Genomic DNA, 56291 nt, shown 5'->3' with positions numbered 1-56291 from the left:
CAGGCCACGTTGGGAATGTAATCCGGCGTGCTGTCGCGCACGCCCGGCTTGTACAGGCCACCGGCGGTGTAGTTGCCGCGGGTGCTCAGGTCTTCCTTGGCCGCCGCGTACGGCGACCCTTCCGGGCAGTGTGCCGGGCGCGAGCCGCGCCCCTGCACCAGGGTGCCGCCGGACTTGCCACCATGGCCGGCCGTGGCCGGCTTCTTCGGCGCGCTGCTGCAGGCAGCCAGCGCGAGGACGATCAAGCCTGGGACCAGCCATCTGATGTTCATGCCGGGGGCAGCTCCTGTCCGGCAATGGCCTGGGACAACTGGAACACGGCCATCGCGTACATCTTCGAGAGGTTGTAGCGGGTGATCGCGTAGTAGTTCTGGAAGCCCAGCCAGTACTGCTTGCCGGTGCTGCCTTCAAGCGTGATCGGGGTGGCGGTGGCGCCCGGCTGTACCGGCGCGCTCGGCTGGTAGCCGCGCTGCGCCAGGTCGGCCATCGACCAGGTCGGCATCCATTCGGTCGGATTGAACTCCTCGCGGCCCGGCGCCAGCGTGGCCGGCACGGCCACCTGGCCACCACGGACCCAGCCACCCTTCTTCACGAAGTAGTTGGCAATGGACGAGAACACGTCGTCGTAGCTGGTGAACAGGTCGCGACGGCCATCACCGTTGCCGTCCACCGCGTAATCCAGATAGCTGGACGGCATGAACTGGCCCATGCCCATCGCACCGGCATAGCTGCCCTTGAGCGTGGTGATGTCCAGGTTTTCTTCGCGGCCCAGCTCGAACAGCTTGGCCAGCTCATCGCGGAAGAACAGCTCGCGGCGTACTTCGCGTTCCAGCTTGGCCGGGTCGCCGCTGCGCGGGTAATAGAAGGCCAGCGTGTACAGCGCATCGAGCACGCGATGGCTGCCGGCATTCTTGCCGTAGCTGGTTTCCACGCCGATGATCGCCACGATCACTTCGGCCGGCACACCGGTGCGCTGCTGCACGCGATCCAGTTCGGCGCGATGCTGGGCCAGGAACGCGCGGCCGCCATCGATGCGGGCCTTGCTGATGAACATCGGCCGGTATTCGTTCCACGGCTTGACCCGTTCGGCCGGGCGCGACATCGCGGCGATGATCGGCTGGCGCACCTGCGCCTGGTCGAGCACGCTGCTGATCTGCTCCGGCTTCAGGCCATAGCGCTTGGCGGTATCGGCAATGAAGCGGGCCCGTGCGACCTCGAACGGCACCGGGGTGAGATCGACCGGCGGCGCGGTGGCAGCGGCGGCTTCGGGCGCGGCCTCGGCCGGGCCATGGGCCTTGACGGCGGGTTGGCGCGGCGTGCTGCTGGCCTGGGGCGAAGACGGTGGGGACTTCGGCTGGGTCGCGCAGGCGACCAGGCCGAGGGTGAGCATGCAGGCCAGAGTGCGTCGAATCATCGTCGCAGGTTAGCAGGTCATGGATGAATTAAAACCCCTAACACCATGAATCACAACGATTTGCCCGCGTTCAGCGGGAAATGTGAAGGCGTCGTGATCGGGCTTCCCCATTCAGATAGAGGTGGCCGGTTGCGTCCCCATCCCCGCAGACGCAACCGGCAACCGGATCCGGTCGATACCCGCGCGGCTGCCGCTCCCCAGTGGCAGTACCCCGCGCTCCCTGTATCCGTTGGATCAGTACTGCTCCCGCCCGACGCCCCCTCGCGCTGCAACGATTGACGGCGCGCCGTGCCGAACGGGCCGCCATTGTGCAGGCCGATTACGACAAGTCCATTGATCAGGATCAACGCGCTGTAAAAGTGTGAACCAGCTAACGTTTTTTCCGGACTTTGGTCAGCGGGTGTGCTGCCGTGCATCGTTGTGAGAACGCTTCCACAACGGGCGTTGCGCAGAGTCAGGAAGTTTCCAGCCAACGGCGCAGCCCCTCGTGGGTGGTGTCTGGGTGGTCGCGGAAAGGAGAAGCCGCGGGTGGGCCGGTCGGGTTGGGTACGCGGGGGACGCCGTGAATCCGTCCCTGGAGCAACTGTGTTGATGGAGGAGCTTGGCCCCTCCATGAGACGGGCACGGTAGTGCCGGCCGCTGGCCGGCAGCCTTTGGTCTTGCGCCCTGCCTGGCCTTAGGCTGGGACCCACCCGTTTTCAGCGTCGCGCACCCGGGCGTTGAGGATCACCAGCATCTTCCGCATCACCGCCACGATGGCTACTTTTCCTTCTTTGCCTCGGGCTCGCAGCGACTGGTAGAAATCGCGCAGTTGAGGTTCATGCCGCATGGCCGACATGCTGGCCATGTAGAGCACCTGGCGGATCTCGGCTCTGCCGCCATGGATGCTGCGTTTCCCTCGCATGGCTCCGCTGTCGTGGGACATCGGAGCCACACCGACGAGGCTGGCGATGGCCTTGCCGCTGATCTTTCCCAACTCGGGAAGATAGCTTGCCAATACCGCCTGCAGGCCAGGGCCAACGCCCTTCATCGACTTCAGGACAGCCAGTTGAGGCTGCTGGGTAACCTGCTCGGCAATTTGCTTTCCCAGACGTTCAACCAGCGTCTGCAAGCGGGTGATGTTGGCCTGCAGTAGCCGGCGCAATTCACGATCACCGACCATTTCCAGCTGCTGCCGCGCGATGGTCAGCGCGTGCATCGCCTGTCAACGTGCCCGCACGAATTCCCGCATTTTCTGCTGCCAAGGCTCCAGCGGTTGGTAGGCCGGAAGTTTCACCAAGGCCGCCATCTGCGCCAATGCATAGGCATCCAACCGGTCGGTCTTGGCCATCTGCCCCATCCCCTGAGCCAGCCTGCGGGCCCGCAGGGCATTGGCGCGGACCACCGGATGGCCCACTGCGTGCAGAAAATCCAGCACCGGTCGTTCGTAGCCGCCGGTGGCTTCCAGCACGATCTGGCTGACCGGACGCTTCTTCAGCCAAACATCCAATTCAGAAAAGCCGGAGCGGTTATTGCAGACCTGCAGGGTCTCTCCGTCCGTCGTGCCGACATCCAGTTGGCGCTTGCTGACATCAATCCCGATCCCGTTCATCACCGGACTCCGTATAGTCTGGAAGGGTCGAGAGCTCCCCCGCTTGCCCAGTCTTATCACTGTGAGTGTCAGCTCCAGCAACTGTTCGGGCGGATCAAGGGAGATTCCGGCGTGGGCGCCAAGCTCCAAGGCGATCGTCGAGATCCAGGCTTACACGGCGGCCCACGCCGGCTCTCGGCACCTACGCTGCCAGATTTCCATCAGATAAGGCTTGGCAGCCGCATCCATGCGGCTGACACCCCCGCGTACCCAACCCGACCGGCCTCTGACAGATTTCGGAGGTCTGCCACCCACGGAGAAGAAAAAGAAGATCAAAAGCGGATCGCGACGCTGCGCTTGCTCGTGAGCCGAGCATGGATCGGCTCTACACAAGGCAATGAAGCGACCCGCCAGGCCGCCTTTGCTTTTGATCTTCTTTTTCTTCTCCGTGGGAGACGCGCACGGAACCTGTCCGTGGCCGGGTAGATGGGCTGCGCAGGGGCGTGAGCCGCATGGATGCGGCGACCGAGCTTACAGGGATGTACTTGCAGCGTCCCCTGCGCGGCCCATCTACCCGGCCCCACCCATGAACTGCTTTGCGCGGTCATCCACGAGGGGCTGCGCCGTTGGCTGGAAACCCTATCCCCCGTGCACGGGCCGGTGCCCACGCACCGCCATCACCAGTCCGATGCCGGCCAGCAACGAGACCGCCGATGTCCCGCCATAGCTGATCAACGGCATCGGGATGCCCACCACCGGCAGCAGGCCGGAAATCATTCCACCATTGACCAGTACATAGACGAAGAACGCCAACCCCAGGCTGCCGGCCAGCAACCGTGCATGCGTGTCGCGTGCGTGCACTGCGATCCACAGGCAGCGTCCGACCACGAACAGGTACAGCGCGAACAGCGTCGCCACACCGATCCAGCCGAATTCCTCGGCCAGCACCGAGAACGCGAAGTCGGTGGTGTACTCGGGCAGGAAATCCAGCGTGGCCTGCGTGCCCTGCCCCCAGCCACGCCCCTGCCAGCCACCGGAACCGATCGCGATGCGTGACTGCAGGATGTTCCAGCCGGTGCCGAGCGGATCTGCCGCCGGGTCGAGGAAGGTCAGTACGCGATCCTTCTGGTACTGCCGCAACAGCCCGAACCACGCCAGCGGTGCGGCCACCGCCAGCCCCGCCGCGCCCGTTGCCACCCAGCCCCAGTGCAGGCCGGCCAGCAACAACGCGAACACGCCGCTGGCAGTGACCAAGGTGGCGGTGCCGAGGTTCGGCTGCATCAGGATCAGCACGGCAGGAACGCCGATCAACACTGCGGCCGTCAGCACCGTGCGTGGCGAGGGCGGCAACGGCTGCCGGTGCAGGTACCAGGCCATCATCAACGGCAGGCTGAGCTTGAGCAGCTCCGACGGCTGCAGGTAGAAGACGCCCAGGTTGAGCCAGCGCTGCCCGTACTTGCCGGTGCCGATCACATACACCGCCATCAGCGGCAGCATCGACAGCGCATACAACGCCGGTGTCCACGCGCGCAGGCGCAGCAGCGAAACACGCGACAGCAGCCACATCGCCACCAGGCCACCGGCAAAGCGCGCCGCCTGCCCGGTCACGGGGCCGGACACGCTGTGCAGCACCGCCAGGCCCGCGCCCATCAGGATCAACAACGCGACCAGCAACGGCAGGTCGATCGTGCGCACCGCCTCACGGCAGCCGCCAAGCAGTCGTTTCCATTCCACGCGCGCCACGGTAGCAATGCGTGCTTGCATGAAGCTGTCAGCGCGGCGCCGCATTTGTAGAGTCGAGCCATGCCCGACTGCCTTTCATACAGCAAAAGCAGCCGAGCATGGCTCGGCTCTACAAGAATCAGGAGCAGGAAGCGCGGCGGCTAGCCGTAGCCGCCGTGCACCGGGTTGTGGCTGCGCACCGCCATCACCAGGCCGAAGCCGGCCAGCAGTGACACCGCCGAGGTACCGCCGTAGCTGATCAGCGGCATCGGCACGCCCACCACCGGCAGCAGGCCGGAAATCATCCCGCCGTTCACCAGTACATAGACGAAGAACGCCAGGCCGGTAGCGCCGGCCAGCAGGCGCGAGTACGAATCGCGCGACTGGCTGGCAATCCACAGGCAACGCCCGATCACCACAAGGTACAGCGCCAGCACGGTGGCCACGCCGATCCAGCCGAATTCCTCACTCAGCACCGAGAACGCGAAGTCGGTGGTCTGCTCGGGAATGAAGTTCAAGTGCGACTGCGAGCCTTCGCCCCAGCCCTTGCCATCGAAGCCGCCGGAACCGATCGCGATCTTCGACTGGATGATGTTCCAGCCGGCCCCCAGCGCATCCATCTCCGGGTCCAGGAACATCATGATGCGGTCCTTCTGGTACGGCCGCAGCAGCCAGAACCAGGCCACCGGCGCAACCGCGGCCACGCCGCCCACGCCCAGGCCGACCCACCACCACGGCAGGCCTGCCAGCAGCAGCACGAACACGCCGCTGGCGGCGATCAGCACACCGGTGCCGAAGTCCGGCTGCAGCATCACCAGGCCGGTTGGTACGCCGATGATGACCAGGGCCACGAGCACGGTGTTGAAGCGCGGTGGCAACGGCATCTTGTGCAGGTACCAGGCCACCATCATCGGCAGGCTGACCTTCAGCAGCTCGGCCGGCTGCAGGTAGAAGAATTTCAGGTCCAGCCACTGCCGGCCGTATTTGCCGGTACCCAGCACAAACACCGCCAGCAGCGGGATCATCGAGATTGCGTAGATCATCGGCGTGGCCGAGCGGATCCGCAGGATCGGTACCCGCGAGATGCCCCACAACGCGGCCATGCCCACTGCGAAGCGCGCGCCCTGTGCCATCACCAGGCCATCGCCACCGGCACTCTTCAGCGTGGCCAGACCGATCACCATCAGCGCGCCCAGGGCCAGGCACAACACCCAGTCCAGCGTGCTGAAGAAGCGACGCAGCATGTCGCCGGCCCAACGCAGAAACACTCTCATCGTGCGGGCTCCACGGTGGTCGGGCGTGGCGTGGCCGGCAGCGCGGCCGCAGCCGGCGCCCCCGGCTGCGGCGGTGCGGGTGCCGGTTCCGGCGCGGGCACGCCGACCAGCACCGGGTGCTCGCCCAGCTGTGCCGCAGCAAGGTCACCGGCCTGGCGCGCGCCCACATCTTCGTTGTCGAACGCGGTGGCACCGATGGCGGTGGTGCCGCGCTCGCTGTCCAGCGGCTGCATGCCTTCAGGCATCTTGCCCAGCAGATAGGCGTCGAACACCTTGCGTGCGATCGGCGCAGCCGCCGCACCGCCGTAGCCGCCGCCCTCCACCGCGATCGCCAGCGCGATCACCGGCTGGTCGACCGGCGCGAAACCGACGAACAGCGCGCGGTGGCGCAGGTGCATCGGCAGGCTCTTCGGATTCACCGCGGCCGTGCCCTTGCGGCTGACGACCTGCGCGGTACCGGTCTTGCCGGCCATCGTATACGGCGCGCCGGCGGCCATGCGGGCCGCGCTGCCGCCAGGCAGCATGGTGGCCATCATGCCTTCGCGCACCGCCTGCAGATTGTTCGGGTTCGGGCTGACCGGTTTGCTTTCGCCCGGGTCGGTCGCCATCCAGTCATGGTCGAACCCCGCACGCTGCTGGATCACCAGATGGGGCGTGCGCAGCTGCCCGTTGGCCAGCCCACTGACACCCCGCGCCAGCTGCAGCGGGGTGACCTTCCAGTCACCCTGGCCGATGCTGATGTTGACTGTATCGCCCGGATACCAGGCCTCCTTGCGGCTCTTCCGCTTGTAGGCCGGCGACGGCAGGATGCCGCCGATCTCGCCGGTCAGGTCGATACCGGTCGGCTGGCCGAAGCCGTAGTACTCCATGTAATGGTCGAAGCGCTCGATGCCCAGGTCCAGCGCCAGCTTGTAGTAGTAGGTGTTGACCGACTGCGCGATGGATTTGCGCAGGTCGGTCCAGCCGTGGCCACCGCGGTGCGAGTCACCCCAGCCACGCGAGGTGCCGGGCAGATAGAACATGCCGGTGGACAACACCTTGTCTTCCGGGCGGCGTACCCCCGAATCCAGGCCGGCCAGGCCGATCAGCGGCTTGAGCGTGGAACCGGGCGCGACGCCACCGAGTACCAGGCGGTTGAACTGCGGCCGCGACGGGTTGTCGTTCAGCGCCTTGAAATCGGCATGCGAGATACCGTTGACGAACAGGTTGGGGTCGTACGACGGCAGGCTGACCATCGCCAGCACTTCGCCGGTACGCGGGTCCATCGCCACGGCCGAGCCTTCCTGGTCGCCGAACGCGGCCACCATGGCGCGCTGCAGGTCGGCGTCGATCGACAGCCGCAGGTCGGCGCCGGACTGCGCGGCAACGCGGCCGATGGTGCGGATGGCACGGCCCTGCACGTTGGTCTCGACCTGCTCGTAGCCGACCTTGCCGCGCAGCTGCTGCTCGTAATAGCGCTCCAGGCCGGACTTGCCGATGTGGGTCAGCGCGGCATTGCCTTCGCCGAGGATCTCCAGATCCTTGTCGTCGACACGGCCGACGTAGCCGATGATGTGCGCGAACAGGTCGCCATACGGGTAGCGCCGGGTCAGGTAGGGCTCCAGCTCGACGCCGGGGAAGCGCCAGCGGTCGACGGCGAAGCGCGCCATCTCCTCGTCGCTCATGCGCAGCTTCAGCGTGACCGGCAGGAACTTGCGGCGCGCCTTGCGCGACTTGTTGAACGCTTCCAGCTCTTCCGGGCTGATGCTGATGATCTTCGCCAGCCCTTCCAGGGTGGCGTCCATGTCCTTGACCTTGTCCGGGGTCACGTCCAGGCGGAACGCCGGCACGTTCTCGGCCAGCAGGCGACCGTTGCGGTCGTAGATCATGCCGCGCCCGGGCACTACCGGCCGCGGCTTGATGCGGTTGGCTTCCGAGCGCGTGGCGTAGACGTCGTGGTCCAGCACCTGCAGCTTGAAGTACCAGCCGCCCAGTCCCAGCAGGCAGACCAGCACGCCCAGGAAACCCAGCGCCGCGCGGCGGCGGAACTGTTCGGCTTCGGCGTGCGGATTCTTGACCTGGCGGCGCGGGATCATGGCTCAGCGCCCGCGCTTGCCGAAGCGCACCGCATCCAGCAGCACGAACACCAGCGGCCACAGGCCCATGCCCAGCAGCGGCGCCCACCAGTACGACCATGGCAGGGTGGGTTCACCCACCAGGATGTGCACCAGGGCGCTGACGATGCGATCGTTGAACAGCAGGCCGCCGATGGCCAGCATCTGCTGCGACATCGGGAAGAAACGGATGCGGGCGCGGAAACGCTGCAGGATGAAGGCCAGCATCACCAGCCGCAGCGCCTGTTCGCCGAGCACGCCGCCGTACAGCAGGTCGGCGATGACGCCGCTGGCGAAAGCGATGCCCAGGCCGACCCGCTCGGGTGTCTCGATCACCCAATACGCCAGCACCAGCGCCAGCCAGTACGGGCGCAGTGGCTGCAGCAGCGCCGGCAACGGCAGCAGGCCCAGCAGCAGCGCCACCACCAGGCTGGCCGGCAGCACCCACGGGTTGTCGCGCAGGCGGCTCATCGCTGGGCCTCCGGCGTGGTCGGTTGCCGGCCAGCGGCCGGCACTACCGGAGCAGCAGGATCAGGGGAGGATGCGGGGGCAACAGACCTCGTTTGCGACGAGGGCTGTTGCCGGCCAGCGGCCGGCACTACCGGGGCGCTGACCGGAGCTGGCGTCGTTGCCGCTGGCGCGGTTCCCACGGGCACGGTGGCGCCGGTGGCCGGGCCACCCGGGGCGGTTTCTTCCAGCTGCAGGCGCAGCTCCGGCGGAATGCGGATCGCCGCGCCCGGGCGCAGCAGCAGCACGTCGCGGCCGCGGTCGAGCTGCGCGGCCGGCTTCAGTTCGCCCACCAGGAAGGCATGGGTGTCGTCCGGGCGCAGGCCGGTGATGGTGCCGACCGGGAAGCCGGCCGGGAAACGACCGCCGAGGCCGGAGGTAACGATCTCATCGCCCACTTCCACGCCGGCGCTGAGCGGGATGTCGCGCAGTTCCAGCGTGTCGCCGCGGCCGTAGACGATCAGGCGCACGCCGTTGCGGGCCACGGTCACCGGCACGGCATGGTCGGGGTCGGTCAGCAGCAGCACGGTGGAGGTACCGCCGGTGACGCTGATCACCTGGCCCATCAGGCCGCCGGCATCGATCACCGCCTGGCCGACGTGCACGCCTTCGCGGCTGCCGGCGTCGAGCACCAGGCGCTGCTTCACCGGGTCCAGGTCGATATCCAGGATCGGCGCCAGCTGCACGTCCAGGCCACTGCGCTCGGCCACGTTCAGCAGTTCGCGCAGCTGGGCGTTGTCCAGCGCGGCGGTCTGCAGGCGGGTCAGGCGCGCGTTGGCCAGCAGCAGCTGGTTGCGCAGTTCGCGGTTCTCGGCGACCAGCTGGCTGTGGCTGGCGGCAGAATCCTTGACCTGGTTGCCGAGCTTGCCGGGCAGGCCGGCCAGTGCCCAGACCGGCTGCACCAGGCTGTTGGCCTGCTCGCGCAGGCGCGCCAGCCAGCCGGCCTGGTCATCGAGCACGATCAGCGTGATGGCCAACGCGAGATAGGCCAGCAACCGCAGGGGGCTGGCGGCATCACCGGATCGGGAGGCGACGGGAGGACCGGCGTAGGGCGGCACGGCAACGATTCAACTGGCAGAAGGCGGAAGGGAAACACGCGGGCGCCCCGCCGGTGCCGGCCCGCCATCACGGCGGGCCGCACCCCGGAAGGGCGCGGCGGGCAGGAACGGCCGGGACGGCTTATTCCGGCGCAAAGAACTCGTTGCCGTGCATGTCCACCAGCTCCAGCGCACGGCCACCGCCGCGGGCCACGCAGGTCAGCGGATCGTCGGCCACCTGCACGTGCAGGCCGGTTTCCTCGGAGATCAGGCGGTCCAGGTCGCGCAGCAGGGCGCCGCCACCGGTCAGCACGATGCCGCGCTCGGCGACGTCGGCGCACAGTTCCGGCGGGGTCTGCTCCAGCGCCAGCTTCACCGCGCTGACGATGCCCGACAGCGGTTCGTGCAGGGCCTCGAGCACCTCGTTGGAGCTGATCTTGATCATCTTCGGCACGCCCTCGGCGAGGTTGCGGCCGGAGATTTCCATCTCGATCACTTCCGCCTGCGGGTAGGCACAGCCCAGCTCGACCTTGATGCGCTCAGCGGTGGCTTCACCGATCAGCATGCCGTGGTTGCGGCGCACGTAGTTGGTGATCGACTCGTCGAAGCGGTCGCCACCGATGCGGACCGACGCCGAGTAGACGATGCCGTTGAGCGAGATCACCGCCACTTCGGTGGTGCCGCCGCCGATGTCGATGACCATCGAGCCACGCGCTTCAGTGACCGGCATGCCGGCGCCGATCGCGGCCGCCATCGGTTCTTCGATCAGGAACACGTCACGGGCACCGGCTTCCTCGGCCGATTCCTTGATCGCGCGGCGCTCGACCTGGGTCGAGCCGGCCGGCACGCAGACCAGCACGCGCGGGCTCGGGCGCAGCACGCGCGATTTGTGCACCTTCTTGATGAAGTGCTTGAGCATCGCCTCGGTATAGGTGAAGTCGGCGATGACGCCGTCCTTCATCGGGCGGATGGTGGTGATGTGGCCCGGGGTACGGCCCAGCATCTGCTTGGCTTCGGCGCCTACGGCTGCCACCGAGCGGGTGCCACCGATGGCACGGTCCTGACGCACGGCCACGACCGATGGCTCGTTCAGCACGATCCCCTGCCCGCGCACGTAGATGAGGGTGTTGGCCGTGCCCAGGTCGATGGACAGGTCGTTGGAGAACATGCCACGGAGTTTCTTGAACATCTGAGGAAGGAGTCCTGAGGGGTGTCGTGCCCGCCGCGGGATGGCGAAAAAATGGGCAGAAATCGAGGCCGACAAGCCTAGCAACCCGCCTGCCGCCGAGCAAGGAAAAAACTAGCTGAACCCGCGTCTTCACAGGCTTTCGGCCTGATCGGGTCTCACCCGGTTCTGGCCCTGAGCGGCACCAGCGGGTAACCTTTGCGCCGTCGGGCGCCCAAGGGCGCCGTTTGCTTGCCCGCCGAACCGGGCCGGCCCACCCCAAAATTCACCGCATAGGCTTACATCGATGTCCGCTCTGATCTGTGGTTCTCTTGCCTTCGACACCATCATGGTGTTCCCGGACCAGTTCAAGAATCACATCCTGCCGGACAAGGTGCACATCCTGAACGTGTCCTTCCTGGTCCCGCGCATGCGCCGTGAGTTCGGCGGCTGCGCCGGCAACATCGCCTACAACCTGCACCTGCTGGGCGGCCAGCCGATCCCGATGGGCACCGTGGGTTCGGACTTTGGCCCGTACCGTGAGTACTTCGAAGGCCTGGGCATCGACCTGTCGCGCGTGCGCGTGATCGATGAGCTGTTCACCCCGCAGGCGTTCATCACCACCGATCACGACAACAACCAGATCACCGCCTTCCACCCGGGCGCGATGATGCGTTCCTACGAAAACCACGTGCGTGGCGTACCGGGCGTGACCCTGGGCCTGGTCGGCCCGGACGGCCGCGAAGGCATGATCCAGAACGCGCAGGAATTCCACGAAGACGGCATCCCGTTCATCTTCGACCCGGGCCAGGCCATGCCGCTGTTCAACGGCCCGGAACTGCGCGAGTTCATCGAGCAGGCCGACTACGTGGTGGTCAACGACTACGAGTCGAACCTGCTGCAGGAACGCACTGGCTGGGACGAGAAAGAGATCGTCAGCCGGGTCAAGGCCTACATCACCACCCGCGGCCCGAAGGGCGCGGTCATCCACACCCCGGAAAAGAGCTACGACATTCCGCCGGCGCATGAGCGCCGCGTGGTCGACCCGACCGGCTGTGGCGACGCCTTCCGCGCCGGCCTGATCTACGGCATCCAGAAGGGCTACGACTGGCTGACCATCGGCCGCATGGGCAACCTGATGGGCGCGCTGAAGGTCGAGCACCCGGGCACGCAGAACCAGCGCTTCACCTTCGATGAGTTCAACGAGCAGTTCAAGCAGCAGTTCGGTTACGCGCTGAGCGCGTAACCGAACTGCCCGCACATCTGATCGGTGGGTGTCGACCTTGGTCGACACTGCCGGCCAGCGGCCGGCACTACCGGAACCTCCGACCGACACGTGGCCTGCTCTCTGTAGAGCCGAGCCATGCTCGGCTTGCGCGCGCCAGCGCGATCCGACCGGAGGAGAGCAGCCGAGCGTGGGCTCGGCTCTACATCAGCAAGCGCCCTGCCAGGCAGCCAGCAAGGCGCGGCAATCAGCGAAATGCCAGTCGGCACGGCCCGGCCATGGGTTTTCCGGCAGGTTGACCAGCACGGTATGGGCGCCGGCCGCACGGCCGCACTCCAGGTCGTAGGCGTGGTCACCGACCATCACCGCCTCCGCAGCCCCGATCCCCCAACGCCGCAGATGCTGCTGCAGGCCATCCGGTGAGGGTTTGGGCACCGCTTCATCGCGGCCGATGATGTCGGCATCGTCGAACAACGCCCCGACCCCGATCGCGTCCAACGTCAGCTTCGCCAGCGCATGATCATTGCGGGTCAGGATGCCGAGCCGGCAGCCTGCCGCCGACAACGCGCGCAGCAGCTTCAGCGCACCCGGTGCCGGCAGTGCGTCCTCGGCCAGCGCGCGCTCATGATCCAGCAGCCACTCGCGCTTGGCCTGCGCCGGTGCGTCCGGCAACGCCGCAATATGGTCAAGGATGTCTTCCTCGGCCGCGATCTCCAGCGCGCGGCGGATCGCGGCGAAATCATGCACGGCGACGGTCAGCGTGCCATCCATGTCGAACACCCAGTGCCGGATCGCGGACAACGCGTGCACTGCGCTGCCCGCCGCAACCATCACTGCCACCACTGCGGCATGCGGCTGGCGTCGACGCCACCGGTTTCGAACACAGCGGTGCGGGTGCCACCGGCCTTGACCGGGAACTCGATGCTGATCGACTTGCCCTTGCGCGCCAGCTTCCACAGCGCCTTCTGGTCGGTGATGAACAGGGCAATGGCTTCATCGGTCTTCGGACGCCACGCCGCCATGGAAATCGGCTTGCCGTCGTCCACGGTTACTTTCACCGTGCACTGCGGGCAACGGAAATCGCCGGCCTGCAGCACCAGATACGCATGCCGCTTCCACTCCGGATGATCGCGGAACACCAGCTGCACCGGCTTGGCGCCGCTGCCATCCACGTCCACCCGTTCCTTGCTGTAGATCTGCGCCGAAACCTGGTTGCCCTTGTTGCCCACCGGGATCTGGTTGTACTGCCACAGCGCCTGCATGCGGCGCAGGTCGCGCGCGGCATCGCCCTTGGCCTTGACCTCGTCGAAGCCTGCGGCGATGCGCTCGGCGGCCGCGGTGTCCTTGTACTGGTCCAGCAGCGAGGCACCATGCAGGCGCGCGCGCTCCCAGTCCTGCGCGGCCACGGCCATGTCGTACTGCTTGGCCACGTCTTCGGCCTTGGCCTCCTTCTGCGCCTGCACGGCGGCTGCGGCGGCTTCCTGCGCCTTGCGTTCTTCCTCGGGGTTGCTGCAGGCGGCCAGCGCCAGGGTGCAGGCGGTGAGCAGGATCAGTCGTTTCATGGCGGAGGTCCTTTGCGGGTGCATCCCGATTCTATCGGCAGCGAAAAGCGGATACACCAACGGCGGGTTTCCCCGCCGTTGGTGGTGAAGCAGTGACCGGTTGCCGGCCAGCGGCCGGCACTACCGCTTACTTGGCTTCAGCCTTGGCCAGCATGTCCTGGACCGAGGCGGTGGTGATCGGGTGGTAGCCCGGCTTGGCCTTTTCGAAGGCCTGCTTGGCCAGCTCCAGCCCCTTCGGGGTCTTCACCAGTTCGGCGTAGATCGGCAGGATCAGCTTGCGACGGCCGACGCGCTCGATGAATGCCGCCGCGCCTTCATTGGCCTGCTCGTAGCCGCTGCGGATCGCCAGCGGGTACCAGCGCATGGCGATCTCGCCATTCGGGGTGCCAGTGAAGTGGAAGGCCTTGTCCAGCGTGGCCAGCTTGTCCAGCGGCTGGGTCGCACCCAGGCCGTCGATGAAGCGCACCCATTCCTGCGTGCTCCAGTCGGCGATGACCTGGCTGCTCGGCACGGTGCCGGCGCTGGCGAAGGCGATGCGCGCGGTATCGACGCTGCTGAAGTTGCGCGACTGCGCCTTGGCAGCGAACGCCGGAATGCCCGGCTCGTCCAGCCACGCCTTCAGTTCGGCCTCGGTCACGGCCGAGGGATTCTTCGGCAGCAGGTTCTTCTTCATGTACGCGACGAACTGGTCGGTGTTCGCGCTCTGGAAGGCGTGGTCATCGAACCAGCCGCGCAGGAACGGATCGAAGGTCTCGCGGCCGAAGCGCTGCTCCAGGAATTCCAGGAACCACGCACCCTTGACGTAGGCGACCTGGCTGAGCGCTTCGTCGGGATCACGCTCGTTCAGCGGCGGTAGCGCCAGTGCCTGGTCAGCCGGGCTCATGTCCTTCACTTCGGCCAGCAGGTCGGTCTGGTCGATCTGCTTCTCCATCTCGGCCATTTCCTTGCCGTACAGGGCTTCGGTGATGCGGCCCTGGACGTAGGTGGTGAAGCCTTCATTGAGCCAGATGTCCTTCCAGCTGGCGTTGGTCACCAGGTTGCCCGACCAGCTGTGCGCCAGTTCGTGGGCGACCAGCGAGACCAACGACTTGTCGCCGACGATCACGGTCGGGGTGGCGAAGGTCAGGCGCGGGTTTTCCATGCCGCCGAACGGGAACGACGGCGGCAGCACCAGCATGTCGTAGCGGCCCCAGCGGTATTCGCCGTACAGCTTCTCGGCGGCACCGATCATCTTCTCGGTGTCTTCGAATTCCTTGGCGGCCTTGTTGACCATGGTCGGCTCGGCCCAGACGCCGGAGCGGCCGGAGATCGGCTCGAACACCAGGTCGCCGGCGGCGATGGCCAGCAGGTACGACGGAATCGGCTGCGGCATCTTGAAGGCGTAGTCACCGTCACGCGCGGCCTTCGGATCGTTGTCGGCGCTCATCAGCACCATCACGTCCGGGCGCGAGACCACGTGCGCGCTGTAGGTGAAACGCACGCTCGGGGTGTCCTGCAACGGCACCCAGGAACGGGCGTGGATCGCCTGCGACTGGCTGAACATGAAGGGCAGCTTCTTGCCCTCGGTCATCGACGGTGCCAGCCACTGCAGGCCCGAGGCGGTCGGTGCGGTGTGGTAGGTCACTTCCACCTTGGCCGGCTGTTCCGGAGCCTCGATGGTCAGCTTGCTGCCGAACACCTTGTCAGCGGCGGCCAGCTCGAACTTCAGCGGGCTGCGCGCGCCATCGGCGGCAACGGCCTCAACCTTGGACACGGTCAGCTCGCGGGTGTCGAGCACCAGCTGCTTGGCGTCCTTCTGCTTCCATTCCAGGGTGTAGGTGGCGGTGCCGCCGATCTGCTTCTGGTCGAAGTCCAGCTTCAGATCCAGTGCGATGTCCTTGATGGCGACCTTGTCCGGCTCGGCGTACGAGCTTTCGTCGTGGCTGCGGTTCTCGGCGTTCACGGGGGCGGCAGGGGCCTTTGTGGCAGTCGGGGCGGCGGCGGGCGCGGCCGCCTCCTGGGAGCAGCCGGCGGCCAGGGCCACGGCCAGCGGAAGGAGCATCAGCGGATTACGCATGAATCGGGACCGTTACGGGGATCAAACCCCAATGGTACCTCCCTCCGGCCCGGCAGGCGTTGCGCGGTGCGGGGTAATGCGGCCAAGGCCGATCCTGCGGCTGCGCCCCGGGTAGGTGCCAACCTTGGTTGGCACGAATCTTTCATCGCATGTGGCAGGCCCGTGCCGACCAAGGTCGGCACCTACCAGAGCGGATGACCGCAGCGGCCGAGTGCCAACCAGGGTTGGCACCCACCAGGGCAAGGCTTACAGCTTGTAGCCGGAGTGGATCGAAACGATGCCGCCGGTCAGGTTCTTGTAGTGGCAGCGCTCGAAACCGGCCTGCCCCATCATCGCCTTCAGTTCATCCTGCGGCGGGTGCTTGCGGATGCTCTCAGCCAGGTACTGGTAGCTGTCCGAATCATTGGCGAACAACTTGCCCAGCTTGGGCAGGATCTTGAACGAGTGGAAGTCGTAGATCGGCTTGAACCAGTCCGCGGTGACTTCGGAGAACTCCAGCACGCGGGCCTGGCCGCCCACCTTCAGCACGCGGTACATCTCGCGCAGGCCGGCGTCCTTGTCGGTGACGTTGCGCAGGCCGAAGGCGATGGTGACCAGGTCGAAGCTGTTGTCCGGGAACGGCAGGGCTTCGGCGTTGCACTGCACGTAGTCCAGGCCGAGCACCAGGCCGCGGTTGGTCAGGCGGTCGCGGCCGACCGACAGCATGCCGGCGTTGATGTCGCCCAGCACCACCGAGCCCTCGGCGCCGACGCGCTCCTTCAGCAGGGCGGCGATGTCGCCGGTGCCGCCCGCCAGGTCGAGCACGCGGTCGCCCGGCTTCACCTGCGCGGTCGCCACGTAGTAGCGCTTCCACGCCCGGTGCACGCCCAGGCTCATCAGGTCGTTCATCAGGTCGTAGTTGCGCGCGACCGAGGTGAACACCTGGCCGACCAGCTTCTGCTTGTCCTTGGCGGCGACGTCGCGGAACCCGAAATGGGTGGTACCGGCTTTGTAGGGGGATTCGCTCATGGCCCCGATTATCGCACCGCCGGGGGCCAGCGGCACCCCCTGCCCGTATCATGGCGGGCCACGACTTACCGGAGCCCCGCATGATCACCACGCCCGACTACCAGGCCCTGCTGCAGACCGCCATCGCCGAAGCCCGCCAGGGCCTGGCCGAAGGCGGCGTGCCGATCGGCGCGGCGCTGTACCACAACGACGGCCGCCTGCTCGGCTGCGGCCATAACCGCCGCGTGCAGGAAGGCGACCCCTCTGTCCATGGCGAAACCGATGCGTTCCGCAAGGCCGGCCGCCAGCGCCGTTACCAGGACACGATCATGGTCACCACCCTGGCACCATGCTGGTACTGCTCGGGCCTGGTGCGCCAGTTCAACATCGGCACCGTGGTGGTGGGCGAATCGCGCACCTTCCAGGGCGGCATCGACTGGTTGCGGGAAAACGGCGTCAACGTGATCGACCTGGACAGCCAGGAATGCGTGGACCTGCTGGGAGGCTTCATTGCGCAGCACCCGGAGATCTGGAACGAAGACATCGGTGAATGATCACCACGCAGTGTCCTGTTGAACCCGTTTAATGAATGCTTCAGCGCCGGCACGCCCTAGTGCCGGCAGCGTTTGCGGCCATTGCCGTGAACCCGTGCACAGTCAGCTGCGCAACGTGCACACGCTGCGATAACACCCCGCCCGGCTGCCGCGCCTAGGGTGGGGTTACCGGGACTTCTTTCCCCGGCGGAGCCAGCCATGTGCGCGCACGCCGTACGACCTACGCCTGACCCGATCCTCGACGCCATCCGCAAGCGCCTGCAGCAGCAGTACGCACTGCACCAGCGTGGCGCACTGTTCTGGACTGCCTACCAGGGCCTGCAGCTGGAGCTGGTGCGCGGCCACCCGCTCGACCATGAGCGCCTGTGCAATGCGATGGCCGACATCGCCGAAGATCTCGGTGCCGTCGAGCGTGCGCAGTTGATCGGACATGCCAACGCCAGCTCCACATCGCGCTGACGCGGCATGCACCGCCACATACGCCACACTCCGATGAACCCCCACTCCCTTTCCACTCAACCGAACTGGATTGTCATGCACGCTGAAGTCCCCACCATTCCTCCGGTCATCAACGTTGACGCCGAGCTGGATCACTGGCGCCGCCAACATGCCGAAGGCGCACTGCCGCACAACTCGTTCGGCTCGTACGTGCCGTGGATCAAGTTTGCCTGCGATTCGCTGATCACCCAGCCGCGCGCCAGCGAGGCCGAACGTGACGAGATGTTCCAGACCCAGTACGCCCTGCAGATCATGCCGCGACTGAGCGAAGCACAGGCCCGCGAGTTCGTCGACCGTTGCTGGCAGCACGTCTACCAGAGCAGTCCGGTGCGCAGCCTGCAGGCACCGCGCCTGCAGCGCATGCGCGCCTGACTGCCGCTGCACGGCGCCTGCACGGGCCACTGCCGATCATCCTCGTCACCTGAGTGGGACGACGACGATGAAAGCACGCAACCTGTTCAATACGATCGCCAAGAAGGCCGCGGCCGCCACCGGCTCGCCGTGGACCTTCCTGGCCGCAGTAGCGATCGTGGTGATCTGGGGCATCAGTGGCCCGGTGTTCGGTTTCAACGACACCTGGCAGCTGGTGATCAACACCGGCACCACCATCATCACCTTCCTGATGGTGTTCCTGATCCAGCACACGCAGAACGCGGATACCGCCGCGATGCAGATCAAGCTGGACGAGCTGATCCGGGCGACAGCCGAAGCCAACAACGAACTGTTGGATCTGGAAGAACTGGACGAAGCGCGGCTGGAAGAGATCCGCGCCGAATACGAGCGCATGGCCCGCGAGGCCGGTGACGCGCTGCTGCGCGTGCGCGCCTGCCGCGCGGCCCCGCGCGATGATGAAGCGATCTGACGGTAGCGCCGGGCCATGCCCGGCGAGCGCGATACCCGGAAGAATCCCACACGGGCCATCGCCCTCGGCTGATAACGGCGGACATCCCATCAGTGCAGACTGGCGCCATGTCCAGCCGTCATCTGGAACGTGGCCGCCACTCCCATATCGGGGGCTACTACGTCCTCACCACGGTCGTACGCCACCGGCGCCCGGTCTTTGAAGATCCACGTTGTGCAACGTGTCTTGTGGATGCATTGAGGTATGTTGAACGCATGGGCCTCAGTCGGTCCTTTGCTTGGGTCGTCATGCCTGACCATCTGCATTGGCTGATGCAGCTGCGCGACGGATCACTGGCGCGCATGATGGGAACGGTGAAATCCCGCAGCAGCCGGTTGCTGGGGCAGCAGTTCGGCATACAGACGCCTTTGTGGCAGCCGAGCTATTTCGATCACGCGGTACGCAGCGAGGAAGCCTTGAGGCGCCATGCGTTGTACATCCTGGGCAACCCCATCCGAGCAGGATTGACCCTGCATCTCGATGAATATCCGTTTGCATGGTGCCGTTGGCCCATGCGGTAGCGCCTGGCCATGCCCGGCGAGCACGAAGTGCGGTCCGCCCAGCCGTCAGGCATGCAGGAACGAAAGGCCGCCGGGCGTGGCCCGGCGCTACCGGTATCGAATTGCTGCTCAGCTGCGCTCGTGCCAGCCGCCACCCAGCACCTTGTACAGGGTGATGCGGTTGGCCTGTTGCGCCAGCTGGGCCTGCAGCTGGGTCTGCTGCGCGTTGTAGGCGGTACGCCGCGCATCAAGCAGGGTGACGAAGCTGTCCAGCCCCGCGTCGTAGCGGGCCTGCGACAGGCGGTTGGCCTGTTCGGCCGCGTCCACCAGGCGCTGCTGTGAACTCACCTGCTCGTCCAGGCTGACATTCAATGCCAGCGCATCGGCGGTTTCGCGGAAGCCCACCTGGATCGACTTCTCGTATTGCGCCAGTGCGATATCACGATCAGCGTTGGCGATGGCCAAGTTGGCGCGCAGCTTGCCGCCCTGGAAGATCGGCAGGGTGATCTTCGGCAGGAAACTCCATACACGGGTGCCACTGTCGAACAGGTTGGACAGTTCGTTCGAACCACTGCCGATGCTGCCGGTCAGCGAGATGCTCGGGAAGAACGCTGCGCGTGCCGCACCGATGTTGGCGTTTGCGGCCAGCAGCTGGTGTTCGGCGGCCATGATGTCCGGGCGCTGCAGCAGCACGTCGCTGGGCAGGCCGGCCGGCGGCGGGGCCAGTGCAAGCAGCTGCGGTTCGATGCTGTCCGGCAGCAGTGCCGGATCCAGCTGGCCACCGGCCAGCAGCGCCAGCGCATTGCGGTCCTGGGCCAGCTGGCCACGCAGGCGTGCAGCATCCGTACGTGCGGTCTCGACCAGGGTACGGGTCTGGGTCAGCTCCAGTGCCGAACTGCCACCACGTTCGTGGCGGGCCTCGGCCAGGCGCAGCGAATCCTCGTAGGTCTTCAACGTGGCCTCGGCGATCTTCAGCTGCTGCGCATCGGCACCATAGGTCAGCCACGCAGTCGCGGTCTCGGCCACCAGGCTCAGCTGCGCGTTGCGGCGGTTGGCGGCCACGGCGAAGTACTGCTGCAACGCCGCTTCACTGAGATTGCGCACGCGGCCGAACAGATCCAGCTCGAACTCGGCCACGCCGACACCAGCGGTGAACTGCTCGGTGACGCCGGCGTCGGTGCCTCGGCGATCCATCTGCCCGGTGACAGCCACGCCGGGCACGCGGTCGGCGCGTTGTACGCGGTACTGGCCGCGCGCGCGCTCTACATTGAGCACGGCCACGCGCAGGTCGCGGTTGTTCTGCAGCGACTGGTCGATCACCTGCTGCAGGCGTGGATCGGTGAAGAAGTCGCGCCAGCCGACGGCGGCGACATCGGCCACCTGGCCCTGCGCGGCTTCGGCCGGCCACTGCGCCGGAATCGCCGGAGCGACAGCGGTGTTCTTCGGCACCAGAGTGGAGCAGCCAGCGAGCGTGAGCACGCCGGCCAGGGATACAGCAAGAGAAGAGAATTTCATGGCGACACCTTGGGGGTCACGGTGGTAGCGCCGGGCCATGCCCGGCGGCTACGCGGTGAGGCATCCGCCGGGCATGGCCCGGCGCTACCGGATTTCATCACTCGGCGGTCTTGCGCTTGAACACGCGCTGCACCACCACGAAGAACAGCGGCACGAAGAACACACCGAGCACGGTGCCGACGATCATGCCGCCGAGCACGCCGGTACCGATCGCCTGCTTGGCGCCGGAACCGGCACCGGTGGAGACCGCCAGCGGTACCACGCCCATGCCGAAGGCCAGCGAGGTCATCACGATCGGACGCAAGCGGTCGCGCACGGCGTGCATGATCGACTCGATCAGGCTGGCGCCCTTCTCCAGGTTCTCCTTGGCGAACTCGACGATCAGGATCGCGTTCTTGCTGGTCAGGCCCACCGTGGTCAGCATCGCCACCTGGAAGTAGATGTCGCGTTCCAGGCCCTTGAAGGTGTTGGCCAGCACGGCGCCGAGGATACCCAGCGGGGCCGCCAGCAGCACCGCGGTCGGCACGCTCCAGCTTTCGTACATCGCGGCCAGGCACAGGAACACGATCATCAGCGACAGCGTGTACAGCAGCGGCGTCTGCGAGCCGGCCTGGCGTTCCTGGTAGGACATCGCCGTCCACTCGATGCCGAAGCCCGCCGGCAGCTGCTTGGCCAACTGTTCGATCTCGGCCATGGCGTCACCGGAGGCCACACCCGGGGCCGGTTCGCCCTGGATTTCCATTGCCGACACGCCGTTGTAGCGCTCCAGGCGCGGCGAGCCGTAGTCCCAGTGCTTGGTGGCGAACGCGCTGAACGGCACCATCTCGCCCTTGTCGTTCTTCACGGACCAGAGGTCGAAGTCTTCCGGGACCATGCGGAACGGCTGGTCAGCCTGCACGAACACGCGCTTGACGCGGCCGCGATCGACGAAGTCATCGATGTACGAGCTGCCCCACGCGGCGGCCAGGGTGCCGTTGATCTGGTCGATCGACAGCCCCAGCGAGGTCGCCTTGGCCGCATCGATGTCGATGCGGAACTGCGGCGTGTCTTCCTGGCCGTTCGGGCGCACGTTGGCCAGTTTCTTGCTGCCGGCGGCGAGGCCGAGCAGCTGGTTGCGCGCGGCCACCAGCGCCTCGTGGCCCTGGCCGCTGTTGTCCTTCAGGAAGAAGGTGTAGCCCGAAGCGGTACCCAGCTCCGGGATGGCCGGCGGCGGGAAGGCGAAGATGAAGGCATCCTTGATCTGGCCCAGGGCCGCCATCGCGCGACCGGTGATCGGCATCACGCCATTGTTGGCGTCACGCTCGCTCCAGTCCTTCAGCTTGACGAACGCCATGCCCGCGTTCTGCCCCATGCCGGCGAAGCTGAAGCCCTGCACCGAGAACACCGAGTCCACCGCATCCTTTTCGTTCTGCAGGAAGTGGTTTTCCAGTGCTGCGATCGATTCCAGCGTGCGTTCCTGGGTGGCACCGACCGGCGCCTGCACCAGCGCCATCAGCACGCCCTGGTCTTCGTTGGGCAGGAACGAACTGGGCAGGCGCACGAACAGCACGCCCATCAGCACGAACAGCGCCGCAACGATGCCCATGAAGCGCCACGGACGATGGATGATGCCGCGCACGCCACGCTGGTAGCTTTCGCTGGTGCGGTCGAAACCGCGGTTGAAGCCGTTGAAGAAACGACCCGCCAGGCCGCGATGGGCAACATGGTGCTCGCCCTTCTTCAGCGGCTTGAGCATGGTCGCGCACAAGGCCGGGGTCAGCACGATCGCGACCAGCACCGACAATGCCATCGCCGAGACGATCGTGGCCGAGAACTGGCGGTAGATCACGCCGGTGGAACCGCTCATGAAGGCCATCGGCACGAACACTGCCGACAGCACCAGGCCGATGCCGACCAGCGCGCCGGTGATCTGGCCCATCGACTTGCGGGTCGCTTCAAGCGGCGACAGTCCTTCCTCGGACATGATGCGCTCGACGTTCTCCACCACCACGATGGCATCGTCCACCAGCAGGCCGATCGCCAGCACCATCGCGAACATGGTCAGCATGTTCACCGAGAAGCCCAGCATCGCCAGCACGCCGAAGGTACCCAGCAGCACCACCGGCACGGCGATGGTCGGGATCAGGGTGGCGCGGAAGTTCTGCAGGAACAGGTACATCACCACGAACACCAGCACGATCGCTTCGATCAGGGTCTGCACCACGCCCTTGATCGATACGCGCACGAACGGGGTGGTGTCGTACGGGATCTCGGCCTTCAGCCCGGCCGGGAAGAAGCCCTTCATGTCCTCCAGCGCCGCATCCACGCCGGCGGCGGTATCCAGTGCGTTGGCGCCTGTGGCCAGGGTGACCGCCAGGCCGCTGGCCGGCTGGCCGTTGTAACGGGTGACGAAGTCGTAGGACTCGGCACCCAGTTCGACGCGGGCGACATCGCCCAGGCGCAGTTCGGCACCGTCCTGCGCGCCGCGCACGATGATGTTGCGGAACTGCTCCGGGGTCTGCAGGCGCGACTGCGCGTTGATGGTGGCGTTGAGCTGCTGGCCCTTGATCGACGGCGCACCGCCGAGCTGGCCGATGGCGACCTGGGCGTTCTGTGCCTTGATCGCTGCGGTCACTTCGGCGACCGACAGGCCATAGGTATGCAGCTTGTTCGGGTCCAGCCAGATGCGCATGGCGTACTTGCCACCGAACACCTGGATGTTGCCCACGCCCGGCACGCGGCTCAGGCGGTCGACAACATTGGAACCGACGTAGTCGGCGATGTCGTTGGCGTCCATGCTGCCGTCCTCGGACACGAACGCGATGACGTTCAGGAAGCCCGAGCTGGACTTGGCCACGTTGATGCCCTGCCGCTGCACTTCCTGCGGCAGCAGCGGCATGGCCAGCTGCAGCTTGTTCTGCACCTGCACCTGGGCGATGTCCGGGTTGGTGCCGCTCTCGAAGGTCAGGGTGATGGTGGCCTGGCCGTTGGACGAGCTGTTGGAGGAAAAGTAGATCAGGCCATCAAGGCCCTTCATGTTCTGCTCGATGATCTGCGTCACCGAGTCCTCGACCACCTTGGCCGATGCACCCGGGTAGGTGGCGCTGATTTCCACCGCCGGCGGTGCGACGTTGGGGTACATCGAGACCGGCAGCTTGAACAGGGCCAGGCCGCCGGCGAGCATGATGATGATGGCGATCACCCATGCAAAGATGGGTCGATCGATGAAAAAGCGTGCCATGGGGTTCTCCGCTTACTTCGCGTCGCCGGCCGGAGCGGCAGGCTGGGCGGCGGCGGCCGGCTTGGCCGGAGCAGCGCCCTTCTCGGTGGCCTTGACCGGCATGCCGGGGCCGATCTTCTGCAGGCCTTCGACGATGACCTTGTCGCCGGCCTTCAGACCGTCCTCGACCAGCCACTTGTCGCCAACCGTGCGGCTGACCTTGACCGGGCGCACTTCGACCTTGTTGTCCTTGTCGACCACCATCGCGGAGGTGTCACCCTTCGGATCGCGGGCGATGCCGGCCATCGGTACCAGCACCGCATCGCTGCGCACGCCGCCGCCGATCACTGCGCGCACGTACATGCCCGGCATCAGCAGGCCGTCCGGGTTGTCCACCTTCACGCGCAGGCCGAAGCTGCCGGTGGCCGGATCGACGCTGACTTCGGAGAACTCCAGCGTGCCCTTGTGCTCGAAGGTACTGCCGTCTTCCATCAGGATGCTGACCGGCAGCGTCTGGTTGTCCTGCAGGCGGCCGGCGGCCAGTTCGCGGCGCAGCTGCAGCAGCTCGGCCGAGGACTGGGTCAGGTCGACATAGATCGGATCCAGCTGCTGCACGGTGGCCAGCGCATTGGCCTGGCCGGCGTTGACCAGCGCACCCTGGGTGACGCTGGACTTGCCGATGCGGCCGCTGATCGGCGCGGTGATACGGGCGTAGCCGAGGGTGACGTTGGCCGCATCCAGCGATGCCTTGGCGGCGCCGACGTCGGCCTCGGCCTGCTTCTGCGCGGCCACGGCGTTCTCCAGATCCTGCTGGCTGACCGCGTCGACCTTGGCCAGCTCGGTGATGCGCCTGGCGCTCAGGCGGGCGGCATTGGCGGTGGCTTCTGCGCGGGCCAGCTGGGCACGGGCATTGTTGGCCTGGGCGCGGTAGCTGGCGTCGTCGAGCTGGTACAGCGGCTCGCCGGCCTTGACCATGCCACCTTCCGTGAACAGGCGCTTGGCGACGATGCCATTGACCTGCGGGCGCACTTCGGCGACCAGGAAGGCATTGGTACGGCCCGGCAGTTCGCGGGTCAGGCCCACGGTCTCGGACTTCAGCGTGACCACGGTGACGTCACCGGGGCCCTGTTCGGGGGCCTGGGGTTGGCCGCCGCAGGCAGCCACGGTCGCGGCGATGGCCAGCGACAGCGCGATGGGTCGGATTCGGCTCAGCAACATGACGGAAAGGCTCTCAGGGGAAGGAATCTCAAAATGCGCTGATACAGGCCGAAAGCGCCAGCAGGCAACGCTCACCGGCGGGGAGAAGCAGCCGGCAACGGCCTGCCACGCACACGGCGGGAATGATGGGACGGAAATATACATACATGCGTGTTTGTTTGTAAACAGGTACAATTCAGCCACGTTTCACCCGCACTCGTACCCATCCATGGCCCGCAAGACCAAAGAGGACACCCAGGCAACCCGGGAAGGCATCCTTGACGCCGCCGAAGCCTGTTTCCATGAACACGGCGTGGCCCGTACCACGCTGGAGATGATCGGCGCCCGCGCCGGCTATACCCGTGGCGCGGTGTACTGGCACTTCAAGAACAAGAGCGAGGTGCTGGCCGCGATCGTTGAACGGGTGCACCTGCCCTTCATGCAGGAACTGGAACGCACCTCCACCGAGCAGCGCGACACGCCGGTACACGACCTGCGCGCGGTGATGATCCACTCGTTCATCGAGCTGTCCGAGGATGAGCGCCTGCGCAAGACCATGGAGATCATGCTGCGCAGCGATGCCTCGGCCGACACCAAGGTGCTGACCGAAATGCAGCAGGCCGGATTCCGCGATGCGCTGGACCGGATGGAGCGTGCGCTTCGCCGGGCCCGGGACCTGGGCCAGCTGCGCGAAGGAGCGGACCCGAAGATCGCCGCGCGCATGCTGCACGCCACCGTCCTGGGCGTGCTGCACGGCGCGATGGTCGAACCGGAACTGATGGACCTCAAGCGCGACGGCATGCTCGCGCTGGACATGACTCTGGCCGCCTACGTGAAGGATGGCGTGTTCGTGCCCGGAACGGTGCCCGAGCCGTTGCCGGACGCGTGAGCGGCGCTGCTGCCACCACCGCCGTACCCATCTGAGGACAGACCCATGATCCTGGACAATGTGGTGTGGGGCTTCATCGGCTGCGGCAGTGTCACCGAGAAGAAGAGCGGCCCGGCCCTGGCCAGCGCACCCGGATCACGGGTTGCAGCGGTCATGCGTCGCAATGCGGCGTTGGCCGAGGATTACGCGCGGCGCCATGCCATTCCCCGCTGGTACGCGGACGCCGATGCGCTCATCGCCGATCCGGAAGTGAACGCGGTGTACGTCGCAACGCCCCCCTCGACGCACATGCAGTACGCGCTGCAGGCGATCGCCGCGGGCAAGCCGGTCTACATCGAAAAGCCGATGGCCATGGATCACGCCGAATGCGAACGCGTACTGGAGGCCAGCGCACGCCGCGGCGTGCCGGTGTTCGTGGCCTATTACCGCCGCGCCCTGCCCCGCTTCGCACAGGTGAAACAGCTGCTGGACAGCGGCGCGATCGGTACGCCGCGCAGCGTGCGCGCCACCCTGCACCGGCCGCATTCGGCGAATGCCGCCTCGCCGGACTTCTGGCGGACCCATCCGGCGATCGCCGGCGGCGGGCTGTTCGTCGATCTGGGCTCGCATACCCTGGACCTGCTCGACCATCTCCTGGGGCCGCTGAGCGATGTGCGTGGCCTGGCCAGTTCGTTGACCGGCGCCTACGCCGCCGAGGACAGCGTCTCGATGTGCTTCCGCACCGGAATGGGCGCGCATGGCATCGCGCAGTGGAGCTTCTGCGCCTTCCGCCGCCAGGATGAGATCGAGATCACCGGCGACCGCGGGCAGCTGCGCTTTGCCACCTTCGAGGACGTTCCGGTGGTTCTGGAGACCGAAGCGGGCGTGCAGGCGTTCGATATCCCGAACCCGCCAGCGGTCCAGCAGCCGTTGATCGCCTCCCTCGTGGACGAACTGCGTGGCAACGGCTGTTCACCGTCGACCGGCATCAGCGCTGCGCGCACCAGTGCGGTGATCGACCAGGTACTGCAGGCCTACCGCGCCCGGCACCCGCACTGACCGCCAACAAAAAGGCCGCCTTTCGGCGGCCCAATAGCTTTGCAGAGCCGGGCATTACAGGATGTAGCGGCTCAGGTCCGGATCCTGCACCAGCTCGCCCAGGTGTGCATCGACATAAGCACTGTCGATGGCCAGGGTTTCGCCGTCGCGGTCCGGTGCCTCGTAGCTGAGCGAATCCAACAGGCGTTCCAGCACGGTATGCAGGCGGCGGGCACCGATGTTCTCCTGGCGCTCGTTCACCTGGAAGGCGATCTCGGCCAGGCGCTCAATGGCGTCGGCGGTGAAGCTGACCTTGACGCCTTCGGTAGCCAGCAGTGCTTCGTACTGCTTGGTCAACGCGGCCTTCGGCTCGGTCAGGATGCGCACGAAGTCACCCTTGCTCAGCGCGCCCAGCTCGACGCGGATCGGGAAGCGACCCTGCAGCTCCGGAATCAGATCGCTGGGCTTGGCCAGGTGGAACGCACCGGAGGCGATGAACAGGATGTGGTCGGTTTTGATGGTGCCGTACTTGGTGGACACGTTGGAGCCTTCCACCAGCGGCAGCAGGTCGCGCTGCACGCCTTCGCGGGACACGTCGCCACCGCCCACGTTGTCACCCCGCTTGGCGACCTTGTCGATCTCGTCGATGAAGACGATGCCGTGCTGCTCACAGGCCTCGATCGCCGCCGTGCGGATATCGTCTTCGTTGACCAGCTTGCCGGCCTCTTCTTCCACCAGCAGCGGACGCGCGGCCTTGATGGTCAGCGTGCGCTTATGCGCCTTGGCGCCGCCGCCGAGGTTGGCGAACATCGACTTCAGCTGCTGGCCCATTTCCTCCATGCCCGGTGGGGTCATGATGTCCATGCTGACATTGGCGGCCAGGTCGAGCTCGATCTCGCGCTCGTCCAGCTCACCGTTGCGAAGCATCTTGCGGAACTTGATGCGGGTCTCGTTGTCCTGCGCCGACGGTTCGTTGCGGGCGACTTCCGGATCGAAGCCGATGCCACCGCTGCGGCGCGGCAGCAGCGCATCGAGGATGCGGTCTTCGGCGCGTTCCTCGGCCTGGGTACGCACGCGCACCTTGGCCTGTTCGCGGTACAGCTTGACGGCCGTATCGGCCAGGTCACGGATGATCTGCTCGACGTCCTTGCCGACGTAGCCGACTTCGGTGAAGCGGGTCGCTTCAACCTTCACGAACGGTGCGTTGGCCAGCGTGGCCAGGCGGCGCGCGATTTCGGTCTTGCCGACGCCGGTCGGGCCGATCATCAGGATGTTCTTCGGCATCACTTCATTGCGCAGCTCCGGCACCAGCTGCATGCGGCGCCAGCGGTTGCGCAGGGCGATGGCCACGGCGCGCTTGGCGTCGTGCTGGCCCACGATATGCCGGTCCAGTTCCTGCACGATCTCGCGCGGGGTCATGGTGGCGGAGGAAACTTCGATCTTCGACATGGATGTGCTCACGGATTCGTTGTCGGTAGCGCCGGGCCATGCCCGGCGGATCGGGAGGCGTTACAGCTCCTCGACCACCACGTTGCGGTTGGTGTAGATGCAGATGTCGCCGGCAATGCCGATCGCCTCGCTGGCGATGGTGCGTGCATCCAGCTCGGTGTGTGCCATCAGCGCACGCGCAGCCGAAAGGGCGTACGAACCGCCGGAACCGATGGCGATGATGCCGTCCTCCGGTTCGATCACATCGCCGGTGCCGCTGATGATCAGCGAGGTTTCCTTGTCGGCCACTGCCAGCAGGGCCTCGAGCTTGCCCAGGCGGCGCTCGGTGCGCCAATCCTTGGCCAGTTCGACCGCAGCGCGCTGCAGCTGGCCGTGCTTTTCCAGCTTGGCCTCGAACAGCTCGAACAGGGTGAAGGCATCGGCGGCGGCACCGGCGAAGCCGGCCAGCACCTGGCCGTCACGACCGAGGCGGCGCACCTTGCGCGCATTGCCCTTCATCACGGTGTGGCCCAGCGTGACCTGGCCGTCGCCGGCAATGGCCACGTGCTCGCCGCGACGGACGCAGACGATGGTGGTGGCGTGGAAAACGTTGGGATTCTGACTGGGGTCCATGCGGCCTCCGATAGCTGTTCCCGGGACATGGGGACAGCGCCGGGTGCGATCAAGCCTGTGCGGATGGCTGCCGTTCAGCGCTTGGCTTGCGAAGGCCGATCCGGATTGGGCTCGATGCCCCAGGCGATATACCAGTCTTCGCCCTGCGTCTCGATCGGATGCTGGGTGCGGCCGGAACCATTGCCGCAGGCCAGTGCATCAGCTGCGCAGTAGCGGTCGCAGCCCCAGCAGATGCGCTCGGGATGCCTGGGATGCAGCGGAATGGGCTTCGCCATGGTGGCGGGTTCTTCGTGGCCTGCGGCCACGATGCGCCGGTAGCGCCCGCCCTGCCCTGATCCAGATCAAGGGCGGGCTATTCAGCCGTGTCGCCCTTGTTGCGGCGCTTGGCGCGCGGATGCGCGGCGTCGTAGACCTTGGCCAGGTGCTGGAAATCGAGGTGGGTGTAGATCTGGGTGGTAGCGATGTCGGCATGGCCGAGCAGTTCCTGCACGCCACGCAGGTCACCGGATGATTCCAGGATATGGCTGGCGAAGCTGTGCCGCAGCATGTGCGGGTGCACGTGCTTGAACAGGCCCTGGCGCTGCGCCAGCTGGCGGATGCGGATCTGCACCGCGCGTTGGCTGATCGGCCCGTTGCGGCCGGGAAATACCGGCGAGGCCGGTCCACCGCCACTTTCCGCGCGCCACGCCTGCAATGCTTCGCGCGCCGGCCGGCCGAACGGCACCCGCCGCTGGCGATTGCCCTTGCCCAGTACGTTGACCAGACCACTGTCGAAATCCAGATCGCGCCAGGTCAGCGCGCAGACTTCGCTCAGGCGCAGGCCGGAGGAATAGAACAGTTCCAGCAGCGCGCGATCACGGCGGCCCAGCTCGCCTTCCGGTTCCAGCTCGACCAGCTGCACGGCTTCGTCGGCGTCAAGCACCTGCGGCAACCGGCGCGGCGCACGCGGCGCCTTCAGCGTCGCCGCCGGACTGACCTCGATGCGCCCGTGCTTGAGCAGCCAGGCATAGAAGCTGCGGCAGGCGGACAAGCGGCGCTGCAGGCTCTTGGCCGACAGGCCGCGGCGATGCTCGTCGGCGACGAACTGGCGCACCGCGTCAGCATCAAGCGCCTCCACCGCTACACCACGTGGCTCGGCCCAGACCGACAGCGCACCCAGGTCGCGGCGGTAGGCATCAAGCGTATGCGCCGACATCCGCCGTTCCACCTGCAGGTGCTGCAGGAAGGCCTGTACCGCGCTCATCGACGTGTCCTGCTCAGCCCGGGAAGCGCTTCAGGCCGGTGACCAGCGCATCGCCCATCATGCGCAGGAACAGCGTGCCCATGCCCGGATAGAAGCGGTTCGGGTCGTGGCTTCCGACCGCAATCAGGCCCACGCCCGGTAGCGGCAGCAGTGCGGTGGTCTGCACTTCCTCGCTGCGCACGCCATACAGCACGGCATTCTTTTCCGGCTGCAGGCGGCCGCAGATCGGCTCGCCATCCTTCAGGCAGTCGCGGAACGGGCCCAGCTGCGGATCATCGGCGGCGATCACCTGCAGCCAGTCGGCCTGCTCCAGCCCGGCCACCGGCCTGTGCACCACCAGCCGTACCAGGTCGCCGGCGAAATCTTCCTGCAGCGAGGCAGCCATAGCACGCAGGGTATCGGCGGCGTTGTCCTGCTTCATCAGCGCCAGGGTCAGCTGATGCGTGCGCACTGCCAGGCGTTCATTGATCTGGGCGGTGGCGCCCAGATCGGCCAACCGTCGTGCCAGCTCGCGGTTCTTCTCGCGCAGCACTTCCAGCTGGTAGCTGGCCAGCGACGCGGTCGGACCGTCATCACGCGGCACCACCAGGGTCAGGGCCAGGTCCGGGAACTGCTTGAGGAAGCCCGGATGACGCCGCAACCAGGCAGCGACTTCGTGGGCCCCGAGCTTGTCGACGGTTTCGGTCATGCGATCCACTCCCCTTCGAAGACGAATGCGGTCGGGCCGGCCATCACCACCGGCTGGCCATCGCCTGGCCACTGGATGCGCAGGTCACCACCGGGCAGGCTGATGCGCGCGTCACGCTGCAGGCGGCCACGCTGCATCAGGGTCACCGCAGCGGCACAGGCACCGCTGCCACAGGCCAGGGTTTCACCGACGCCGCGCTCATTCACACGCAGACGTGCATGCGCCGGGCCCATCACCTGTACGAAGCCCACGTTCACCGAGCGCGGGAACGACGCATGCTGCTGCAGCAGCGAACCGACGCGCTCGACCGGTGCGGCATCGATCAGGCCCACTTCAATCACCGCATGCGGATTGCCCATCGATACCGCAGCAAAGCGGACGCTCTCGCCCTGCAGCGGCAGCAGGTATTCCTCGCGCGCGTGGGCGAAGCCCATCAGCGGCACGTTGGCCGGCTCGAACGCGGGCACCCCCATGGTCACCGCGAACTGGCCCTCGCCCAGCATCTTCACTTCGTGGCTGGCCAACGGGCTGTCGATGACGAATGCACCGCCCTGCGCACTGCCCTCGCGCACCAGCCAGGCCGCGATGCAGCGCGCGCCGTTGCCGCACTGCTCGGAGTTGGAACCGTCGGCATTCCAGATGCGGTAGGACGCCACCGAGCCTTCCGCGCGCGGTGCTTCGATGGTCAGGATCTGATCGCAGCCGACGCCGGTGTGGCGGTCGGCCAGGCGCGCGGCCAGTTCAGGCGTGGGCGGCGCAGTGCCGTCACGCAGGTCGATCACTACGAAATCATTGCCCGCGCCATGCATCTTGCTGAAGCGCAGCGCCTTGGAACCGGCCTTACTCATTCCCGCCGCCCACCTTCTTCGCAGGCGCAGGCGCCGGTTGGGTGGTCGGTGCAGCCGGGTCCACGGTCGTGGCCGGCGTGCCGCTGCCCTGGGTCTCGGTCGGGGTCGCTTCGGTCGCGGGCTCGGCAACCGGTTCGACGGTTTCTTCCACCGGCACCGGCTTCTGCGGCAGTACCAGCGGGCCCTTGTTACCGCAGGCGGCGAGGAACAGCAGCGAAGCCGCTGCCAGCGGAATCAGGATGGCGTTTCGATGGGGGGTCTTCATGCCCCGAGTATAGCCACTGGCGGCTGAGCGGTTGGTGCAGGGGATCGGGTTGCCGGCCAGCGGCCGGCACCACCGCAGGGGTTCAATCCGCGGGCGGCGGCAGCGGCCGGGTCCACAGCCAGATCGCCACCACGGTCATGCTGCCGATCGAGAACCACTTCACCCAGGCGATCGGCACGCACCACAACATGATGCCGGCGCATACCGCCATGGTGATCGTGGCCATCCACTTGCCGTAGCGGCTGACTGCACCATGCGCCTGCCAGTTGGCGATGGCCGGGCCAAAGCGTGGATGCTGCAGCAGCCAGCTGTGCAGGCGCTCGGAGCCACGCGAGGCGGCCCAGGCCGAAATCAGGATGAATACGGTGGTCGGCAGGCCCGGCACGAAGATGCCGACGATGCCGGTGCCGAGGCTGACATACGCCAGCAGCCACCACGCCCAGCGGAAACGCACCACGCGCGGAGGCGTGGCGGCATCGCGAGGGGCGGAAGGATCTGGCGCGCTCATGGCCGCAAGGATACCGGTTCAGGGTGCCAGGCAGTGCCCGGCACCCTGTCGCCATCACGGCTGGGCGATGCCCAGCTGCTGCAGCACGAACGCATACGACTCGGACAGCTCGCGGTAACGCTGGAAGCGCCCCGACTTGCCGCCGTGGCCGGCTTCCATGTTGGTGCGGAACAGGATCGGGTAGGGGCCGGTGTTGTCGTCACGCAGCTTGGCTACCCACTTGGCCGGTTCCCAGTACTGCACCTGCGAATCCCACAGGCCGGTGCCCACGAACAGCGCCGGATAGGCCTGCTGCTTCACGTTGTCATAGGGCGAGTAGGACAGCATGTAGTCGTAGTACGGCTTCTGTTCCGGGTTGCCCCACTCGTCGTACTCGTTGGTGGTCAGCGGAATGGTCGGGTCGAGCATGGTGGTGACCACATCGACGAACGGCACCTGCGCCACCATCACCCGGTAATCCTGCGGGGCCTGGTTGGCCACCGCGCCCATCAGCAGGCCACCGGCACTGCCGCCGGATGCGGCGACGCGATCCTTCGCCGCCCAGCCCTGTGCCACCAGCCCTCGGGTGACGTCGATGAAGTCGTTGAAGGTGTTCTGCTTGTGCAGCAGCTTGCCGTTCTCGTACCAGTCGCGGCCCATTTCCTGGCCACCGCGGATGTGGGCGATGGCATACACCACGCCGCGGTCGAGCAGGCTCACCGCGGTCTGGTTGAAGTACGGGTCCATCGACATGCCGTAGCTGCCATAGGCGTACTGGAACAGCGCGCCCTTGCCATCCTTCTGGTAGCCCTTGCGGTAGACCAGCGACACCGGCACCTTTACGCCATCGCGCGCGGTGATCCAGACGCGATCGGTTTCGTACTTCGAGGCGTCATAGCCGATCACCGGCTGCACCTTCAGCTGGCGGCGCTCGCCGGTGGCGGTGTTCAGTTCGAACACCGTGGTCGGGGTGGTCATCGAGGTGTAGATGTAACGCAGCCACGGCGTATCGGCCTCGGTGTTGTCGCCCAGGCCCATCGAGTACGCCGGCTCGTCGGCCTTCACGTAGTCGCTGCGACCGTCCTCGAACAGCAGGCGGATGCGTTCCAGGCCCTGCGAACGCTCGGCGATGGCGGTGTAGCCATCGAACAGTTCGAAGCCTTCGATGAACACTGCATCGTCATGCGCGATCCAGTCCTTCCACTGCGCGCGCGAGGTCGCATCGGTCGGTGCGGTGACCAGCTTGAAGTTCTTCGCACCATCGTTGGTACGGATCACCCAGCGGCCATCGTAGTGGTCGGCGTCGTACTCGACATCGCGCTGGCGCGGGGCCAGTACGGTGAAGGTGGTCGGGTCGCTGGCGGGTGCATAGCGCTCTTCCGAGGACACGGTGCTGTGCACGCCGATGGTGATGAAGCGATCGTCGCGGGTGCGGCCGATGCCCATGTAGAAGCTGTCGTCCTTCTCTTCGTAGACGACGGTGTCGGCGCTGGCCGGGGTACCCAGCACGTGCTTCTTCACGCGCACGGTCAGCAGTGTTTCCGGATCGTTCTCGACATACAGCACGGTGCGGTTGTCGTCGGCCCAGACCAGGTCGCCGGAGCTGCCGGTGATCACATCGGGCAACACCTTGCCGGTGGCCAGGTCCTTGAAGCGGATCGTGTACTGGCGGCGGCCCACATCATCATCGGCCCAGGCCAGCAGCTGGTTGTCCTGGCTGACCTCCATCGAGCCGACGCTGAAGTAGCCCTTGCCAGCGGCCATCATGTTGACGTCCAGCAGGATCTCTTCGGCCGCGTCCATGCTGCCCTTGCGGCGCGCGTGGATGGGGTAGTCCTGGCCGGTCTCGAAACGGCTGTAGTACCAGTAGCCGCGCTCGCGCGCCGGCACGCTGGAATCGTCCTGCTTGATGCGGCCGACGATCTCCTTGTACAGGGTGTCTTCCAGCGGCTTCAGCGGTGCCAGCAGCTGGTCAGCGTAGGCATTCTCGGCCTGCAGGTAGGCCAGCATGTCCTTGTTCTCGCGCTTGTCGTCGCGCAGCCAGTAATAGTCATCGTTGCGGGTCGCGCCGAACGGCGCCTTGACCACATGCGGGTGCTTGGCGGCATCCGGCGGAACAGGCGGCGTGGCGGCGGTAGCGGTCGTGGTCATCAGGCTCGCAAGCAACAGGCAGAGGGTGGATTTCATGAGATAAGGCTCCAGGCGCATCAATGCAATGGTCTTCGGCGGGGTCAGATCCCTTTTCCCGAAAAGGGATCTGACCCCAATCCCTGCAATGCGGCAACCCTGCGGATCGTCATGGGTCATGCCGACCGGCGTACCATGGGCACATGAGTACCCTGCCCCACACGCCGGGCTACAGCCGGCGCAGCCATGAAATCGCTCCGTTCCACGTGATGTCCCTGCTGGCCCGCGCACAGGCGCTGGAACAGGCCGGCCACGATGTGATCCACCTGGAAATCGGCGAACCAGACTTCACCACGGCCGAACCGGTCGTGCGTGCCGGCCAGGCCGCACTGGCCGCCGGCCATACCCGCTACACCGCCGCACGTGGCCTGCCGGCCCTGCGCCAGGCCATCAGTGGTTTCTATCGCAGCCACTACGGGCTGGACATCGATCCCGAACGCATCCTGGTCACCCCCGGCGGCTCCGGTGCGCTGCTGCTGGCCAGCAGCCTGCTGGTCGATCCTGGTCGCCACTGGCTGCTGGCCGACCCAGGTTATCCGTGCAACCGCCACTTCCTGCGCCTGGTGGAAGGCGGTGCGCAGCTGGTGCCGGTCGGGCCGGAAACCGCCTACCAGCTGACTCCATCGCTGGTGGAACAACACTGGAACGCCGACAGCGTCGGCGCGCTGGTCGCCTCGCCGGCCAACCCGACCGGCACCGTGCTTTCCGCCGACGAACTGTCAGCCCTGTCGCAGACCCTGCACGCGCGGGGCGGCCATCTGGTGGTGGACGAGATCTATCACGGCCTGACCTACGGCCTGGATGCGCCCAGCGTGCTGCAGGTGGATGACAGCGCGTTCGTGCTGAACAGTTTTTCCAAGTACTTCGGCATGACCGGCTGGCGGCTGGGCTGGCTGGTGGCACCGCCGGCGGCCGTGCCCGATCTGGAGAAGCTGGCACAGAACCTGTACATCAGCGCGTCGAGCATCGCTCAGCATGCCGCCCTCGCCTGTTTCAGCGAGGAATCGATGGCGATCTTCGAGCAACGCCGCGAGGCGTTCCGCCAGCGCCGCGATTTCCTGCTGCCTGCACTGCGCGAACTGGGCTTCCGCATCGAAGTCGAGCCGCAGGGTGCGTTCTACCTGTACGCCGATGTGAGCGCATTCACCGACGACGCGCAGGCGTTCTGCGCGCACTTCCTGGAAACCGAGCACGTGGCATTCACCCCCGGGCTGGATTTCGGCTTCCATCGCGCCAACCAGCATGTGCGCCTGGCCTATACCCAGGAAGTGCCGCGGTTGCAGGAAGCGGTGGACCGTATCGCGCGTGGATTGAAACATTTCCGGTAGCGCCGGGCCATGCCCGGCGAGCGCGCAGCGCGGCAAAGGAGCCGCCGGGCATGGCCCGGCGCTACCGTTCAACGAATGCCCAACGAAAAACGCCGCCCGAGGGCGGCGTTTTTCATTTCATCATTTACCGCCCAACCGCTCCCACAGGAAGCTGTAGGCCAGTGCCGACATGTGCGCGGCCTGCGCGTTGTTGGCCGCACCGCCATGACCGCCTTCGATGTTCTCGTAGTAGGTCACGTCCTTGCCGGCATCGATCATCTTCGCGGCCATCTTGCGGGCGTGGCCCGGATGCACGCGGTCATCGCGGGTGGAGGTGGTGAACAGCACCGGCGGGTAGTTCTTCTTCGCGTTGAACAGGTGATACGGCGAGAAGGTCTTGATGAACTCCCAGTCGCTGGTATCCGGGTTGCCGTACTCGGCCATCCACGAGGCGCCGGCCAGCAGATGGCTGTAGCGCTTCATGTCCAGCAGCGGCACCTGCACCACCACCGCACCGAACAGTTCCGGGTACTGGGTCAGCATGTTGCCGGTCAGCAGGCCACCGTTGCTGCCGCCCTGCACGCCCAGGTGCTTGGCGCTGGTGATCTTGCGCTTGACCAGATCGCGCGCCACCGCGGCCATGTCTTCATAGGCCTTGTGACGGTTCTGCTTCAGCGCTGCCTGGTGCCAGCGCGGGCCGTACTCGCCACCACCACGGATGTTGGCGACCACATACACGCCGCCCTTCTCCAGCCAGGCGCGGCCCATGCCACCGGAGTAGTTCGGGGTCAGCGAGATCTCGAAACCACCGTAGCCGTACAGCAGGGTCGGGTTGGAGCCATCCAGCTTCATCGCCTTGTCGTGCACCACGAAGTACGGCACGCGGGTGCCGTCCTTGCTGGTGGCGAAGTGCTGCTCGATCACCTTGCCCTTGGCATCAAAGAAGGCCGGCATGGTCTTCAGCGTTTCCGGCGCCTGGCCGATCTCGGCCAGTGCCAGCGTGGTCGGGGTCAGGTAGTCGGTAGCGGTCAGCCACACCGCGTCGCTGTCGTTGCTGTCCACCGCGGCCACGCCCAGCGTGCCAAAGGCCGGCGCGCCGACGAAACGGCTGGTCTGCCAACCATCGGCGCCCGGGGTCAGCACCGACAGGCGGTTCTTGACGTCATCCAGCACGTTCAGCACCAGATGGCTCTTGGTCCAGGTGGCGCTGGCCAGCGAGGTGGTCGCGGTCGGGGTGAACAGCACCTCGAAGTCGCGCTTGCCCGCCAGGAAGTCATCCAGCTTGGTGGCCAGCAGCGAACCGGAGGCATAGGTCTTGCCGCCCACGGTCCACGGGTCGCGCAGCTCCAGGGTCAGCCACTGCTTGTGCAGGCCCTTCTCGGCCGAGTTCGGCGCATCAATCTTGGTCAGCGTGCCGTCGTCGCCGCGCAGGTAGATCTCGTTGTTGTAGAAGGCCAGGGTGCGGCTGACCAGGTTGCGCTCGAAGCCCGGGGTGTCATCGTGCATCGCCGCGATGTACATGTCTTCCGGCTTGCCTTCGTACACGGCCGTGGCCGAGGCCATCGGCGTGCCGCGCTTCCACAGCTTGGCCACGCGCGGGTAGCCGGAGGTGGTCATCGAACCGGCACCGAAGTCGGTGTAGACGAACACCGTATCGCGATCGATCCAGCTGAGGCCGCCCTTCGACTCCGGACGGAAGAAGCCGTCCTTGATCCAGCTCTTGTTGGACAGGTCGAATTCGCGGGTGACATCGGCGTCGGCGCCACCGCGCGACAGCGCGATCAGGCAGCGGCTGTAGTCCGGACGCAGGCAGTCAGCACCGTGCCAGACCCAGTTCTCGCCTTCGGCCTTGTTCAACGCATCCAGGTCAAGCACGGTTTCCCACTGCGGCGAGGCCTTGCGGTACTCGGCCAGGGTGGTGCGGCGCCACAGGCCACGCTCGTGCTGCTGGTCCTTCCAGAAGTTGTAGTAGTAGTCGCCGATCTTCTGCACGCCGGGAATCTTGGCATCGGAGTCGAGCACCTCGCGGATGCGGGTCTCCATCTGCTTGAAGGCCGGGGTCTGCGCCAGGCGCGCCTCGGACTTGGCGTTCTGTTCCTTGACCCAGGTCAGCGGCTTGCCGCCGGTGACGTCTTCGAGCCAGGCGTAACGGTCGGTGTCTTCAGCGGCCACGGCGGTCCCCACCGAGGCAGCGGTCATCATGCCGGCCAGCAGGCAGGCGGAAGCGAGTCGTGACATTGCAGCTCCAGGCAGTCATAAGCCTTGGAACGCTAGCACGGAATGTCGCGGTCTCCCCCGTGTCGAAGGTCAGGCCGTGGCCGCGGGGCTGCGCCGGCCACGGGTCGTGCCGCCGGTCCGGCGACGGGCCTGTCCACCGGTACGCCGGGCCAGCCGCTGCCACGACAGTCCAGGCAGCGGGAAGCGCAGCAACGCCCACCAGGCCACCAGCGGCATGCCCACCAGCCACATCGGCAGCCAGCCCAGCCAGGCGTTGCTGCCGCGCGCGGCTGGCCAGACCAGCACCAGTGCCAGGCCGGCCAGCGCCACCTGCTGCACGCTGCGCAGCAGGCGTGGATCGGCGCGTTCAATGATGACGCGTTCAGTTGCAGGGCGGCGAACGGAACGTGCGTACATGGGGCTTCTCCGGTGGACAATGCAACACAGTTTGGGCAAGGCCCTTCTCACAGGTTGCGACACCATTGACGGATCGCGTGCACACAGTCGACCATGCGCGTGCAAGCCCACTGGAGCCCGCTCCCGCATGACTTCGATCCGCCCGCTCTGCGCCGCGCTGCTGGCCCTTTCCCTGGCCGGCCCCGCCGTGGCCGCCAGTGAGCCGCCGTCGCCCCGTACCAGTGCCTCTGGTGCAGCTGCCCTGGACGCACCGATCGACCTGAAGCGCTTCATGGGCACCTGGTATGTGATCGGCCGCGTGCCGAACTTCATCGAACGTGGCCATGTCGCCAGCGTCAACGAGTACGAGCTGCGCGACGCGCACAAGGTCGGCATCACCTACCGCTACCGTGATGGCTTCGGCGAACCGCTGCAGGAAGTGCGTGCCCGCGCCAGCGTCGACCCGGACAGCGGCAACCACGGCTGGCGCACCTGGTTCTACCGCGTCGTGCCGACCCATTCGCGGGTGCTGGAAGTGGCGCCGGATTACTCGTGGGCGCTGATCGGCTACCCCGGCCGCGAAATGGCCTGGATCTTCTCGCGCACGCCGGACATGGACAAGGCGCTGTACAAGGAGCTGGCCGAACGCCTGCGCGACGAGTACGGCGTGAACACCGACAAGCTCAAGCGCGTACCGCAGCACCCGGAACAGGTCGGGAAGCTGGGCTACGAAGTGCCGAACGTGCGTTGATCGCACGAGGGATTGCCGGCCAGCGGCCGGCACTACCCGAACGAGATGCCGGGCGCCGCCCGGCATTCTGTTATCTGCGGCTGTAATGCGCGACCAGGCGGTCGCCGAGCATCTGCAGCAGCTGCACCAGGATCAGCAGCAGGACCACGGTGACCAGGGCCACATCGGTGTGCGAGCGCTGGTAGCCGTCGCGGAAGGCCAGGTCGCCAAGGCCACCGGAGCCGATCGCACCGCCCATCGCGGTGAAACCAATCAGCGCTACCGTGGTGACCGTCGCACCGGCAATCAGGCCGGGGCGCGCTTCGGGCAGCAGCACGCGGGTGACCAGCTGCCAGGTGGTGGCACCCATCGCCTGGGTCGCCTCGATCACGCCCCGGTCGACTTCACGCAGCGCGGTCTCGACCAGGCGCGCATAGAACGGTGCAGCACCGATCACCAGCGGCACGATCGCACCGCGTACACCCAGCGACGTCCCCATCAGGAACAGCGTGACCGGAATCAGCACGATCATCAGGATGATGAAAGGCACCGAGCGCAGCAGGTTCACCACCAGCGCCAGCACGCCATAGGCGAACGGCCGGCGCTTCATCTGCGGCGCGCCGAACAGATACAGCAGCACGCCCAGGGGCAGGCCGATGGCCAGGGTCAGCGGCAGCGAACCGAGCAGCATCAGCAGGGTGTCGATGGTGGCCTGGCCGATGTCGGCCCACTTGCCCGCATCCAGGTGACGGAAGAAGCCGCCGGCAGTAGCGATGATCATCGACGCAGCTCCTCAACATGCACGCCGGCGGCCACGAACGCGGCCTGCGCGGCGGACTGGTCGCCGCCCACCAGGGCGACCACCAGCTGGCCATACGGGGTGTCCTTGATCCGGTCGATACGGCCGGACAGGATGTTGTAGTCGACCCCGGTCTGCCGCGCGACACTGCCGAGCAGGGGTTCGTAGGTGTCGCCGCCGAGGAAGGTCAGGCGCACGATGCGGCCGCCCACCACGTCGAAATCGCGGTGCAGCGCGCCCTCGTCCACATGCTCCGATTCGCTGACGAAACGGCGCGTGGTCGGGTGCTGCGGGTGCAGGAACACGCGGGTGACCGGCCCGGTCTCGACCATCTGGCCGGCGTCGAGCACGGCCACGCGGTCGCACACACGGCGGATCACATCCATCTCGTGGGTGATCAGCACGATGGTCAGGCCCAGCTCGCGATTGATCTTCGACAGCAGCGACAGCACCGAGGCCGTGGTCTGCGGGTCGAGCGCACTGGTCGCCTCATCGCACAGCAGGATCTGCGGGCGGGTCGCCAGCGCGCGGGCGATGCCGACGCGCTGCTTCTGGCCACCGGACAGCTGCGCCGGGTACTTCTGCGCGTGCGCCTCCAGGCCCACGGTCTGCAGCAACTCGGCCACGCGCGCGTCGATCTCCGCCTTCGGTGTGCCGGCCAGCTCCAGCGGGAAGGCGACATTGCCGGCCACCGTGCGCGAGGACAGCAGGTTGAAGTGCTGGAAGATCATGCCGATGCGCCGGCGCAGTGCGCGCAGGCCGTCCGCATCCAGTGCGGTGACATCCTCGCCACCGATCAGCAGGCGACCACCGCTGGGCTCTTCCAGGCGGTTGATCATGCGGATCAGAGTCGACTTGCCGGCGCCGGAATGGCCGATGATGCCGAAGACCTCACCGGCCTCTATGGTCAGGTCCAGCGGCTGCAGCGCGCTGACTTCGCGGCCGGCAACGGCATAGGATTTGTGCAGGCGCTGGAACTCGATCACGGGCGTGGCTCACCGGCTGGGTGACGGAAGGGGGCGTGCAGCCTACCAGCGCAGGCGGTCGCGCGCCCGCGCCATGGGCCAGAATGTTATTCCTTTTGGTTCTAAGTCGCCCGCGCCGACGCATTGGCTGGGGTTAGGGCCCCTGTGGGGACCCGACCCTGGGGTCGGATCCTGGCCCAACCGGCTCAGGGGTGATCCAGCGGCTTCGGCGGCTCCTGCCGGTTCACCCGCTCGCGGTGCAGCAGGTACAGCCCCGAAGCCACGATGATCGCCGCGCCCACCCAGGTATAGCCATCAGGCAGCTGGCCCCAGAAGGCCAGGTCCCAGCCAATCACCCAGACCAGCCCGCTGTACTCCAGCGGCGCGATCATCGAGGCCTCGCCCAGCTGGAAGGCCTTGGTCAGGGCGATCTGGCCCAGTGCCCCGGCCAGTCCCATGCCGGCGATCAGCGGGGCATGTGCCAGCTGCAGCGGCACCCAACCGGGAATGGACAGCAGTCCGGCACCGATGGCCATGATCACCAGGAACCAGACCACCATCGACTGCGAGGTATCGGTGCGGGTCAGCAGGCTGACCGTGATCGCTGCCACGGCATAGGCGGTGGCCGCAGCAAGCACCATCAGCCCCGGTACCGAGATGAAGCCATCCACGCCCGGCCGCAGCACCACCAGCACGCCCACCAGGCCGATGCCGATGGCAACCCAGCGCCGCGGCCCGACCCGTTCACCGAGCAGCGGCACCGAGAGTGCAGCGATCAACAACGGGGCGACGAAATAGATGGTGTAGGCGGTGGACAGCGGCAGGTCGCGCAGGGCGAACACGAAGCAGCCGATCATCGCCATGCCCAGCCCGCCACGCAGCAGGTGCAGGCCCCAGCGGCGCGGGATCAGCGAGCGCGGGCCGGCGCTGACCAGCACCCACACCAGCACGAACGGCAACGAGGCCGCACCACGCAGGAAAGTCACTTCCAGCGTGGGATAGCTGGCCGACAGCTGCTTCATGCCAGCGTCCATCAGCGAGAAACAGGCGACCGCCGCGACCATCCAGGCCACCGCGCGCGAAGGAGAGCGTTGCACGTTCATGGCCCATTATCGCCGACCGCGCGCCCCGCCGGGCGCCGGGCATGGGCGCCGCGATAGAATGGCAGCCACTGAATTCCGCGGAGCCCGCCCATGCCTTCCTTCGACGTCGTGTCCGAAGTCGACACCCACGAGCTGACCAACGCCATCGACCAGGCCAACCGCGAACTGGCCACCCGCTTCGACTTCAAGGGCGTGGACGCCAAGTTCGAGCGCGATGGCGATGTCATCAACCAGACTGCGCCGACCGAGTTCCAGCTCAAGCAGATGAACGACATCCTGCGTGCACGCCTGGCCGCGCGCGGCATCGATGTGCTCAGCCTGGAGTTCGGCGACATCGAGACCAACCTGGCCCAGGCCCGGCAGAAGATCACCGTCAAGCAGGGCATCGAGCAGAAGATCGCCAAGAAGATCGCTGCCGCGCTGAAGGAAGCCAAGCTGAAGGTCGAAAGCCAGATCAACGGCGACAAGCTGCGCGTGCAGGGCAAGAAGCGCGACGACCTGCAGGACGCCATTGCCGTACTCAAGGCAGGCAAGTTCGAGCTGCCGCTGCAGTTCAACAATTTCCGCGATTGATCTGCCCGGCGGGCTGCAATGTCAACCGCGCAGCAGCTTGTACAGCGTAGTACGCGAGATGCCCAGCTGGCGAGCGGCCAGGCTCAGATTGCCGTCCGCCGCCTGCGCCGCACGGCGCGCCGCTTCACGCTGCTGATCACGCAGCAGCGGTGCATTCATCGTCGCCGCTGGAGGGCTTTGCGCGCTGCGGCCAGCGACCTTGCGCGGCGCCTGCAGGTGCTGCAGGTAAACCGCACTGCCCTCGCCTACCCGCACCCGATGCGGCGCCCCGGGTTGCAGCAGGCGCCGCCGCTGCGCGGCACTGGCGCCGGGAAACACGCTTTCCAGGTTCAACAACGGCAATGGCCCCCGACGCGGCAGGCCCAGCAGGCGCCGCGCAACACGGTTGGCCGCGCGCAGCTGGCCATCCTCCTGCACCGCCAGCAGCCCCTGCAATGGCGACGCCAGCCAGCGCGGATCATGCTGCAGCGCCAGCAGGTGCACGTCGGCAAGCGCGTGGAACAACCGGTTCTCGCTGGCCAGCGCGGCCTGCCGGAAGTAGCCCTGCAGCAACGAGGGATCGCGCTCACCCAGGCCGGTGATATCGATCACCCCGCATACCTGCCCATTGAGATCGTGCAGTGGCTCGCTGAGGCAGAACACCGGGGCGAACCGCTGCAGGTAGTGTTCATTGCCCCGTACCAGCGCAGGCAGGTCGTCGGCCAGGCTGACTGCCGGTGCCGTGGTGCCGATCTCGCCCTCGCCCAGCCTCCGCCCGACCTGGATCGGGCGCAGCAGCGGTGCATCTTCCAGGCCATGGGCCTGCTGCGCGATCACCATGCCCTCACGGTTGGCACAGAACATCGTCCAGCCACGCCCGCCAAAGGCGGCCCACAGCTGTTCCAGCTCCGGCCGCACGCAGCGCGCGAGCCGACGGTCGCCGGGATCGGAAAGATGCCGGCCATCACCCAGCAGCGGACGGTAGTCCGGCTCCTGCCCGGGCAGCAGGCCCGCCGCGCGCGAACGCAGCCATGACTGCTGCAGCGGCAGCGGCAACACGCCCAATGAGCGCGCATCGCCCTCGGCGAAAGCGGCACGTGCCGCCACCAGTTGTTGCTGCCCGACTGTCGTGGCCATCATGGACGCAGCGTACACCCGCCAGCGGCAACGCCACGTTACGTTCCGACAACGGAATGTTTCCGCCAGCGGTTCAAACAAGGGGTCAAACAAGGGGTCAGAGCCGTTTCCCTTTGGAAAACGGATCCGACCCCGTGCCGACCAACAGCGGCGGGAACCTGTCGAAGGCGGGGTGGGTCCGGTTGCGGGGGTGTCAGCCGCATGGATGCGGCTGCCAAGCCCCCAGGGAAGGGTTTACGGCGCCCCCCGCAACCGGGCCCACCCCGCCATCCCACGGAATGCCCGCTTTTGCCGTTGCCGTGGACGTTGCTTCGGCGGGTGCAGGGCGCAGCCCTGCAAACCCTCCCCACCCTTACGCTGCGATGCGCAGGATCGGCTTGAGCGTGATTCCCTTCGTACTGTCCTCCGCCGCCTGGTTGATCTGTTCCAGCGGGTAGAACTTCACCAGCTTGTCGAACGGGAAGCGGCCCTGCAGGAACAGCGTGACCAGCTGCGGAATGAACACCTGCGGCACGCTGTCGCCTTCCACGATGCCGCGGATGCTGCGACCACCGAGCAGCAGGTTGTTCACATCGAAACTGGCGGTGGTGCCCAGCTTCGGTGCGCCGACCACGCCCATCATGCCCAAGCCGCCCAGCGCCTCGATACCCGCCGACAGCACCTCGGGGCGACCGGTCGATTCCAGCGCGAAGTCCGCACCACCGCCCGTGATCGCGCGTACGGCCTCGATCACGTCGGTCTCGCGGCTGTTCACCACGTGGGTGGCGCCCAGTTCCAGCGCGAGCTCCAGCCGCGAGGGCACTACGTCGATGGCGATGATGGTGGTGGCACCGGCCACCTTCGCCGCCATCACCGCACTCAGGCCCACCGCGCCGGCACCGTAGCTGGCGAAACTGCTGCCCGAGCGCACCTGCAGCGAATTGAGCACCGCACCGGCACCGGTCTGGATGCCGCAGCCCAGCGGGCCCAGCAGTTCCAGCGGCGCATCGTCGGGTACCTTGATCGCGTTGATCTCGCGCGCGATGGCGAAGGTGGCAAACGAAGACTGCGCGAAGAAATGGTCGTGCAGCGGCTGACCCTGCGCATCGGTGATCGCGGTATGGCCGTGGCCATCGTCGCCACCAAAGTTCAGCGCAAAGAAGTCCTTGCAGTAGGCACCGTGGCCGCCCCGGCAGGGATTGCAGTGACCGCAGGCGCCATAGGTCAGCACCACATGGTCGCCCACCTTGAGGTCGCGCACGTTCGGGCCCACCGCCTCAACGATGCCAGCCCCCTCATGGCCGAGCACTGCCGGCAGCGGCACCGGGTAGTACTGGTCGCGCACGATCAGGTCGGTGTGGCACAGGCCCGTCGCCACCACCTTCACCAGTACCTCGTCGTCCTGCGGGCCACGCAGCCGGGCCTGCTCGATGACGAAGGGCTGTTCTTTGCCGCGGACCACGGCGGCGGTGATCTCGTGGGTTGTGGTCTTGTCGTTCATCGTGATGGCTCCTTCGATCAGATCGGGTAAGCGGGCGCTTCGCCCTTGACGGTCAACCACTGCCACTGGGTGAACTCTTCCCCGTTGGTGGGGCCACCGATGCTGGTGCCGTTGCCGGACGCACCGACGCCGCCGAAGGGATTGATCACCTCGTCATTCACGGTCTGGTCGTTGATGTGCAGCAGGCCGGTACGCAGGCGCTCGCCGATCCTCAGCGCGCGGCCGACGTTGCTGGACACGATCGCCATCGACAGCCCGTACTCGCTGTCGTTGGCCAGGCGCACGGCATCCTCGTCATCGTCGAACGGCACCACCACCGCCACCGGTGCGAAGATCTCCTCGTTGAACGCCGGATTGTCGGCGGAGACGTTGCCAAGCACGGTCGGTGCGAAGAACAGATCGCGATGGGTACCGCCCGCCTCCAGCGAGGCGCCGGCCTGCACCGCCTGTTCGACCACGCGCGTGGCGTGGTCACGCTGGCCAGCATTGATCAGCGGGCCGATCGCCACGTCTTCGCGCGCCGGGTCGCCCACCTTCAGCGAATTGGCCTTGGCCACCAGCTTCTGCAGGAACGCGGCATGGATCTTCCGATGCACCAGCACGCGGCCAGTCGCCATGCAGATCTGGCCCTGGTGCAGGTAGACACCCCACGCGGTGTTGGCCACCGCCAGGTCGAGGTCGGCATCGTCGAGAATGATCAGCGAGTTCTTGCCGCCCAGCTCCAGCGAGACCTTCTTCAGGTGCCTGCCCGCCGCTTCGCCGACCTTGCGTCCAGCGGCGGTGGAACCGGTGAACTGGATCATCGCCACGTGCGGGTCACTGGTCAGTGCGGCCCCGGCCGCGCCATCGCCGGGCAGCATGTGCAGCACCCCCGCCGGCAGCCCGGCCAGTTCGAACAGGCGTGCGATCACCGCGCCGCCGCACACCGCCGTGCGCGGGTCCGGCTTGAGCACCACTGCATTGCCCAGCGCGATGGCCGGCGCCACCGCGCGCATGGCCAGGTACAGCGGGAAGTTGAAGGGCGAGATGACGCCGACCACGCCCAGCGGCCGGCGTCGCGCCAGGTTCAGCCGACCCGGCTCGGAGGGCAGGATCTCGCCGGTGCTGCGCGACGGTAGCGCCGCAGCTTCGTGCAGCGCCTTGATCGTCACCTTCGCTTCGAAGCCGGCCTTGAGCCGTGTCGAGCCGCTTTCGCGCACCAGCCACTCCACCAGGGTGTCGATGTGTTCCTCGGCCAGGCGTGCCGCGTTGCGCAGCACCTCCGCGCGCTGCTCGTAAGGCGCTGACGCCCACGCCTGTTGCGCCTGTGCAGCGGCCGCCGCCGAACGCGCTACCTGCGCCGGGTCGGCCAGGCCGATTTCGCCGAGGGTGTTGCCGGTGGCCGGCTCGATCACCGGCTGCCGTTGCTCGGCCGCCTGCCAGTGACCATCGAAGAAGGCGCCGGCCCAAAGGGCATCCGGCAGCCACGGAGAAGATGCAGTCATGGGTGTCCTCCTGTGTCGTGCGTCCATTCCACGCCCGCCGTCCGCGACAGGCAATCGGCCATCCAGCGGTCGCCCGCAAGGGCTTGAATCGGCGGGAATTTCCAGCATGGCGACTGTCCAGTTCCTGCACAGTGAACAGCGCGGCAGCGGCACACTGCCTACAATGTCCGCCCCGCCAGCCGACGTGCCCGCCATGACCGACACCCACCTGCCCACCGATGACCCGATCGCCGCCACCCGCCTGTGGCTGGAGCGCATCGTCATCGGCCTGAACCTGTGCCCGTTCGCCAAGGCGGTGTACGTGAAGGACCAGGTCCGTTTCGTGCTCAGTGATGCGACCACGCCCGAAGCGCTGGTCGAACAGCTGGCCGAGGAGCTGGTGCTGCTGCGCGATACGCCGGCCGAGCAGATCGACACGACGCTGATCGTGCATCCGCAGGTGCTGACCGACTTCCTCGACTACAACGATTTCCTCGACAACGCCGACGCGGCAATCGAAGCGCTGGACCTGCAGGGCATCCTGCAGGTGGCGAGCTTCCATCCGGACTACCAGTTCGAAGGCGTGGCCGCCAACGACGCCAGCAACTACACCAACCGTGCGCCCTTCCCCACCCTGCACCTGCTGCGCGAGGACAGCGTGGCACGCGCGGTGGACGTCTATCCGGACCCGGACGTGATCGTCGAGCGCAACATCCAGACCCTGGACCGCATCGGCGTGGACGGCTGGCATCGCCGCCTGCGTGGCGACGACCTGTCATGAGCCGCGTGCCGCCGATTGCCACATGGCCGGTCGCGCCGCTGTCGGGCAAGGTGGCGCTGATCACCGGCGGCGCCAACGGCATCGGCCGCGGCATCGCCCAGGCCGTGCTCGGTGCCGGGGGCCGCGTGCTGATCGGCGACCTGGACATGGAGGCCGGCGAGGCGTGCCTGGCGGAATGGCAGCGCGGTGATGACGCCGCGTTCCAGCGCCTGGACATCACCGACGAAGCCAGCGTGCGCGACTTCATCGCCGTGGCGCTGCAGCGTTTCGGCCGCATCGACGGACTGGTCAACAACGCGGGCATCGCCGGCCCGCACGGCACGCGGCTGCAGGACATGGAGTGGGATGAGTGGCAGCGCCGGCTGTCCTCGCTGCACGGCGCGTTCCTGTGCAGCAAGCATGCATTGCCCGCGCTGACCGCCAGCGCTGCCGGTGCGATCATCAACATCGCCTCCACCCGCGCCTGGCAATCCGAAGCACATAGCGAAGCCTATGCCGCGGCCAAGGGCGGACTGGTGGCCTTTACCCATGCGCTGGCGATCAGCAGCGGCCCGGCGGTGCGGGTGAACAGCATCAGCCCTGGCTGGATCGGCACCACTGCGTGGCAGGCACCCTCACGGCGCCATGAGCCTGAGTACTCGGCCATCGACCATGCGCAGCACCCGGTCGGCCGGGTCGGCCAGCCCGAGGACATCGGCGCGCTGGCGGTGTACCTGCTGTCGTCACTGTCCGGCTTCACCACCGGCCAGGACTTCATCGTGGACGGCGGCATGACCCGGAAGATGATCTACGCCGAATAAGCACCGCTTTCCGGTGGGTGCGGACCTTGGTCCGCACCATTGCCAGGAAGTGCCAACCAAGGTTGGCACCTACCAGAGCGGTTTACGCCATGCCCGAATGGCGCAGCAGCGCGTCGATCTGCGGTGCGCGGCCGCGGAAGGCCTTGAAGTTCTCCGCCGCCGGGCGACTGCCACCCCGCGACAGGATCTCATCGCGGAAGCGTGCACCGGTTTCCGCGAGCGCCTGCGGCGCTTCCTCGAACGCGGCGTAGGCATCGGCGCTCAGCACCTCGGCCCACTTGTAGCTGTAGTAGCCGGCCGCATAGCCCCCCGCGAAGATGTGGCTGAACTGGTGCGGGAAGCGGTTCCAGGCCGGCGGATGATTCACCGCCACCTCCGCGCGCACCCGATCAAGCAGCGCCAGCACGCTGTCCTGCGCCGGTTCGAACTGGCTGTGCAGCAGCATGTCGAACAGGCCGAACTCCAGCTGGCGCACGGTCGCCATGCCGCTATGGAAGTTGCGTGCAGCCAGCATGCGTCCGTACAGCGCGCGTGGCAGCGGCTCGCCACTGTCCACATGCGCGGTCATCGCCTGCAGGTGCTCCCATTCCCAGCAGAAGTTCTCCATGAACTGGCTCGGCAGCTCGACCGCGTCCCACTCCACGCCGTTGATGCCGGCCACGCCCAGCTCGCCGATGCGGGTCAGCAGCTGGTGCAGGCCATGGCCCATCTCATGGAACAGCGTGGTCACTTCGTTGTGGCTGAAGGTAGCCGGCTTGCCATTGGCACCGCGACCGAAGTTGCACACCAGGTAGACCAGCGGCGTCTGCACACTGCCGTCCGCGCGCACGCGGCGGTTGCGGCAATCGTCCATCCACGCGCCACCACGCTTGCCTTCGCGCGCGTACAGGTCCAGGTAGAACTGGCCAACCAGTGCACCCTGCGCATCGACCAGACGGAAGAAGCGCACATCCTCGTGCCACACTGGCGCGCTGTCCTCCTGCACACGCAGGCCGTACAGCTGCTCGATCACCGAGAACAGGCCGCCCAGCACCTTCGGTTCGGTGAAATACTGCTTCACTTCCTGCTCGGAATAGCTGTAACGCGCCTGCTTCAGGCGATCGGCGGCGAACGCCAGGTCCCAGGCCTGCAGCTGCTCGATACCCAGTTGCTCGCGCGCGAACTGCTCCAGCTCGGCACGGTCCTTGGCCGCGAACGGTTTGGCGCGCGAGGCCAGGTCACGCAGGAAACCGAGCACTTCGGCCGGGTCCTGCGCCATCTTGGTCGCCACCGAATAATCACCATACGAACCGAAGCCGAGCAGCGCGGCCAGTTCCGCGCGCAGGGCCAGGATGCGGTCGATGTTGCCGCTGTTGTCCAGCGCGTCGTCGCCGAACTCGGACGCACGCTGCGCACTGGCGCGGTACAGGATCTCGCGCAGGTCGCGGTCCTCGCCCCAGGTCTGCACCGGCAGGTAGCACGGCATCTGCAGGGTCAGTTTCCAGCCGGCCTTGCCATCCTTCTGTGCTGCGGCATGCGCGGCGGCCTTCACATCTTCCGGCAGGCCCCTCAGTCGCGCTTCGTCCTCGATGATCAGCGACCACGCATCGGTAGCGTCCAGCACGTTCTGCGAGAACTTCGCCGACAGTGCCGACAGCTCCTCCTTGATCGCCGCGAAGCGCTGCTGCGCCTCCGGCGCCAGCTCGGCACCACCGAGGCGGAAATCACGCAGGGTGTTGTCCAGCACCTTGCGCTGGGATTCGTCAAAGCCTGCGGCTTCCGGGCTGTCGGCCAGCGTCTGGTACTGCCGGTACAACGCCAGGTTCTGGCCCAGCGCGCTGGCGAAGCGGGTCACCCGTGGCAGGTTGCTGTTGTAGGCCTCACGCAGTTCCGGGGTGTTGACCACGCCCTGCAGGTGGCCGACCAGGCCCCAGGCACGCCACAGCCGCTCGGTGGCATCGTCCAGCGGGGCAACGAAGGTCTGCCAGGTGACCGGCTGCACCTGCTCGGCCGCGCTGACGGCGGCTTCGGCCGCGGCCAGCAGCACGTCCAGCGCCGGCGCCACGTGCTCGGGACGGATGGCCTCGAAGCGCGGCAGGCCGGAAAAATCGAGCAGGGGGTTGGCAACGGTCACGGCAGATCTCCAGGGTACGGGCCCGGCAGGCGGGCAGCCCAGTAGATATGGCGCTGGCAGGCGGGGCTGACAAGGGGGCGCGGCCCGGTATTCACGTCGGCCTTACGGTCGCGGTTCGAAGCTCTGGCTGCGGGGGAGTCCGCAGCGGTACGCACCGAACGAGGCCCTACATGGAAGGTCTGGCTGCAGTTGCATCCGCCTCACCGGCCCGGTCACTGGCATTGTCCGCCAGCCCGGCCGAACTGACCTGGATCGCCGCATTGTGCGATGCCGACGACGACGCCCCGCGTCACCTGCAGCAATTGCAGGCTGTGCTGCAGCAGGGCGGCACGTTCAGCGATGCCCAGGAGTGGTACCCGTTCGAAGTGATCGAACGCGGCGCCAGCCAGCTGCGGCTGGGCCATGAGCGCGAGTTCGTGATCTGCGTGCTGCTGTGGCTGCAGGCGCTGGCCCAAGGCCGCGCCAGCATGCTGGACCCGAGCCTGCACCTGGATGATCGCGCGATGGACATCGAGGCCTTGCCCGATGCGCTGCGTGATGCGGTGCTGGATGCGTTCACCGCGGCGGGGTATTGAGACGCCCTCGTGATCGCCGGGCGTGGCCCGGCGACAACGTCAACCGACCTACAGCGCCTCCAGGCTGCACCACGGCAGTTCCGGCAACCCCTGCCCGGCCACTGCGGCGGCCAGCTGTGCATCGGCGCCCTCAACATCAATGCCCTGCCGCGCGTACCATGCCGGGTCGTAGTAACTCTGCGCGTAACGCTCGCCGCTGTCGCACAGAATGCTGACGATGCTGCCCTGATGGCCCGCCTCGCGCATCCACTGCGCGGCCTGCAGCACACCAATGAAGTTGGTGCCGGTGGAGCCACCGACGCGGCGGCCGAGCTGGCGGCTGACATGGCGCATCGCGGCCAAGCTCAGCGCGTCGGGCACCTTCACCATCGCATCCACACTGGTCGGGATGAAGCTAGGCTCCACCCGCGGCCGGCCGATGCCTTCCACGCGCGAACCGCCGCTGCAGGTCAGGCCACGCCAGTCCTGCTCACCGGCCACGGCGGACTGGTATCCGTCGAAGAACACCGATACTTCCGGGTCTGCACAGAGGATGCGGGTGTCATGCCGGCGGTAGCTGACATAGCGGCCCAGCGTCGCTGCGGTACCGCCGGTGCCGGGGCTGCACACGATCCATTCCGGAACCGGGCTCGGCTCTTCCGCCATCTGCTTGAAGATGGACTCGGCGATGTTGTTGTTGGCCCGCCAGTCGGTGGCGCGCTCGGCATAGGTGAACTGGTCCATGAAGTGGCCGCCGGTTTCACGGGCCAGCTTTTCCGACTCACCGTTGAGGTCGCAGGCGCGCTCGACCAGATGGCAGCGACCGCCATGGAATTCGATCGCCGCGATCTTCTCCGGCGAGGTCGTGGCCGGGATCACCGCAATGAACGGCAAACCGAGCAGTCGCGCGAAATAGGCTTCGGAGACAGCGGTCGAGCCGCTGGACGCCTCGATCACCGGTCGCCCTTCGCGCAGCCAGCCATTGGCCAGCGCATACAGGAACAGCGAGCGCGCCAGCCGGTGCTTGAGGCTGCCGGTGGGATGGCTCGATTCATCCTTCAGGTACAGGTCGATGCCCTCGAACCCGGGCAGCGCCAACGGGATCAGGTGGGTATCGGCGGAACGGTTGAAATCGGCTTCGATCTTGCGGATGGCAGCGGCCACCCATTCACGCTGCGACATGGCGGGCAATGCTCAGAACGGAACGGTGCGATCCGCCCATTGTACGTCGCGGTGCCGTCAGGTGACGGCCGGTAGAATGACCCCATCCGGCCTGCAACGGCCCTGTCTGAAGGACCTCCCCCATGACCATTCCCGCCCTGCGCGATGTCCCCGGCGTCGCCGCCCAGGCCCCGGCCGAAACCACCGGCTTCGTGTTCAACCACACCATGCTGCGGGTCAAGGACATCACCGCCTCGCTGGACTTCTACACCCGCGTGCTCGGCTACCAGCTGATCGACAAGCGCGACTTCCCGGACGCCCAGTTCAGCCTGTACTTCCTGGCCTACGTACCGGCCGGTACGGTGGTGCCGGAAGACGATGCCCAGCGCCGCCTGTGGATGGCCGGCCTGCCGGGCGTGCTGGAGCTGACCCACAACCACGGCACCGAGACCCAGGACGGTCCGGTCTACCACGACGGCAACAGCGACCCGCGCGGCTTCGGCCACATCTGCGTGTCGGTGCCGGACATCGAGGCCGCCTGCCAGCGCTTCGAGGACCTGGGCGTGACCTTCCAGAAGCGCCTGACCGACGGCCGCATGAAGAACCTGGCCTTCATCAAGGACCCGGACGGCTACTGGGTCGAGATCATCTCCAACGTCTGACCCGGAAAGGGGCACAATTCCGGTAGCGCCGGGCCATGCCCGGCGGCCTTGAGCAGGCCGCGCTGCGCGCTCGCCGGGCACGGCCCGGCGCTACCGACTCCGTCCCCTTTTTTACGAGGTTCGTATGGAAACGATGGAACTGCACCGCGGCCGTCTGATTGACCACCTGCAACTGGTGGTACGTGACCTGGCTGCCAGCCGCCGCTTCTACCAGGCGGTGTTCGATACGATCGGCATTCCAATCGCCGGCGAAGGCGATGATTACTTCTGGGCCGATGAGCTGTTCATTTCCAGCGCCAGCAGCGAGGCTGCCGCCGGCCAGCTGACCGGCCGCCACCACCTGGCGTTCCAAGCGCGCGACAGCGCCACCGTTGATGCCTTCCACACTGCAGCCATCGCCGCCGGCGGCACCGACAACGGTGCACCGGGCGAACGCCCCTACCATCCGGGCTACTACGGCGCGTTCGTGCTCGATCCCGATGGCAACAACATTGAAGTGGTCTACCACGGCCCAGCCAACTACAGCGCCGACTCGGTGAAGGTCACTTTCTGATTTCACCGATGCCGTGAACGAAGAAGCCGGGCAATGCCCGGCTTCTCTGCGTCCAAGGATCCAGCCCTCAGTGCGCCGCCATGTAGATGTCCTGCAGCACGGCCTTTTCCAGTTCCAGCTCGCCCAGCAGGTTCTTCACGATGTCGCCCAGGCTGAGGATGCCGACCAGACGGGTACCTTCGGTGACCATCAGATGACGGCGCCGCGAGTACGTCATCAACGACATGGCCTGCTTCAGGGTGGCCTCCGGCGCGATACCTTCCAGGCCGGTGGTCGGCACGCTGGAAATCACCCGGCGGCCCGCCTGCGGGCCGTCGTCGGCCAGGGTGCGCACGATGTCCTTTTCGGAAATGATGCCGACCGGGGCATCGTCCTTCATCACCACCAGCGCAGCGATCTTGTTCGCGCTCATCTTGTGGGCGGCGGCACCGATGGTGTCTTCGGCGTCGATGGTGATGACAGCTTCTTTCTTGGATTGCAGGAGTTCGCGGACGTTCATTCTTGTTTCCTGGTGCAGGTCACTAAGTCAAAAAGTGTGCTCTTCCGATACGCCCCCTCCCCGGGAACAGACCTTTCAGCGCACGTCTGGCGCACCCGGCTGCCGCTTGGAATGGATCGGCAGACGACGTGCTGCAACGCGAACGAGGTGGGCTCAACGGCGCAACCCGGCCCTCGGTCAAAGTGATTCTACGACTGCGACCATCGGTCACTACCAGCATCGATGGGACAGTTCGTCGTGGGAACCAACTGACGATCCAGAGAATGGCACCGCGGCTGAAACCGCCGCTGAATACTGGCGGTGCCACGCGTTAAAGATTGAGTGCGCCCTGCCGAAGGCGGACAAAGCGCGCGGCAGCTGTCCCACTTTCCACGGCTACCGACGCAAACGAAAGGGGCCACACAGGCCCCTTTCGCATACAGCATCCAACAGAGCCGGGAGTGCTTTACTCCACCGTCACGCTCTTGGCGAGGTTGCGCGGCTTGTCCACGTCGGTGCCACGTGCCAGCGCGGTGTGGTACGCCAGCAGCTGCACCGGAATGGTGTGCACGATCGGGCTGAGCACGCCGGCATGACGCGGCGTACGGATCACGTGCACGCCTTCGGACGCGTTGAAGTTGCTGTCCTGGTCGGCGAACACGAACAGCTCGCCGCCACGCGCACGCACTTCCTGCATGTTCGACTTCACCTTCTCCAGCAGGCTGTCGTTGGGCGCGATCACCACCACCGGCATATCCTCGTCCACCAGCGCCAGCGGGCCATGCTTCAGTTCACCGGCCGGGTAGGCCTCGGCGTGGATGTAGGAGATCTCCTTGAGTTTGAGCGCGCCTTCCAGTGCGATCGGGTAATGCAGGCCACGGCCGAGGAACAGCGCGCTGCTCTTGCGCGCGAAACGCTCGGCCCAGGCAGCGATCTGCGGTTCCATGTTCAGCGCGTGCTGCACGCTGCCCGGCAGGAAGCGCAGCTGCTCCAGGTAATCCGCTTCCTGCGCCGCGTCGATGCGGCCATGCAGCTTGCCCAGCACCACGGTCAGCTGGAACAGCGCGGCCAGCTGGGTGGTGAAGGCCTTGGTCGAGGCCACGCCGATCTCGGCGCCGGCGCGGGTGTAGCAGACCAGTTCGCTGGCGCGCGGAATCGCGCTTTCCGGCACGTTGCAGATCGACAGCGTGTGCTTATGGCCCAGCGACTTGGCGTACTTCAGCGCTTCCATCGTATCCAGCGTTTCGCCGGACTGCGAGATGGTCACGATCAGATGCTTGGGGTTCGCATAGGCCGCGCGATAGCGGTACTCGCTGGCGATTTCCACGCTGCACGGCAGGCCGGCGATGGCCTCGATCCAGTAGCGCGCGGTCAGGCCGGAGTAATAGCTGGTACCGCAGGCGATGATCTGCACGCCTTCAATGCCCGACAGCACGGCTTCGGCGTTCTTGCCGAACAGCTCGGCCGGGAAACCACCGGCGTCGATCGCCGCTTCGATGGTGTCGCCCAGCGCGCGCGGCTGCTCGTGGATTTCCTTCTGCATGAAGTGGCGGTACGGGCCCAGCTCCAGCGAAGCCAGCGACACATCGGACAGATGCACGTCGCGCTCGATGGGCTGGTCATGCTCATCGAAGATGCGCACGCCGTCACGGCGGATTTCGGCGGTGTCGCCTTCCTCCAGGAAGATCACCTTGCGCGTGGCCGAGATCACCGCCGAGACGTCGGAGGCGACGAAGTTCTCACCCTCGCCCAGGCCGACCAGCAGCGGGCAGCCCATGCGCGCACAGACGAAGCGCTCCGGCTCGGCACGGCTGACCACGGCCAGCGCGTAGGCGCCGGTCAGTTCCTTCACCGTGTGCTGCAGCGCCACCAGCAGGTCGTCGCCGTCCTTCAGGTGATGGTGGATCAGGTGCGCGATGACTTCGGTGTCGGTCTGCGACTCGAAGGTGTAACCCAGCGCGCGCAGTTTCTCGCGCTGCTCTTCGTGGTTCTCGATGATGCCGTTGTGCACCAGCGCCACGCCGTGGCTGATGTGCGGATGCGCGTTGGCCTCGGTGACACCGCCATGGGTGGCCCAGCGGGTGTGGCCGATGCCCAGCACCGCGTTGAAGCCCTCGGCCTCGGCCGCAGTGGCCATTTCCGACACACGACCGGTACGACGCACACGACGCACATCGCGGCGCTCACCCTGGTCGATCACCGCGATACCCGAGGAATCGTAACCACGGTACTCAAGGCGCTTCAGACCCTCGATCAGCACCGGCACTACGTCGCGATCAGCGATCGCACCCACGATTCCACACATGTCACGCGTTTCCTTGAAGACGATCGGCGCATTCTAGCCTGCGGGCCCGCGCTCCCCCTCCTGTCCGCTTAATG

52 protein-coding genes and 1 pseudogene (1 of these 53 running past the window's edge) are annotated in these 56291 nt (G+C 66.6%); 16 read left to right on the top strand and 37 right to left on the bottom strand.

Annotated features, from left to right (window positions below):
* From AC5P8D_RS13710 to AC5P8D_RS13670, 9 genes and pseudogenes are all read right to left on the bottom strand, one after another.
* Positions 1–272, bottom strand: the beginning of a protein-coding gene (locus AC5P8D_RS13710; protein WP_049480367.1) for a septal ring lytic transglycosylase RlpA family protein. It extends 1006 nt beyond the left edge of the window; 272 of the gene's 1278 nt are visible here — the first part of the coding sequence; the start codon lies at positions 270–272; its stop codon lies off the left edge, out of view.
* Complete coding sequence (mltB, locus tag AC5P8D_RS13705; RefSeq protein ID WP_010480986.1) at positions 269–1414, bottom strand: lytic murein transglycosylase B; 1146 nt, start codon at positions 1412–1414, stop codon at positions 269–271. Before mltB ends, AC5P8D_RS13710 begins: the two co-directional genes overlap by 4 nt.
* A 676-nt stretch (positions 1415–2090) precedes the next feature.
* A pseudogene (locus AC5P8D_RS13700) lies at positions 2091–3005 on the bottom strand (IS110 family RNA-guided transposase).
* A gap of 618 nt (positions 3006–3623) precedes the next feature.
* Positions 3624–4748, bottom strand: a complete 1125-nt coding sequence (gene rodA / locus AC5P8D_RS13695) for a rod shape-determining protein RodA (RefSeq protein WP_305730638.1) — start codon at positions 4746–4748, stop codon at positions 3624–3626.
* A gap of 119 nt (positions 4749–4867) precedes the next feature.
* On the bottom strand, positions 4868–5980 hold the full coding sequence (gene rodA / locus AC5P8D_RS13690; RefSeq protein ID WP_010481418.1) for a rod shape-determining protein RodA: 1113 nt from the start codon (positions 5978–5980) through the stop codon (positions 4868–4870).
* The gene (mrdA, locus tag AC5P8D_RS13685; protein WP_010481416.1) at positions 5977–8055 is read right to left on the bottom strand and encodes a penicillin-binding protein 2; all 2079 of its coding nucleotides are present in this window, start codon (positions 8053–8055) and stop codon (positions 5977–5979) included. Before mrdA ends, rodA (AC5P8D_RS13690) begins: the two co-directional genes overlap by 4 nt.
* A gap of 3 nt (positions 8056–8058) precedes the next feature.
* Complete coding sequence (mreD, locus tag AC5P8D_RS13680; RefSeq protein WP_010481414.1) at positions 8059–8544, bottom strand: rod shape-determining protein MreD; 486 nt, start codon at positions 8542–8544, stop codon at positions 8059–8061.
* A complete protein-coding gene (gene mreC, locus AC5P8D_RS13675; RefSeq protein ID WP_049481455.1) occupies positions 8541–9638 on the bottom strand; it encodes a rod shape-determining protein MreC in 1098 nt (365 codons plus the stop codon). Before mreC ends, mreD begins: the two co-directional genes overlap by 4 nt.
* A 121-nt stretch (positions 9639–9759) precedes the next feature.
* Positions 9760–10806, bottom strand: a complete 1047-nt coding sequence (locus AC5P8D_RS13670) for a rod shape-determining protein (protein WP_005419402.1) — start codon at positions 10804–10806, stop codon at positions 9760–9762.
* Positions 10807–11089: 283 nt separating this feature from the next.
* On the opposite strand from AC5P8D_RS13670, the gene AC5P8D_RS13665 reads away from it, so the two are divergent.
* The gene (locus AC5P8D_RS13665) at positions 11090–12028 is read left to right on the top strand and encodes a carbohydrate kinase family protein (protein WP_010481412.1); all 939 of its coding nucleotides are present in this window, start codon (positions 11090–11092) and stop codon (positions 12026–12028) included.
* A gap of 186 nt (positions 12029–12214) precedes the next feature.
* Here AC5P8D_RS13665 and AC5P8D_RS13660 read toward each other — a convergent pair whose 3' ends face one another.
* The 4 genes from AC5P8D_RS13660 to ubiE form a co-directional block, all read right to left on the bottom strand.
* The gene (locus AC5P8D_RS13660; protein WP_010481411.1) at positions 12215–12838 is read right to left on the bottom strand and encodes an HAD family hydrolase; all 624 of its coding nucleotides are present in this window, start codon (positions 12836–12838) and stop codon (positions 12215–12217) included.
* On the bottom strand, positions 12838–13569 hold the full coding sequence (locus AC5P8D_RS13655) for a hypothetical protein (RefSeq protein ID WP_019337678.1): 732 nt from the start codon (positions 13567–13569) through the stop codon (positions 12838–12840). The genes AC5P8D_RS13660 and AC5P8D_RS13655 overlap by 1 nt, the downstream gene beginning before the upstream one ends.
* Before the next feature lie 127 nt (positions 13570–13696).
* Complete coding sequence (locus AC5P8D_RS13650; protein WP_071305872.1) at positions 13697–15625, bottom strand: M1 family metallopeptidase; 1929 nt, start codon at positions 15623–15625, stop codon at positions 13697–13699.
* Between the two features lie 246 nt (positions 15626–15871).
* Positions 15872–16633, bottom strand: coding sequence for a bifunctional demethylmenaquinone methyltransferase/2-methoxy-6-polyprenyl-1,4-benzoquinol methylase UbiE (gene ubiE, locus AC5P8D_RS13645; RefSeq protein WP_005411082.1), 762 nt, complete (start codon positions 16631–16633; stop codon positions 15872–15874).
* A gap of 80 nt (positions 16634–16713) precedes the next feature.
* Between ubiE and AC5P8D_RS13640 the strand changes: the two genes are divergently transcribed.
* The 5 genes from AC5P8D_RS13640 (at position 16714) to AC5P8D_RS13620 (ending at position 19086) form a co-directional block, all read left to right on the top strand.
* Positions 16714–17166, top strand: a complete 453-nt coding sequence (locus tag AC5P8D_RS13640; RefSeq protein WP_005411083.1) for a nucleoside deaminase — start codon at positions 16714–16716, stop codon at positions 17164–17166.
* A 198-nt stretch (positions 17167–17364) separates the two neighbouring features.
* On the top strand, positions 17365–17625 hold the full coding sequence (locus AC5P8D_RS13635; RefSeq protein WP_010481405.1) for a hypothetical protein: 261 nt from the start codon (positions 17365–17367) through the stop codon (positions 17623–17625).
* Positions 17626–17700: 75 nt separating this feature from the next.
* Positions 17701–18036: a hypothetical protein gene (locus AC5P8D_RS13630; RefSeq protein ID WP_005411085.1), complete on the top strand. Its 336-nt coding sequence runs from the start codon at positions 17701–17703 to the stop codon at positions 18034–18036.
* A 67-nt stretch (positions 18037–18103) separates the two neighbouring features.
* Positions 18104–18526: a low affinity iron permease family protein gene (locus AC5P8D_RS13625; protein ID WP_010481401.1), complete on the top strand. Its 423-nt coding sequence runs from the start codon at positions 18104–18106 to the stop codon at positions 18524–18526.
* Between the two features lie 107 nt (positions 18527–18633).
* A complete protein-coding gene (locus AC5P8D_RS13620) occupies positions 18634–19086 on the top strand; it encodes an REP-associated tyrosine transposase (RefSeq protein ID WP_029379752.1) in 453 nt (150 codons plus the stop codon).
* Positions 19087–19194: 108 nt separating this feature from the next.
* On the opposite strand, the gene smeF is transcribed toward AC5P8D_RS13620, so the two are convergent.
* From smeF to smeD, 3 genes are all read right to left on the bottom strand, one after another.
* Positions 19195–20580: a multidrug efflux RND transporter outer membrane subunit SmeF gene (smeF, locus tag AC5P8D_RS13615; protein WP_433897107.1), complete on the bottom strand. Its 1386-nt coding sequence runs from the start codon at positions 20578–20580 to the stop codon at positions 19195–19197.
* A 97-nt stretch (positions 20581–20677) separates the two neighbouring features.
* Positions 20678–23800: a multidrug efflux RND transporter permease subunit SmeE gene (gene smeE, locus AC5P8D_RS13610; protein ID WP_043401012.1), complete on the bottom strand. Its 3123-nt coding sequence runs from the start codon at positions 23798–23800 to the stop codon at positions 20678–20680.
* 12 nt (positions 23801–23812) lie between these two features.
* Positions 23813–24997: a multidrug efflux RND transporter periplasmic adaptor subunit SmeD gene (gene smeD, locus AC5P8D_RS13605; protein ID WP_019337674.1), complete on the bottom strand. Its 1185-nt coding sequence runs from the start codon at positions 24995–24997 to the stop codon at positions 23813–23815.
* A gap of 208 nt (positions 24998–25205) precedes the next feature.
* Between smeD and smeT the strand changes: the two genes are divergently transcribed.
* Positions 25206–25865, top strand: a complete 660-nt coding sequence (gene smeT, locus AC5P8D_RS13600) for an efflux transporter SmeDEF transcriptional repressor SmeT (RefSeq protein ID WP_019337673.1) — start codon at positions 25206–25208, stop codon at positions 25863–25865.
* A 45-nt stretch (positions 25866–25910) separates the two neighbouring features.
* On the top strand, positions 25911–26903 hold the full coding sequence (locus AC5P8D_RS13595) for a Gfo/Idh/MocA family protein (RefSeq protein ID WP_019337672.1): 993 nt from the start codon (positions 25911–25913) through the stop codon (positions 26901–26903).
* 54 nt (positions 26904–26957) lie between these two features.
* Here AC5P8D_RS13595 and hslU read toward each other — a convergent pair whose 3' ends face one another.
* From hslU to AC5P8D_RS13550, 9 genes are all read right to left on the bottom strand, one after another.
* Positions 26958–28331 carry an ATP-dependent protease ATPase subunit HslU gene (hslU, locus tag AC5P8D_RS13590; RefSeq protein ID WP_071305873.1) on the bottom strand — a complete coding sequence of 458 codons (1374 nt, stop codon included), beginning with the start codon at positions 28329–28331 and terminating at the stop codon, positions 26958–26960.
* 60 nt (positions 28332–28391) lie between these two features.
* Positions 28392–28943 carry an ATP-dependent protease subunit HslV gene (hslV, locus tag AC5P8D_RS13585; protein ID WP_005411093.1) on the bottom strand — a complete coding sequence of 184 codons (552 nt, stop codon included), beginning with the start codon at positions 28941–28943 and terminating at the stop codon, positions 28392–28394.
* 74 nt (positions 28944–29017) lie between these two features.
* Positions 29018–29218 (bottom strand): DUF3079 domain-containing protein, encoded by a 201-nt coding sequence (locus AC5P8D_RS13580; protein WP_010481389.1) that lies wholly within the window; start codon positions 29216–29218, stop codon positions 29018–29020.
* 77 nt (positions 29219–29295) lie between these two features.
* Positions 29296–30186 (bottom strand): tyrosine recombinase XerC, encoded by an 891-nt coding sequence (xerC, locus tag AC5P8D_RS13575; RefSeq protein WP_241888927.1) that lies wholly within the window; start codon positions 30184–30186, stop codon positions 29296–29298.
* Between the two features lie 13 nt (positions 30187–30199).
* Complete coding sequence (locus AC5P8D_RS13570; RefSeq protein ID WP_010481384.1) at positions 30200–30874, bottom strand: DUF484 family protein; 675 nt, start codon at positions 30872–30874, stop codon at positions 30200–30202.
* On the bottom strand, positions 30871–31722 hold the full coding sequence (gene dapF, locus AC5P8D_RS13565) for a diaminopimelate epimerase (protein WP_043401027.1): 852 nt from the start codon (positions 31720–31722) through the stop codon (positions 30871–30873). Before dapF ends, AC5P8D_RS13570 begins: the two co-directional genes overlap by 4 nt.
* On the bottom strand, positions 31715–31987 hold the full coding sequence (gene lptM, locus AC5P8D_RS13560) for an LPS translocon maturation chaperone LptM (RefSeq protein ID WP_019337667.1): 273 nt from the start codon (positions 31985–31987) through the stop codon (positions 31715–31717). The genes dapF and lptM overlap by 8 nt, the downstream gene beginning before the upstream one ends.
* A gap of 82 nt (positions 31988–32069) precedes the next feature.
* The gene (locus tag AC5P8D_RS13555; protein WP_049452847.1) at positions 32070–32495 is read right to left on the bottom strand and encodes a YbaN family protein; all 426 of its coding nucleotides are present in this window, start codon (positions 32493–32495) and stop codon (positions 32070–32072) included.
* A 54-nt stretch (positions 32496–32549) separates the two neighbouring features.
* Entirely contained in the window at positions 32550–34661 is a 2112-nt protein-coding gene (locus AC5P8D_RS13550) for a S9 family peptidase (protein WP_159360599.1), read from the bottom strand.
* A 143-nt stretch (positions 34662–34804) separates the two neighbouring features.
* Here AC5P8D_RS13550 and AC5P8D_RS13545 point away from each other — a divergent pair, with 143 nt between their 5' ends.
* Positions 34805–35989, top strand: a complete 1185-nt coding sequence (locus AC5P8D_RS13545) for a pyridoxal phosphate-dependent aminotransferase (RefSeq protein ID WP_010481374.1) — start codon at positions 34805–34807, stop codon at positions 35987–35989.
* A 120-nt stretch (positions 35990–36109) separates the two neighbouring features.
* Here AC5P8D_RS13545 and AC5P8D_RS13540 read toward each other — a convergent pair whose 3' ends face one another.
* Both AC5P8D_RS13540 and AC5P8D_RS13535 read right to left on the bottom strand, forming a co-directional pair.
* Positions 36110–38206, bottom strand: a complete 2097-nt coding sequence (locus tag AC5P8D_RS13540) for a prolyl oligopeptidase family serine peptidase (RefSeq protein WP_495203405.1) — start codon at positions 38204–38206, stop codon at positions 36110–36112.
* Between the two features lie 69 nt (positions 38207–38275).
* Complete coding sequence (locus AC5P8D_RS13535; protein ID WP_099560208.1) at positions 38276–38602, bottom strand: hypothetical protein; 327 nt, start codon at positions 38600–38602, stop codon at positions 38276–38278.
* A 127-nt stretch (positions 38603–38729) separates the two neighbouring features.
* On the opposite strand from AC5P8D_RS13535, the gene AC5P8D_RS13530 reads away from it, so the two are divergent.
* Entirely contained in the window at positions 38730–39332 is a 603-nt protein-coding gene (locus AC5P8D_RS13530; RefSeq protein WP_010481371.1) for a lipocalin family protein, read from the top strand.
* 70 nt (positions 39333–39402) lie between these two features.
* On the opposite strand, the gene AC5P8D_RS13525 is transcribed toward AC5P8D_RS13530, so the two are convergent.
* The 3 genes from AC5P8D_RS13525 to AC5P8D_RS13515 form a co-directional block, all read right to left on the bottom strand.
* Complete coding sequence (locus AC5P8D_RS13525) at positions 39403–40092, bottom strand: methionine ABC transporter permease (protein WP_005411104.1); 690 nt, start codon at positions 40090–40092, stop codon at positions 39403–39405.
* On the bottom strand, positions 40089–41096 hold the full coding sequence (locus tag AC5P8D_RS13520) for a methionine ABC transporter ATP-binding protein (RefSeq protein WP_010481369.1): 1008 nt from the start codon (positions 41094–41096) through the stop codon (positions 40089–40091). The genes AC5P8D_RS13525 and AC5P8D_RS13520 overlap by 4 nt, the downstream gene beginning before the upstream one ends.
* Before the next feature lie 185 nt (positions 41097–41281).
* On the bottom strand, positions 41282–42178 hold the full coding sequence (locus tag AC5P8D_RS13515; RefSeq protein WP_010481368.1) for a DMT family transporter: 897 nt from the start codon (positions 42176–42178) through the stop codon (positions 41282–41284).
* A gap of 90 nt (positions 42179–42268) precedes the next feature.
* Here AC5P8D_RS13515 and AC5P8D_RS13510 point away from each other — a divergent pair, with 90 nt between their 5' ends.
* On the top strand, positions 42269–42751 hold the full coding sequence (locus tag AC5P8D_RS13510) for a YajQ family cyclic di-GMP-binding protein (RefSeq protein WP_010481366.1): 483 nt from the start codon (positions 42269–42271) through the stop codon (positions 42749–42751).
* A 21-nt stretch (positions 42752–42772) separates the two neighbouring features.
* Here AC5P8D_RS13510 and AC5P8D_RS13505 read toward each other — a convergent pair whose 3' ends face one another.
* The 3 genes from AC5P8D_RS13505 to AC5P8D_RS13495 all read right to left on the bottom strand — a co-directional run bounded on the left by AC5P8D_RS13505 (position 42773) and on the right by AC5P8D_RS13495 (position 46831).
* Positions 42773–43870 (bottom strand): helix-turn-helix domain-containing protein, encoded by a 1098-nt coding sequence (locus AC5P8D_RS13505; protein ID WP_495203404.1) that lies wholly within the window; start codon positions 43868–43870, stop codon positions 42773–42775.
* Positions 43871–44219: 349 nt separating this feature from the next.
* Complete coding sequence (locus tag AC5P8D_RS13500; protein WP_043401040.1) at positions 44220–45347, bottom strand: NAD(P)-dependent alcohol dehydrogenase; 1128 nt, start codon at positions 45345–45347, stop codon at positions 44220–44222.
* Between the two features lie 17 nt (positions 45348–45364).
* Positions 45365–46831: a benzaldehyde dehydrogenase gene (locus tag AC5P8D_RS13495; protein WP_495203403.1), complete on the bottom strand. Its 1467-nt coding sequence runs from the start codon at positions 46829–46831 to the stop codon at positions 45365–45367.
* Positions 46832–47024: 193 nt separating this feature from the next.
* On the opposite strand from AC5P8D_RS13495, the gene AC5P8D_RS13490 reads away from it, so the two are divergent.
* Together AC5P8D_RS13490 and AC5P8D_RS13485 are read left to right on the top strand one after the other, a co-directional pair.
* Positions 47025–47591 (top strand): DUF1415 domain-containing protein, encoded by a 567-nt coding sequence (locus AC5P8D_RS13490; protein ID WP_029379749.1) that lies wholly within the window; start codon positions 47025–47027, stop codon positions 47589–47591.
* Positions 47588–48391 (top strand): SDR family oxidoreductase, encoded by an 804-nt coding sequence (locus tag AC5P8D_RS13485; RefSeq protein ID WP_241873496.1) that lies wholly within the window; start codon positions 47588–47590, stop codon positions 48389–48391. Before AC5P8D_RS13490 ends, AC5P8D_RS13485 begins: the two co-directional genes overlap by 4 nt.
* Before the next feature lie 82 nt (positions 48392–48473).
* On the opposite strand, the gene AC5P8D_RS13480 is transcribed toward AC5P8D_RS13485, so the two are convergent.
* Positions 48474–50504, bottom strand: coding sequence for a M3 family metallopeptidase (locus tag AC5P8D_RS13480; RefSeq protein ID WP_313207890.1), 2031 nt, complete (start codon positions 50502–50504; stop codon positions 48474–48476).
* 170 nt (positions 50505–50674) lie between these two features.
* Here AC5P8D_RS13480 and AC5P8D_RS13475 point away from each other — a divergent pair, with 170 nt between their 5' ends.
* Positions 50675–51079 carry a hypothetical protein gene (locus tag AC5P8D_RS13475; RefSeq protein WP_010481352.1) on the top strand — a complete coding sequence of 135 codons (405 nt, stop codon included), beginning with the start codon at positions 50675–50677 and terminating at the stop codon, positions 51077–51079.
* Positions 51080–51127: 48 nt separating this feature from the next.
* Here the strand turns inward: AC5P8D_RS13475 and AC5P8D_RS13470 are convergent, their stop codons facing one another.
* The gene (locus AC5P8D_RS13470) at positions 51128–52240 is read right to left on the bottom strand and encodes a PLP-dependent cysteine synthase family protein (protein ID WP_010481349.1); all 1113 of its coding nucleotides are present in this window, start codon (positions 52238–52240) and stop codon (positions 51128–51130) included.
* A 122-nt stretch (positions 52241–52362) separates the two neighbouring features.
* Between AC5P8D_RS13470 and gloA the strand changes: the two genes are divergently transcribed.
* The gene (gene gloA / locus AC5P8D_RS13465; protein WP_329841156.1) at positions 52363–52881 is read left to right on the top strand and encodes a lactoylglutathione lyase; all 519 of its coding nucleotides are present in this window, start codon (positions 52363–52365) and stop codon (positions 52879–52881) included.
* A 124-nt stretch (positions 52882–53005) separates the two neighbouring features.
* Complete coding sequence (locus AC5P8D_RS13460; protein ID WP_032961230.1) at positions 53006–53434, top strand: VOC family protein; 429 nt, start codon at positions 53006–53008, stop codon at positions 53432–53434.
* A gap of 67 nt (positions 53435–53501) precedes the next feature.
* On the opposite strand, the gene AC5P8D_RS13455 is transcribed toward AC5P8D_RS13460, so the two are convergent.
* Together AC5P8D_RS13455 and glmS are read right to left on the bottom strand one after the other, a co-directional pair.
* Positions 53502–53933 carry a CBS domain-containing protein gene (locus AC5P8D_RS13455; protein ID WP_049452861.1) on the bottom strand — a complete coding sequence of 144 codons (432 nt, stop codon included), beginning with the start codon at positions 53931–53933 and terminating at the stop codon, positions 53502–53504.
* 445 nt (positions 53934–54378) lie between these two features.
* Positions 54379–56217 (bottom strand): glutamine--fructose-6-phosphate transaminase (isomerizing), encoded by a 1839-nt coding sequence (gene glmS / locus AC5P8D_RS13450; RefSeq protein WP_010481343.1) that lies wholly within the window; start codon positions 56215–56217, stop codon positions 54379–54381.
* Positions 56218–56291: the final 74 nt, after the last annotated feature.

It is taken from the genome of Stenotrophomonas sp. YJH_SMC_101-4 (assembly GCF_059370395.1).
The sequence above is the reverse complement of the archived record's forward strand: the minus strand, read 5'-3'. Positions and strand labels throughout refer to the sequence as shown.

Bases quoted from the DNA above. Each gene is read 5' to 3' on its own strand.
- mltB (WP_010480986.1), bottom strand. From the start codon at position 1,414: ATGATTCGACGCACTCTGGCCTGCATGCTCACCCTCGGCCTGGTCGCC.
- rodA (WP_305730638.1), bottom strand. From the start codon at position 4,748: ATGCAAGCACGCATTGCTACCGTGGCGCGCGTGGAATGGAAACGACTG.
- rodA (WP_010481418.1), bottom strand. From the start codon at position 5,980: ATGAGAGTGTTTCTGCGTTGGGCCGGCGACATGCTGCGTCGCTTCTTC.
- mrdA (WP_010481416.1), bottom strand. From the start codon at position 8,055: ATGATCCCGCGCCGCCAGGTCAAGAATCCGCACGCCGAAGCCGAACAG.
- mreD (WP_010481414.1), bottom strand. From the start codon at position 8,544: ATGAGCCGCCTGCGCGACAACCCGTGGGTGCTGCCGGCCAGCCTGGTG.
- AC5P8D_RS13670 (WP_005419402.1), bottom strand. From the start codon at position 10,806: ATGTTCAAGAAACTCCGTGGCATGTTCTCCAACGACCTGTCCATCGAC.
- AC5P8D_RS13665 (WP_010481412.1), top strand. From the start codon at position 11,090: ATGTCCGCTCTGATCTGTGGTTCTCTTGCCTTCGACACCATCATGGTG.
- AC5P8D_RS13660 (WP_010481411.1), bottom strand. From the start codon at position 12,838: ATGGTTGCGGCGGGCAGCGCAGTGCACGCGTTGTCCGCGATCCGGCAC.
- AC5P8D_RS13655 (WP_019337678.1), bottom strand. From the start codon at position 13,569: ATGAAACGACTGATCCTGCTCACCGCCTGCACCCTGGCGCTGGCCGCC.
- AC5P8D_RS13650 (WP_071305872.1), bottom strand. From the start codon at position 15,625: ATGCGTAATCCGCTGATGCTCCTTCCGCTGGCCGTGGCCCTGGCCGCC.
- ubiE (WP_005411082.1), bottom strand. From the start codon at position 16,633: ATGAGCGAATCCCCCTACAAAGCCGGTACCACCCATTTCGGGTTCCGC.
- AC5P8D_RS13640 (WP_005411083.1), top strand. From the start codon at position 16,714: ATGATCACCACGCCCGACTACCAGGCCCTGCTGCAGACCGCCATCGCC.
- AC5P8D_RS13635 (WP_010481405.1), top strand. From the start codon at position 17,365: ATGTGCGCGCACGCCGTACGACCTACGCCTGACCCGATCCTCGACGCC.
- AC5P8D_RS13630 (WP_005411085.1), top strand. From the start codon at position 17,701: ATGCACGCTGAAGTCCCCACCATTCCTCCGGTCATCAACGTTGACGCC.
- AC5P8D_RS13625 (WP_010481401.1), top strand. From the start codon at position 18,104: ATGAAAGCACGCAACCTGTTCAATACGATCGCCAAGAAGGCCGCGGCC.
- AC5P8D_RS13620 (WP_029379752.1), top strand. From the start codon at position 18,634: ATGTCCAGCCGTCATCTGGAACGTGGCCGCCACTCCCATATCGGGGGC.
- smeF (WP_433897107.1), bottom strand. From the start codon at position 20,580: ATGAAATTCTCTTCTCTTGCTGTATCCCTGGCCGGCGTGCTCACGCTC.
- smeE (WP_043401012.1), bottom strand. From the start codon at position 23,800: ATGGCACGCTTTTTCATCGATCGACCCATCTTTGCATGGGTGATCGCC.
- smeD (WP_019337674.1), bottom strand. From the start codon at position 24,997: ATGTTGCTGAGCCGAATCCGACCCATCGCGCTGTCGCTGGCCATCGCC.
- smeT (WP_019337673.1), top strand. From the start codon at position 25,206: ATGGCCCGCAAGACCAAAGAGGACACCCAGGCAACCCGGGAAGGCATC.
- AC5P8D_RS13595 (WP_019337672.1), top strand. From the start codon at position 25,911: ATGATCCTGGACAATGTGGTGTGGGGCTTCATCGGCTGCGGCAGTGTC.
- hslU (WP_071305873.1), bottom strand. From the start codon at position 28,331: ATGTCGAAGATCGAAGTTTCCTCCGCCACCATGACCCCGCGCGAGATC.
- hslV (WP_005411093.1), bottom strand. From the start codon at position 28,943: ATGGACCCCAGTCAGAATCCCAACGTTTTCCACGCCACCACCATCGTC.
- AC5P8D_RS13580 (WP_010481389.1), bottom strand. From the start codon at position 29,218: ATGGCGAAGCCCATTCCGCTGCATCCCAGGCATCCCGAGCGCATCTGC.
- xerC (WP_241888927.1), bottom strand. From the start codon at position 30,186: ATGAGCGCGGTACAGGCCTTCCTGCAGCACCTGCAGGTGGAACGGCGG.
- AC5P8D_RS13570 (WP_010481384.1), bottom strand. From the start codon at position 30,874: ATGACCGAAACCGTCGACAAGCTCGGGGCCCACGAAGTCGCTGCCTGG.
- dapF (WP_043401027.1), bottom strand. From the start codon at position 31,722: ATGAGTAAGGCCGGTTCCAAGGCGCTGCGCTTCAGCAAGATGCATGGC.
- lptM (WP_019337667.1), bottom strand. From the start codon at position 31,987: ATGAAGACCCCCCATCGAAACGCCATCCTGATTCCGCTGGCAGCGGCT.
- AC5P8D_RS13555 (WP_049452847.1), bottom strand. From the start codon at position 32,495: ATGAGCGCGCCAGATCCTTCCGCCCCTCGCGATGCCGCCACGCCTCCG.
- AC5P8D_RS13550 (WP_159360599.1), bottom strand. From the start codon at position 34,661: ATGAAATCCACCCTCTGCCTGTTGCTTGCGAGCCTGATGACCACGACC.
- AC5P8D_RS13545 (WP_010481374.1), top strand. From the start codon at position 34,805: ATGAGTACCCTGCCCCACACGCCGGGCTACAGCCGGCGCAGCCATGAA.
- AC5P8D_RS13540 (WP_495203405.1), bottom strand. From the start codon at position 38,206: ATGTCACGACTCGCTTCCGCCTGCCTGCTGGCCGGCATGATGACCGCT.
- AC5P8D_RS13535 (WP_099560208.1), bottom strand. From the start codon at position 38,602: ATGTACGCACGTTCCGTTCGCCGCCCTGCAACTGAACGCGTCATCATT.
- AC5P8D_RS13530 (WP_010481371.1), top strand. From the start codon at position 38,730: ATGACTTCGATCCGCCCGCTCTGCGCCGCGCTGCTGGCCCTTTCCCTG.
- AC5P8D_RS13525 (WP_005411104.1), bottom strand. From the start codon at position 40,092: ATGATCATCGCTACTGCCGGCGGCTTCTTCCGTCACCTGGATGCGGGC.
- AC5P8D_RS13515 (WP_010481368.1), bottom strand. From the start codon at position 42,178: ATGAACGTGCAACGCTCTCCTTCGCGCGCGGTGGCCTGGATGGTCGCG.
- AC5P8D_RS13510 (WP_010481366.1), top strand. From the start codon at position 42,269: ATGCCTTCCTTCGACGTCGTGTCCGAAGTCGACACCCACGAGCTGACC.
- AC5P8D_RS13505 (WP_495203404.1), bottom strand. From the start codon at position 43,870: ATGATGGCCACGACAGTCGGGCAGCAACAACTGGTGGCGGCACGTGCC.
- AC5P8D_RS13500 (WP_043401040.1), bottom strand. From the start codon at position 45,347: ATGAACGACAAGACCACAACCCACGAGATCACCGCCGCCGTGGTCCGC.
- AC5P8D_RS13495 (WP_495203403.1), bottom strand. From the start codon at position 46,831: ATGACTGCATCTTCTCCGTGGCTGCCGGATGCCCTTTGGGCCGGCGCC.
- AC5P8D_RS13490 (WP_029379749.1), top strand. From the start codon at position 47,025: ATGACCGACACCCACCTGCCCACCGATGACCCGATCGCCGCCACCCGC.
- AC5P8D_RS13485 (WP_241873496.1), top strand. From the start codon at position 47,588: ATGAGCCGCGTGCCGCCGATTGCCACATGGCCGGTCGCGCCGCTGTCG.
- AC5P8D_RS13475 (WP_010481352.1), top strand. From the start codon at position 50,675: ATGGAAGGTCTGGCTGCAGTTGCATCCGCCTCACCGGCCCGGTCACTG.
- AC5P8D_RS13470 (WP_010481349.1), bottom strand. From the start codon at position 52,240: ATGTCGCAGCGTGAATGGGTGGCCGCTGCCATCCGCAAGATCGAAGCC.
- gloA (WP_329841156.1), top strand. From the start codon at position 52,363: ATGACCATTCCCGCCCTGCGCGATGTCCCCGGCGTCGCCGCCCAGGCC.
- AC5P8D_RS13460 (WP_032961230.1), top strand. From the start codon at position 53,006: ATGGAAACGATGGAACTGCACCGCGGCCGTCTGATTGACCACCTGCAA.
- AC5P8D_RS13455 (WP_049452861.1), bottom strand. From the start codon at position 53,933: ATGAACGTCCGCGAACTCCTGCAATCCAAGAAAGAAGCTGTCATCACC.
- glmS (WP_010481343.1), bottom strand. From the start codon at position 56,217: ATGTGTGGAATCGTGGGTGCGATCGCTGATCGCGACGTAGTGCCGGTG.